Annotated in this window: 25 protein-coding genes (2 of these 25 running past the window's edge); 19 read left to right on the forward strand and 6 right to left on the reverse strand. The window is 43.3% G+C overall.

Features of this window, described 5'->3' with window-relative positions; genetic code table 11:
- Positions 1–275 carry the 3' portion of a penicillin-binding protein 2 gene (gene mrdA / locus QQL36_RS18565; RefSeq protein WP_321566351.1) on the forward strand. Its footprint begins 1,681 nt before the window's first position, so 275 of the gene's 1,956 nt are visible here — the last part of the coding sequence; the start codon falls outside the window, past its left edge; it ends in the stop codon at positions 273–275.
- 91 nt (positions 276–366) lie between these two features.
- Here the strand turns inward: mrdA and QQL36_RS18570 are convergent, their stop codons facing one another.
- A complete protein-coding gene (locus QQL36_RS18570) occupies positions 367–3,294 on the reverse strand; it encodes a T9SS type A sorting domain-containing protein (RefSeq protein WP_321566352.1) in 2,928 nt (975 codons plus the stop codon).
- 124 nt (positions 3,295–3,418) lie between these two features.
- Between QQL36_RS18570 and QQL36_RS18575 the strand changes: the two genes are divergently transcribed.
- Together QQL36_RS18575 and QQL36_RS18580 are read left to right on the forward strand one after the other, a co-directional pair.
- Positions 3,419–3,739 (forward strand): cellulase N-terminal Ig-like domain-containing protein, encoded by a 321-nt coding sequence (locus tag QQL36_RS18575; RefSeq protein WP_321566353.1) that lies wholly within the window; start codon positions 3,419–3,421, stop codon positions 3,737–3,739.
- 64 nt (positions 3,740–3,803) lie between these two features.
- Positions 3,804–4,079: a hypothetical protein gene (locus tag QQL36_RS18580; RefSeq protein WP_321566354.1), complete on the forward strand. Its 276-nt coding sequence runs from the start codon at positions 3,804–3,806 to the stop codon at positions 4,077–4,079.
- Positions 4,080–4,148: 69 nt separating this feature from the next.
- On the opposite strand, the gene QQL36_RS18585 is transcribed toward QQL36_RS18580, so the two are convergent.
- Positions 4,149–4,811, reverse strand: a complete 663-nt coding sequence (locus QQL36_RS18585; RefSeq protein WP_321566355.1) for a response regulator transcription factor — start codon at positions 4,809–4,811, stop codon at positions 4,149–4,151.
- Positions 4,812–5,353: 542 nt separating this feature from the next.
- On the opposite strand from QQL36_RS18585, the gene QQL36_RS18590 reads away from it, so the two are divergent.
- The 12 genes from QQL36_RS18590 to QQL36_RS18645 are packed head-to-tail and all read left to right on the forward strand — an operon-like array spanning position 5,354 to position 43,400.
- The gene (locus QQL36_RS18590) at positions 5,354–6,232 is read left to right on the forward strand and encodes a prohibitin family protein (protein ID WP_321566356.1); all 879 of its coding nucleotides are present in this window, start codon (positions 5,354–5,356) and stop codon (positions 6,230–6,232) included.
- Positions 6,233–6,263: 31 nt separating this feature from the next.
- On the forward strand, positions 6,264–6,815 hold the full coding sequence (locus QQL36_RS18595; protein WP_321566357.1) for a YcjF family protein: 552 nt from the start codon (positions 6,264–6,266) through the stop codon (positions 6,813–6,815).
- 10 nt (positions 6,816–6,825) lie between these two features.
- Positions 6,826–7,005 carry a hypothetical protein gene (locus QQL36_RS18600; RefSeq protein ID WP_143708814.1) on the forward strand — a complete coding sequence of 60 codons (180 nt, stop codon included), beginning with the start codon at positions 6,826–6,828 and terminating at the stop codon, positions 7,003–7,005.
- Between the two features lie 31 nt (positions 7,006–7,036).
- Entirely contained in the window at positions 7,037–7,774 is a 738-nt protein-coding gene (locus tag QQL36_RS18605; RefSeq protein ID WP_321566358.1) for a thioesterase II family protein, read from the forward strand.
- A gap of 10 nt (positions 7,775–7,784) precedes the next feature.
- On the forward strand, positions 7,785–11,027 hold the full coding sequence (locus QQL36_RS18610; protein ID WP_321566359.1) for a type I polyketide synthase: 3,243 nt from the start codon (positions 7,785–7,787) through the stop codon (positions 11,025–11,027).
- Between the two features lies 1 nt (position 11,028).
- Positions 11,029–15,906, forward strand: coding sequence for an aminotransferase class III-fold pyridoxal phosphate-dependent enzyme (locus QQL36_RS18615; protein ID WP_321566360.1), 4,878 nt, complete (start codon positions 11,029–11,031; stop codon positions 15,904–15,906).
- 11 nt (positions 15,907–15,917) lie between these two features.
- Entirely contained in the window at positions 15,918–16,937 is a 1,020-nt protein-coding gene (locus QQL36_RS18620) for a TauD/TfdA family dioxygenase (RefSeq protein WP_321566361.1), read from the forward strand.
- 11 nt (positions 16,938–16,948) lie between these two features.
- Entirely contained in the window at positions 16,949–24,343 is a 7,395-nt protein-coding gene (locus QQL36_RS18625; RefSeq protein ID WP_321566362.1) for a non-ribosomal peptide synthetase, read from the forward strand.
- A 12-nt stretch (positions 24,344–24,355) separates the two neighbouring features.
- Positions 24,356–28,717, forward strand: coding sequence for an amino acid adenylation domain-containing protein (locus tag QQL36_RS18630; protein WP_321566363.1), 4,362 nt, complete (start codon positions 24,356–24,358; stop codon positions 28,715–28,717).
- 2 nt (positions 28,718–28,719) lie between these two features.
- Entirely contained in the window at positions 28,720–34,833 is a 6,114-nt protein-coding gene (locus QQL36_RS18635; protein ID WP_321566364.1) for a non-ribosomal peptide synthetase, read from the forward strand.
- 14 nt (positions 34,834–34,847) lie between these two features.
- Positions 34,848–36,680 carry a class II aldolase/adducin family protein gene (locus tag QQL36_RS18640; RefSeq protein WP_321566365.1) on the forward strand — a complete coding sequence of 611 codons (1,833 nt, stop codon included), beginning with the start codon at positions 34,848–34,850 and terminating at the stop codon, positions 36,678–36,680.
- 6 nt (positions 36,681–36,686) lie between these two features.
- A complete protein-coding gene (locus QQL36_RS18645) occupies positions 36,687–43,400 on the forward strand; it encodes a non-ribosomal peptide synthetase (protein ID WP_321566366.1) in 6,714 nt (2,237 codons plus the stop codon).
- 55 nt (positions 43,401–43,455) lie between these two features.
- On the opposite strand, the gene QQL36_RS18650 is transcribed toward QQL36_RS18645, so the two are convergent.
- Genes QQL36_RS18650 through QQL36_RS18660 form a run of 3 tightly spaced genes read right to left on the reverse strand, consistent with a single transcriptional unit; the run spans position 43,456 to position 53,174 of the window.
- Entirely contained in the window at positions 43,456–45,195 is a 1,740-nt protein-coding gene (locus QQL36_RS18650; RefSeq protein WP_321566367.1) for a carbamoyltransferase, read from the reverse strand.
- Entirely contained in the window at positions 45,195–51,506 is a 6,312-nt protein-coding gene (locus QQL36_RS18655) for an SDR family NAD(P)-dependent oxidoreductase (protein WP_321566368.1), read from the reverse strand. The genes QQL36_RS18650 and QQL36_RS18655 overlap by 1 nt, the downstream gene beginning before the upstream one ends.
- 9 nt (positions 51,507–51,515) lie before the next feature.
- Positions 51,516–53,174, reverse strand: coding sequence for a cyclic peptide export ABC transporter (locus QQL36_RS18660; RefSeq protein WP_083722433.1), 1,659 nt, complete (start codon positions 53,172–53,174; stop codon positions 51,516–51,518).
- 480 nt (positions 53,175–53,654) lie between these two features.
- Between QQL36_RS18660 and QQL36_RS18665 the strand changes: the two genes are divergently transcribed.
- The 3 genes from QQL36_RS18665 (at position 53,655) to QQL36_RS18675 (ending at position 55,430) form a co-directional block, all read left to right on the forward strand.
- Positions 53,655–53,996 (forward strand): hypothetical protein, encoded by a 342-nt coding sequence (locus QQL36_RS18665; RefSeq protein ID WP_321566369.1) that lies wholly within the window; start codon positions 53,655–53,657, stop codon positions 53,994–53,996.
- Complete coding sequence (locus QQL36_RS18670; RefSeq protein ID WP_321570553.1) at positions 53,912–54,829, forward strand: IS110 family transposase; 918 nt, start codon at positions 53,912–53,914, stop codon at positions 54,827–54,829. Before QQL36_RS18665 ends, QQL36_RS18670 begins: the two co-directional genes overlap by 85 nt.
- Positions 54,830–55,304: 475 nt before the next feature.
- Positions 55,305–55,430: a hypothetical protein gene (locus QQL36_RS18675; protein ID WP_321566370.1), complete on the forward strand. Its 126-nt coding sequence runs from the start codon at positions 55,305–55,307 to the stop codon at positions 55,428–55,430.
- 34 nt (positions 55,431–55,464) lie between these two features.
- On the opposite strand, the gene QQL36_RS18680 is transcribed toward QQL36_RS18675, so the two are convergent.
- Positions 55,465–56,451 carry a fatty acid desaturase gene (locus tag QQL36_RS18680; protein WP_083722431.1) on the reverse strand — a complete coding sequence of 329 codons (987 nt, stop codon included), beginning with the start codon at positions 56,449–56,451 and terminating at the stop codon, positions 55,465–55,467.
- 758 nt (positions 56,452–57,209) lie between these two features.
- Between QQL36_RS18680 and QQL36_RS18685 the strand changes: the two genes are divergently transcribed.
- On the forward strand, positions 57,210–57,671 hold the beginning of the coding sequence (locus tag QQL36_RS18685) for a hypothetical protein (protein WP_321566371.1). 726 nt of this gene lie beyond the right edge of the window; the window shows 462 of its 1,188 coding nt (coding positions 1–462); its start codon is at positions 57,210–57,212; the stop codon falls past the right edge of the window.

Raw genomic sequence — 57,671 nt, forward strand, 5'->3', positions numbered from 1 at the left:
CTTTTGCTCCGAGAGATCATCCGAAGATAGCGGTGGCGGTGATTGTGGAGAATTCTGGTTATGGGGGCACCTTTGCGGCGCCGATTGCAGGATTGATGATGGAGAAGTATCTGAATGATACGATTTCAGTAAAGAAGAAGCCGGTAGTGCAAAAGATGCTGGAGACGGTGACGATGGATCCGGTGGTGCTGGCAAAGTCCAAGCTGGATTCATTGAATGGCGCGACGGCTCATCTCACGACAGAGCAGATTATGAAGGAGTATTTCAGGAATTAATCTGGTTTAGAAACTTCATTGGATTGGGTCATATCAATGGCGCGACGGCTCATCTCACGACAGAGCAGATTATGAAAGCGTATTTCAATAATTAATCTGATTTTATAAACTTCATCACATTAGTAATACCATTGGCTTTTGTAAGCACCACTATGTACATGCCATTTGGTAAATCAGAGACTGACAGTGCCAGGCTTGTTTTGGTGAGCATGTCTTCTCTACGCAGGTAGGTCTTACCATCCATACCATATATTTCCAATAGCTTCCAGTTAGAGAGCTGGTCGATAGTAAGAGAGGTATATGCCGGATTGGGATATAGACGTGGCCCTGTAGTAACAGTTGGATCCGGATCTACGGCAGTGATCACATCTACATTGAAAGTAAGTTGATTGCTGGATACCTGTGACGCAGTAAGACAATCCGTTAAGCTGCTGGTGAGCAGACAAAGAATTTTATCTCCTGTTTTCTTTGGCGTGTAACTGATCGTATCGGCAGTGGCTTCGCTGATGTTGGCCCAGGTATGTGTATTGGTGCTGTCCATCCATTGGTAGAATGGGTAGGTACCACCGTTGGAGATGGTGGATGTTAAAATAGTAGATACATATTGTCTTACAGAAGTGGTGCCAGTGATAGTGATGACAGGTGTAGCAGCAGCATTCACTTTTAAATAATGTACAGCGGTGCTGTCATCATCTGCCATACAACGATACCGGTAGCCGGACCATGATAGTAAGGAATTATTTAAGCTTAAAGTGCTTGTATTTGCCCCGCTTATATTTACATAACCACTCCCCGTATTTTGCTGCCATTGAAAGGAGGAAGCGGTGTTGCTATAACTCAATGTCAATGTTGTTCCTTCACACACAGTCACGGTATCAGTGGTAATAACATCTACTTTAAATGTAAGTTGGTTGCTGGTTACCTGCGAGGTCGAAAGACAACCAGTTAAATTGCTGGTGAGTATGCAACGGATCTCATCGCCTGTTTTGGCAGGTGTATAAGTGAGCGTATTATTGACTGCATTGCTGATACCTGCCCATGTATGCGTGCTGGTGCTATCCATCCATTGGTAGGTAGGAGAGGTGCCACCATTGGTGATCGTAGCGCTTAAAGTGGTAGCTGTGTTTTGTACCATCGCAGTTGTACCGCTAATGGTGATAGTAGGCGTGACAGTGGAATTCACTAATAGATAATGTACCTCCGAACTATCATTATTCGCCACACAACGATAGCGGTAACCGGACCATGTGAGCAGGGCATTATTCAATGTGTAGGTGGCCGAAGTTGCCCCGCTTATATTTACATACCCACTGCCCGTATTTTGCTGCCACTGATAAGCAGATGCAGTGTTACTGGTGGTCAATGTAACACTGCCTCCTTCGCATACTGCTACCGTATCAATCTTACCAAAAGTGATATCCACCAGACTCAGAGAAGCAAAGGTGCTCCCGGTGCCCACTCTTAAATAAATATCCAGCGAATCTACTCCGGAAACGCCTGTGTAATTGATGGCTCTGTCATATTCCGGACTGGCACTGGTACTATATCTGGTCTCAATGCTCTTAGCAGCGCTCCAATCTTCAGCTGCTAAACGGGTTTCTAAGATCCTTGGTGTACTACTTGCATCTACTCTCGCGCCCCACAACTTGAAATTGTAGATCCTGTTTTGCGACAATCCTTTAATACGGAGTATCACTCCATCGGGATTGATAGAATTATACAGGAACATATTATCCGACAAGGCAGTAGCAGGATAATCGTCCACACCTACAGAAAATCCATTATTATTAATCCCCCTGGTTGTAGCAGTTGAATTATAAGTTCCATCCGGGGTACCTATAATTTTCATAGAAATCGTTGTCGTACTATCACCTGTAGTAAGGAGCTGGCTAATGGTTGCGCCATCCCTGAAGCCCGCCGATCCACCACTCCCATACCAGTTGTTCCAGTAATTACCATATGCATCCGGAGAAGCTGTAGGCTGGCCCATAGCCGTACCACTTGGTAAAACAGTATTCACACCATCACCCCCTAAGTCGACCAGGATCCTGTTGGTATTCCGCACTCTTACACTGGCCGAAGAGCTGGCCGCTGCCAATGTCACAATATTGGAATAGGCAGAATAAGTCCCATTTGTATATTTAGTCCTGACCCTGAAGTATTGTGTAGTCGTATAAGAATTAGAATAAGTCTTTTTGACGGTGTCGGTAACCGTATCAAAGGTGCTCCATGTACTCCCATCCGAAGAGGTCTCAATAATATATACCCCCGTCACTGCCTGAAAGTATTGTAGCCAGCGTGCAAATAGACTATCTGCAATAAACTGGTTTCCCGCAGAATTCAGATGCACCCCATCACCTGCACCATATACGGGATTGATCTCCGCATCTGTACTGGCAGCTGTATTCACAACATTATTAAACCCCTCTATATACCTGGTAGGCCATGCTGCGCGTATACTATCCGCCAGCACTTTCAATTGTGTCTGCAAAGTGGCATTGAAGGTCGTACGGGGTTGGGTGGTTTCCCAGAATATGGGAACACCATTATTCAGGGCCAATGCATCCAGGTATCTTAAGTTCGCCATGATTTCTGCATTCGTCAACCCATTTGCCACATCATTTGTAGGCAAAGAGATGAACATAAAATCAGGGTTACTGTTCAGCGCACTATCGATATTCGTACCTGTGGTACCGCCTTTGGAAGCCGGCATCAGGTTCGCACTTGCATACCCCGCCACAGCGAGGTTGATCCAGGTAGGACTGGATGTATTGCTTGTGAGCCATGCACTGATCTTATCACCGAGACGATCGGGATAAGATAGTAAATATCCTGCAAGGGTAGAAGATCCCAACCCGACTACAAGCGGGCTGTTGGTAAGGGTTTTGTCATTTGTATTCCAACGTAAGGTAAAGGTGTTGTCACTGTTCCTATATACTCCTGCATGTAAAGTGGTATCGTTGGCATTCACTGTCAAACTGGCTATACAAAATACCAGTATAAAAAAATAATACCGCATAGAAAGGACTAAAGTTAATCTTTATGTGGGAACTTGTTGTAGTAAATATTGGATGTTAGATAGTTATAATATATCTACCCCTCCCCCAAAAACAGTAAACTCAATATTGGCCAAAATCTTTGTCGTGCAAATAGCCAGGACCCTATTCCGGCTATTTACTTATTGTCTCCCGTTAAGTGTAACTGCACCATCTGTACAGGTAATCACGAATCATGTGGGGTATGAGTATAATCTTCCCAAACATGCTATAATTAAAGCAGATTCCAAACAGTCCATCGATAAATTTGAACTGATTGTCGCTAATACCGGGCAAACAGTCTATGAAGGTTCGGCAGTATACAGCGGACTTGTCTTTTTAAACTTATTTCAATCCTCAACAGATCTCACTGACGGCTTATCGTCTGTTCAAGGCGTACGCATTACTACAGCAGAAACCCGGCACTGATTATCGTCAATACCTGAGAAGAATACTGGACGAAGCTACTTATGGGGCGGATTACTTAGCGCGCATGCAGGTAAATAATGGTTCCTTCTATCGTTCTGTCGCAGCGCCGGGTCCCGGCAAACTGGCGACGGATGGGTTGATCCGTGCAGAGGATAAAGGATATCACATCAAGCAGTCCAAAGACCAGTCTCATGGTGACACTACCATGGACGAACATAACTGGCGCAGTTTCCAGTGTAGTTATCGCTCCGTAGCTGGCTTATCAATAGCTGCATCAGTCATGACAGTATGCATGAAAATACGCAATACAATGACGAAGTCAACGACAGAAAAGATGTAGTGTATATCTTTTCTGTCGTTGACTGTTTATCGCAGAAGGAAGGATTATCAATGCGAAATAATCACACTGTTAGATTTTATGGAAATGCATCTTAAACAACTCTGTTTTTGTTTTAATATCAAGTTTAAAGTAAATATTCTTCATGTGATATTGTATCGTATTCAGGCTAAGATGTAACCTGGCAGCTATCTCTTTGTGAGATAATCCCTCTAATACCATTTGCGCGACTTCCTTTTCTTTTTTTGTCAGCTTCTCCTTTACAGCAGGCTGAGGAAGATCATTTCTGAAAACCATATACCTGAATATGTGCTGGCTCACTACTGGTTGCCCATATAACAGCATATTAACGATCTTATGATAAATACTGCTGAAGTTCTCTGATTTTTGAAGATAACCATCAGCCCCCCTGTCGAACGCTGCCTTAATCAGATGTTTGTTCTCATCCTTTGTAAGTATTACAATCAGCATTTCAGGTTTTATCTGCTTTAGCGTCTTAATGGTATCCTCTTTTTGAATCTCAGTCAAACAAATGTCTAACAGTAAAAGATCAGGATTCAGGGATGAAGTATTATATAATAACTGCATCGCGTTACGCAGATTGGCCGAATGCAGGCATGAAGAAAATTGTTTATCCTTCAGGATATACCTCATTAAATCGTCGCTAAATTGAGGGTCTTCATCGATAATTCCAATTTGATATATACGATTAGTCGTTATGTAAGTATTAGGCATTTGGATTAGTTGTTTTGTCTATTTTCGAGGGATTGCAAACCCATGCGGAACGTTGATCTTAGCGTCCTACACTTTTATGTGGTAAAAATAATCTGTATAAATCCGAAATTTAATTTTGAGGCGATCAATATGTTAAGTAAATGTCATCATAATAACAGACGATCTTTAATATTGTTAAACTCATTTGGGGATATTTTAAAAATCCTTAGAACAAATATTAAAATGCTATGTTTAGCTTATTAGCAAAATATGTAAAAGTGAGTTAAAAATATTGATTATTGGATTTTATATTTTACAATAGAATTATTGATTACTATGATCAGTCAATTTTTATACCATGTAAAGACTATTTGAACCCTTAAATATTTAATTGTCCGTTAGCGAAAAACAAAATTAAGAACAGACACAACAGGCTACCGTAAGATAAATTCTGCGGAAAATTTCCATTAATTATTACAGGTATCATTTAATTAAAAAATGAACAGCGTTAAAGTTATGCCCTGTACATCCGATGCGTTTAATAGTTATCCAGATATAACAACATGAATAAAAAAATTGGAGGATTCAACACTGGTCTGATAATAAGAAATACAGGCATTGTATTGCTGTTGATATTATTAGTGGTGGCACTTTTTTCAAAAAGGATATTTATTACCATTAAGCCAGGAGAGGCTGGCGTATTGTATAATATATTTACCGGTACAGATATGAGCAGAACATACGGTGAAGGATTACATTTAATCAGCCCGGTTAATACCATGATCGTTTATAATGTTCGTACCCATAAAATAAATTTTGATCAATACTTACTTAGTGCAAACGGACTTACTATTCATGTATTACATTCTGTTCTCTATAAGCCGGATGTTCGTTTATTACCTTCACTCCATCAGAAAATCGGCCCCGGCTATGAACAGCTTATTGTTGATCCGAATGTGAAGTCTATGATGAGGAAGGAGATTGCAGGCCTTACACCGGAAGAAATTTTTATGGTTGACAGAGGTGTTGTTGAAAAGAATAACAAGGATAACCTTTCTAAGATACTTGCTAAAGATCAGATCCTTATTGAAGGATATTACATAACAAGTATCGCCTTACCCGATTCTGTAAACAAAGCCATTGAATCTGTATATCGTCAGCAACAGTTAAACGAAGAATATGATTACAGGCTGGCTGTGGAAGATAAAGAACGTACACGGAAAGGCATAGAAGCCCAGGGTTTGAGAGAATTCAGTTCCGTTTCAAAAATCTCCCCGTTATTATGGAAAGCACTTGACGTAACACAAAAAATAGGTACTTCTCCCAATTCAAAATTGATTTTTATGGGTAGTGGTACCAGGGGGTTACCCATTCTCTTAAGCGATCAGATGGCTGCCGGTCAGGATACGACAGCACAACGACGACCAGTTATAATTCCGTAAATAATTTTTTATCACTATAAAAATCATACTAATGACAGAAAATCAACAATTGCAGGAAACGGTCATCACGGGTAAAACCGCTAAGGAAATTATCAAGAAACACGTGCTTATTTCTATGGGTGTAGGTGCAGTACCTATTCCTTTTGTAGATGTAGCTGCAATTACAGCTACACAACTTTCTATGATCAGCAAACTGGCCGCCCACCACAATGTGCAGTTTTCTAATGATCTGGGTAAATCTATTATCGTTTCCCTGGTTGGCGGTGCAGGTAGTAAAGCACTCGTAATGGCTTCTATCGGCAGTTTCATTAAATTCATCCCGGTTGTAGGTACTGCTATCGGAGCTGTTACATTCCCTGCTATTGCCGGTGCCACAACATATGCTATCGGACAGGTATTCGATAAACACTTTGCAGGTGGAGGAACAATGCTGGATTTAAAAGCATCTGATATGAAAACCTATTTTGCAGAGGAACTGGATAAAGGAAAGGAATTTGCAGGTAAAGTTAAAAAAACTGTTACAAAACCATTTACCTCAAAAAGTGAATCCTTAACAGAAGAGGGAAAAGAAGAGACCATATAAGCACTATATTATGGTGAACATTCTTTTTACTCCTTTCTTTATTGGTTGGATCATTCTTAGCCTGATATGCGCCATCCTTGGAGCTAACAGACGTACACGCTTCTGGGGAACCTTCTGGTTGGCCATGATCGTCTCTCCATTCCTGGTACTGATCATGCTGATGATCTTTCAACCTGTAAAAAAAGGATAATGTCCTTTACATCTACCTAATCCTTATTGCCATGGATGTTAATGGCGTACAGCTTTTTATTTTTCCGCATGCCGGTGGAAGCGATTTGTCTTATCGCTCACTAGAACGAAAATTGCAGATAACAGGTACCACATTTACAATTTGTTATCCGGGAAGAGCAAAACGTTTTAATGAGCCATTCGCAAAGGATGTCCCGTCTTTGGCAAAGGATTGCATGGATATTATTACGCTTAACAGACAACATGATCTGCCGATGGTTTTCCTGGGTCATAGCCTGGGAGCACTGGTGGCTTATGAAACAATAAAGTGTTTACGTACATCCGGCTCAGGACTGCCTGAGCTGGTTTTCCTCACCGGCAGAAGCGGCCCTTGTGAAGCTCCCGTGAACATGGAAAGACACGAATTAGCAGACGGCGAACTAATTACACACCTGTCGGCGATGGGAGGGATTGACCTTAGCCTTCTCACAAATCCTGATTTTATTTCTTTTTTTCTGCCCGTAATCAGAAATGATCTGCGTTTGAATGATACCTATAAGTATTGTGAAAGCAACAGATTCGATATTCCATTTGTATTGCTGAACGGCAGCAATGATAGAATTGCTGAAACGCAGGCACTGCTTTCATGGCAGAAAGAAACCCTCGGAATATGTATTCATGAATTCCTCGACGGAGGACACTTTTTTTTGCTTGAATCTCCCGATTTCAGTAAAAAGATAAGTCAGTTTATCCATCGTTATGTTATATGTACTCAATTACCCTACGTCTAATTTATCTATTATGAAGTCAGTATCCCATGAATCACTGAGCAGTCTGCAAAAATCATTTCTCATTATCAGAAACCTCGAAAGAAAATTAAAAGATCAGTTAATCAGTACTGATTCAATGGAAGAAATTGCTGTTGTTGGGATGGCCTGCCATCTGCCAGGTGGTATTCATACAGTGAACGATTTCTGGAATGCATTGCTGGCGGGAGAAGACCTGGTAACAAATTACAGCTTGTTAACCCGCTGGCAGGAAATGGAACAAAAGGAATACCTGTTTAATAAATGTATGCCCCATGCCGGATTACTAGATGACATCACATTGTTCGATAATGACTTTTTCCATATATCACCGGCAGAAGCCAGATATATAGATCCTCAACACAGACATCTCCTCATGCTTGCACATAAAGCACTCGCTGATGCAGGCATCCCGGCTGATACACTGAAAGGTTCGGATACAGGTGTCTTTACGGGTATCAGCGCATTTGACTATAGCCTGCACATTATGCAACAGGATGAATCCCTGAGAATAAATCCCTATGTATGCAGTGGTAATTCATTCAGTGGTGCCAGCGGACGGATATCCTATTGCCTCGGGCTTCATGGCCCGTGTATCAGTATAGATACCGCCTGCTCTTCTTCTCTGGTGGCATTACACCAGGCCGCGGCAAGCCTGAGACGCAATGAATGTAACCTCGCACTGGTAAGCGGGGCTAACCTCATTTTATCACCCTACCTGCAGGCCAGTCTTACAGAAGCTGGTATGCTCTCTCCCGATGGTCGTTGTAAGGCCTTTGATGATAGTGCAAATGGATATGTGCGCTCCGAAGGTTGTATTACTGTTGTACTTAAACGATTATCAGATGCTGAAAAAGATGGCGACCGCATCTATGCCTGTATTAAAGGTTCTGCAGTTGCCCAGGATGGCGCCAGCGGAGGATTGACCGTGCCCGATCCGGCCAGTCAGGCAAAAGTTATTAAACATGCACTCGCTGCTGCCGGTATGGAAGCCGATGATATCCGCTTCGTGGAAACCCATGGTACAGGTACCCCCCTGGGTGATCCTATAGAGGCCGAAGGCCTACACCTCGCTTTCGGAGAACGCCATAACAGGGAAAAAATAGTGGCCGGATCTGTGAAAAGTAATTTCGGACACCTGGAAGCGGCAGCCGGACTGGCAGGCTTCATGAAAGCCTGCCTGAATGTATACCACAAACAAATGCCCCCTTCCCTCCACTTTAACACTCCTAATCATCATATCGATTGGCAACAGATGCCTTTTCATATTAATGCGGAAAAATACCTTTTCAGTAACGATAAGAAACGCATAGTTGGTGGTGTTAGCTCATTCGGCTTTACAGGGACAGTTGCCCACTGTATTGTTGCGGAATATCAACATACAGTGGTTGAAAAATGTATCCCGCCACCAGACTTTCAATTAAAACCCCATTGGCTGGGAAAACTACCCGGCCCTGTTGTTCCTACCGGATATACCGTTAAATGGAAAGAGGTTGAACTGGCCACAGATAGAAAACCGGAAAATGATATGGCGTACGTATATGTTGAAACAGATGGAGGCACTCCGGCTTTTCAGAAAACGTTTCTCTCCGGTAAAAACGCTTTTTCTATCGCAATAGATCACCTCTGCCGGCTGGAGAATATTTTTTCTACACAACGTTATCAGCAATATTGCCTGGTATACGATCTCAGCGCATGGATAGAAGAGGATGAAAATGATGAATATACCCTGTCTGCAGCCTTTAAACATATCATTCAACTCTTTCAGACTTTAAAAACACTTTCTTTATCGCCGGGCGTTATACTTTTTATCACCCGTCAGGGCTTACATGTAAACGGAACTGCACCCTTATATGCATTACAACATAGTCTTGCATCCTTTATCAGATCTGCATCCCTGGAGTTACAATCCCCTGCCATGCTGGTGCTGGATATACACAATGATCTTCCGGATATGAACTTTATTAATCGCTATGTGCAGCAGTCATATTTCCGGGAAACAGCCTTTAGAAACAATAAATACTGGTATCCTGTTATTTCACCTGCCACACCGGTACCCCTAATAAAAGTGACATTGGATAATGAAGGCACCTACCTGGTTACAGGAGGCAACGGAAGCCTGGGTGAACATATCGCCGTTTGGTTGAGGGACAATGGAGCCGGCCAGGTAATAATTACCGGCAGATCTGCAAATGCAAACCATAAAAATGATCGTATCATTTATAAACAGCTGGATGTTGCCTGTGAAGAAGACGTAAAAGCATTTGGTAAATGGCTGAAAAGCACTTCTCTGCCGCTTAAAGGGATCGTACATGCCGCCGGTACAAACAGCCGTTGTTTACTAAAAGATATGACCATAGATGATATGTTGCAGGTGGGAGCTCCCAAGATCAACGGTATCAGGTACCTCAGCAGGCATCTGCCGTATGATCAGCTTGATTTCCTGGTAACATATTCTTCCATAGCGGCAATATGGGGCTCTGCCATGCTTGCGCATTATGCAGCTGCAAACGCTTATATGGATGCTTTTGTACTCCATTTAAAAACAAAAGGTATTCCTGCTGCAACCATCAACTGGGGACCCTGGAAGAATAGTAATATGGTGCTGAAAGATAGTAATACCACCAGCCTGCTGGAAGAATCCGGCGTACTGACTGTGCATGCAGATACTGTTGGAAAAAGTTATGCTTCCCTGCTAGGCATAAGCCAGGATCAGCGGATTTATGTACAGTTAAATCAATCCCGCTTTTTACAGATGATGGAAATAAGAGGCGCGCAAAGTTACTGGGAAACATTACGCGGAATGCTGCAGCAGAAGCCTGTAACAGCAAACAATACTGCTACATTGCCCAACCTGATGCTGATCACAGATGACGCTGAAAGAGCGAGTCTTATTCACCATGAACTGGTACTCCTTGTAAAAGAAGTATTAGTCATTCCGGAAGAAGAGGAGATAGATCCCGCCAGGAGTTTTAGTGATATGGGAATGGATTCTATTTTACTCCTGAAGTTTGTGGAGAGAATCAATAAACGCCTGGGTACAACAATCACTTCAAATACAATCTTCAATTACCCGGCTACAGGTTTGTTAACGACCCACATCAATGAATTATCAACACCGCAACCAGTAACAGTGATAAAAACGGTTAAAGAGAATCTCCGGTATAGTTATACAGAAGATATGAGTGATGCCGAACTGCTGAAAATGATCAATAAAGAAATTCAAAAATATTCATAAGATGATGGAAAATATTGACCTTGTCAGGAAGTTATACGAAAGCCTTAGAACGGCCGAAGCAAAAATTGAATCCCTGGAGAAAAAGGAAAATGGTCCCGTGGCTATAGTTGGCATGTCCTGTCGTTTTCCAGGTGCGGACAGTATAGCCTCATTCTGGAATAATCTGTGTAATGAACAGGATGCTGTGATTGAAGTACCGGCAGATCGCTGGAATAAAAATTGGTTTTATGATAAAAATCCTGATACACCGGGTAAGTCCTATTGTAACAGTGGCACTTTTTTAGCCGATGTAAAAGGATTTGATGCTGCCTTTTTTAAAATTACTCCTGCAGAGGCAAAACATATGTCTCCACAGCAAAGAATATTGCTGGAAACAACCTGGCAGGCGCTGGAATCTGCAAATATCCGCCCAGGAAGCCTGATGGGCACCGGTACAGCTGTATACCTCTCCGCGTCAGACGATCATTATAAATATTTTTCAACAGAAAATTACGGAAAAGGGATATCTCCTTATTCTGTTACAGGTACTGCTGCCGCTACTGCCAGCGGAAGAATTGCTTACCAGTTAGGACTAACCGGAGCCAATATGGTCGTGGATACGGCCTGCTCATCCTCTCTTGTAGCTGTAGATCTTGGTATGCAGGAATTACGGGCCGGCAAAACAGACCTCGTGATTGCAGGTGGCATCAACCTGCAGCTTTCTCCCTTAGGGCATATTTGTCTTTCTAAAACAAGAGCATTATCTCCCGATGGCCGTTGCAAAACATTTGATGAAAGTGCTGATGGATATGGGCGCGGTGAGGGATGTGGTATTGTTATCCTGAAACGATATGAAGATGCCGTAAGAGATGGGGACCATATTTTCTCCATCATCAGGGGATCTGCATTAAACCAGGATGGTGCCAGTAACGGGATGACTGCACCAAACGGACTGGCACAGGAGAGATTGCTGCATACAGCACTCGAACAGGCCGGTGTTTCTGCCAGTGAAGTACTATACCTGGAAGCACATGGTACCGGTACCAAACTGGGCGACCCGATTGAGGTAGAAGCCATTCAACACGTATATAACAAAATACCGCGGCAAGATCACCCGCTTTATATAGGAAGTGTTAAAACCAATATTGGACATCTGGAAGCCGCTTCCGGTGTAGCTTCCCTGATAAAAACAGCTTTATGCCTTTATCATGGAAAAATACCCGCCAGCCTGCACTATAATTCACCCAATCCCGCTATCAGCTGGAACGACCAGGTAAAAGTAGTTACTACCCTTACGGATCTACCTGCCGGTGCATCCGGATTTGCTGCCGTGAGTGCTTTTGGTTTTAGCGGAACAAATGTGCATATGGTATTGCAATCAGCACACAAAGCAAACCAGGGAAAACAAACCGATGAGGCAACCCTGTTAATGCTGTCTGCAAAATCTGTAAGATCCTTAAAAAAACTGGTAGAAACATATGTGCTTTACCTGAAGGATACAACATATGCAATCACGGATATTGCATTTACCGCATTACATTGCCGGGATCATTTTGAAGAGAAACTGGCAGTTATTGCCACTGATAAACAGGCTGCTATCCAACTCCTGCAATCATTTAATACTACAGAGAGACTGCTGGTAGCCCCTGGTGTGGATACAACAACATTGTTGAAAGAAGCACATACTTACCTGCATTCTAAAATAATCACCCCGGGTGCATTTTCAATACAGGGCACAAAAGTACCCATACCGGTTTACCAGTTTGATCATGAGATGTACTGGATTGATGCCGCTTTATACCGCGCATTTATTAACCCGGAACAGGAGGAAACCACTATGGCACTTGCCGCTGAAGTGAAAAATGCTTCGGCAGAATCATTGTCATTGTATGTAAACAGGATCATCCGTGAGATTACAGAACTAAGTACAGACGCCTTTACCGACGAAGATGATTTTTTCAGTATTGGTCTTGATTCTATCATGTTGATGCACATGCGGGAAATGATCCTGGATGATAAACATATCAATATTGAAATTGCAGTATTCTACGACCGGGTCAATACACCTGGCAAACTAAAGGAATTCCTGCAGGTTTCTTTGCCGGCAGACGCTTATGTGGAGGAACGTGCTGATGATAATGCCTATGTTCCATATAAACAACCGGAAGTTAGTACAGATCAGAAACTGAATGAACAGGATGAGGCACTGGTGGCACTGGTGAATGAGGTTGTGGAGAAAAGCGGAGGATCCCGTGAGATAACACAACACTTCCGCCGCTATTTTGCCAATAACAGGAATATTGCCGGCTTCAAACCGAAGTGGAAGGATATGGTGTATCAACTGGTGGCAGAAAAAGGCGCCGGCGCACATATATGGGATGTAAATGGCAATCGTTTCCTGGACTTTACAATGGGATTTGGAGTACACCTGTTTGGTTATAATCCTCCTTTTGTGAATGAAGCCTTACAGGATATATTACAGCGTCAGCTGATATTAGGAGCATTATCTCCCCAGGCAGGCCGGCTCGCAGAAAGGATCTGTACAATCACGGGGAATGACCGTGTGGCATTCTATAACACCGGTACAGAGGCCGTAATGGTAGCACTTCGTTTGGCAAGGGCAGCTACCGGTAAAAATAAGATTGTCCTTTTCTCCGGTTCCTATCACGGGACTTTTGATGGCATCCTGGCCAGACCTGGAAAAGGAATTTATGCCGAGCCTCTGGCACCCGGCGTAAGCAACACCGTTAGCCAGGATGTAATTGTGCTGCGGTATGGTAATGAACAGGACCTGGAACATATTATCACATTGGCAGGCGAAATAGCCGCTGTATTGGTAGAACCTGTGCAGAGCAGAAGACCGGATTTCTTTCCGGCAGCATACCTTGAAAAACTGTCGCGCATTACTTCCGCCAATAACATTGCCCTGATCTTTGATGAAGTAATATCCGGATTCAGATTCGCTATCAATGGCATTCGTGCTTTTACAAAGGTTCGTCCGGACCTCACCACTTATGGAAAGATTATAGGAGGTGGAATACCGGTGGGCATTGTAGCCGGGAATAAGAGATTTATGGATGCAGTCGATGGTGGTCACTGGTCGTATGGTGATCCTTCTTACCCTGCAGTGACCAATACATTTGTGGCTGGTACCTTCTGCCATCATCCGCTGGCCATGGAAGCCGGAATGCAGGTGCTGGATTACCTGGAAGCAAATCCTGATATCTATATATCACTGGAAGAAAAAACAGCACAGATCTGCAGTGAATTAAACAGGTATTTTGAAGAGAAAGATCTTCCGGTAAGTATGGTTCATTTCGGATCGCTTTTCCGGTTTGTTCTCAAAGGAAATTATGAACTGCTTTTTTATAAACTGCTGGCAAAGAATATTTACATATGGGAGGGGAGGAACTGTTATGTGGCAACTGCACATACCCAGGAAGATATCCGCTATTTTATTGATGCAGTGAAGCAAAGTTTTGAAGAGTTACTGGCCGCACAACTGATCCGTACAGAAGTACCGGTAGTTAATACAAGGCTTTCCTATGCACAACAGAATATCTGGTGGGCCTGGAAATTACAGCCTGATTCATCCGCATTTAATCTTTCAGAAACGCTGCTGATTGAAGGTCCATTCCTTCCTGCAAAATTTGAGGAAGCATGTAACCTACTGCTTCAGAAGCATGAAATTCTTCGCATGTCCTTTTATGAGGAAGATGGGATACCCCGGCAGCAACTGCGCACAGATGCCCGTATTATGCTCAGCGAGATCTTTTTACCGGAAGACGAATCAGCAGCAGAGAAAGTATTATTTGAGTTGAACAGCCAGCCATTTAATACTGCCAATGAATTATTATGGAGAGTCTCTGTATGCCGGCGTGGAGAGGACCGTTATATCGTATCGGTAACCATCCACCATATCATCTGCGATGGCTGGTCAATGGAAATTTTGTTCAATGAGCTGATCGATACCTATAATGAACTGACAACAGGTAATAAAAAAGATCCATCACAGCCTATTCAATACCGTCAATATATAGAAGAAGAACAAAATACAGCCACCAATGAACAGCTGAAATCTTTCTGGCATCGCCAGGTAAGTAACATAACCCCGATGAATATGCCGGCTGTAACAGGTAGTCAGGGAAAAGGCGAAGAAACGCTTTTAATAAGCGGTGTAATGTATTCACAAATTAAGCAACTGGCGGCTGATCTGAACCTGAGTGTATTTATTGTAGTAGCCGCCGTTACACAATTGTTATTACATTGTTATACCGGCGCCACAGATCTCACTACAGGAACACCTGTTACAGGTAGAAGTAAAAATAAATGGAACAGGCTGATAGGCCACTTCCTCAATATACTGGTATTACGTATTGATATCAGGAGTGAAGAAAGCGCAGTTAATTTTCTCAACCGGCTTAAAACCCTGCTGCTGGAGATGTATGAAAAGCAGGATTATCCCTTTGAACTGTTGAAAAATGAATGCTGGGACCGTAGCAGTACATTCCCATTCTTTGAAGTGGAAATTTCACTGCAGAACTTCCGGTTAAAACGCCATCATAATGACCGGAAATTTAATGATCTCACTGTTCGCCCTTTAGGTGGAAGCCTCTCCATAGATCCAAGAAAATATCCAATGGAGTTCCGCTTTGATGAAGGTCATGAAGATATTATGCTGAAACTGGTCTATGATAGTACGCTATATCCTGATCTGCTGATACAGGAAATGATCAGCGACTGGCAACAACTGCTTGAATTACTTATAGACCAGCAGGATCAGGCAATTGGAGCACTCATTGCATCCATCAGAGAAATGCAACAGCAAAGAAAATCAAATGCCCTTCAGACACACCGCAAAAAGAATATCACCGGCCTTTTATCCAACAAAATACCCTAATAATATTCGTTATGCAATTTAACAGACCCCAGTTTTCCCTGAAAAATATACAACCTAAAACCGTTGATCTGCCGGAAGATATATTGCAGCGCGAAGCGATGTTACCTGGTCACTTCCCCATGGTATACAAGCCGGCTATAGATGGTATCTCCCTGGGTTCATGGATAGGAGATCACCTGGCAGATATCGGGGCAGATTTAAAAAAATATGGCGCCATTCTTTTTAGAGGATTTGATGTGCCGGACAGAGATGCCTTCCAGGAAGTGATGAAAGCATTCGGGGAAGAGCTGATGTCGTATAAAGACCGATCTTCTCCCCGTACTGAAATCAGCGGCAATTTATATACTTCTACAGAGCACCCGGCAGATCAGGTGATTAATATGCATAATGAACTGTCCTACTCTCATACATGGCCGCTGAAGATTGCCTTTTACTGTTCAAAACAACCATTGGAAAGAGGAGAAACACCTATTGCTGATGTAAGAAAAGTATTAAAGCGACTGCCGGATGCACTTATCAGCAGTTTTAAACAGAAAGGCATTTTATACCGCCGTTTGTTACAAAAAGGAGTAGGCCTGTCATGGCAGGAAGTATATCAGACAGAAGATAGAGCCGTCGTTGAGCAGCACTGTAAAACATACGGACTGAATTTTAAATGGCTGGAAAAGGATGCCCTGGAAATAAAATGGTGCAGGCCTGCTATCCGTAATCATCCTGTTACAGGTGAAGAGATCTGGTTTAATCATGGCTATTTCTTCAACTTCATGGCACTGGCCCCTGAAATCCGTACAGCATTTGCTAGTATGGACGAGCTGCCCTTCAATACTTATTATGGAGATGGGTCTCCCATTGAACCTGCTTTTCTTACCGCCATTTTTGAAGCCTACCGGGATGAATGTGTGTATTTCCCCTGGGTAAATCAGGATATCCTGCTAATGGATAATATGCTGGTGGCACACGGTCGTAATTCATTCACCGGAGCAAGAGAAATTAATGTAGTAATGATGCAGCCTTTCGGGGAACATGCCTAATTATTTATACAATGACAAGTATTTTATTGGACGCGATTACCCTGTCCCTTACTGAACAGCAGAAAGTGATATTCAAAACAGGAGGAGAAAGACTCCCCGTTTTTTGTAACTGGAAGTTTGAAGCGACTATCCCGGTGGATGTTCCGGTTCTGAAAAAAATGATTACCTGCCTTTTTCAACAGCATGAGGCGCTTTCGACCAGGTTTGTAGAACAGGCCAATCTTGTATACCCATTGCAGAGAATTATGCCGGATGATGTTTCCGGCTATCATATCGCTGTGGAAAGCCATCCCGGTAATGCCACCGATTTCCTGCTGCATTGCAGAAACTATCCGCATGAGACTGAAATGAGTTGCGTATTTATGGCTGCTCCTGATACAACAGCAGGATATTGGAATGCATATCTGCAATTTCCATCAGGTATAGTTGATTTTCATAGTATGGGAAAGCTTTGCGTGGCCATCCAGGAACTCTTTTCCGGACGCATAGCCGCCATTCCGGTCGTTGCATATTCGCAATATGTAAGCTGGCAACACGATACATTAAAAGAAGTACCTGAAGCTGTAAAGGACTGGTGTAACAAGCAGTTATCCGGACAGACTGATTTTACCCCTTTCCTGTTTCACCGCACTGCGCCTGTTATTGCCGGGAAATATGAAACCACCTGCAGACATACCATTCCACTCTCCTCTGTTATAACCAGGGAATATTGTTATGCGATTTTTGCTATACTCCTCAGTCATTTTACCAATAAAAACGTGGTACGGCCAGGTATTGTTTTACCCGGACGTATATATGATGAACTGGATCAGACAGTAGGATTAATTGACCAGGTAGTGCCTTTACAGCTTACTTTTGACGAAACATGTTCCTTCCATCAACTCAGGACTTTAACCGGTAAGCTACTGTCAGAACTTCAATCTGTAGCTGAGTATATCAGTCATGACCTTATTCATACCACTCCTTATATTATCCAGTATGTGAAAATGCCGGAAGGCGTTAGTTTGAATGACTGGCAGGTATTGCAACCCGGTGCCGCTTTACAGTTGGATGTACTGGAAGATCATACCGGCATCACAACCAGGTGGAATTATAACACGGCCTGTTTTAAAAAGTCTGATGTGGAACAACTGGACGTTGTGCTGCAAAGGTTATTTGAAAAGGGAACAGCTCTCCCGGACAACCTCACGGATGTAAATCAGCTCACAGAACCATTCTCCGTTACTCCGGTAAAGCCGGATCCCACACAAAAGGATATCCTCGGGATGTTTAATACCGCCTGTCATAAGTATGCAGCTAAGACAGCGGTTATAGATGATCATCAAAGTTATACTTATGCCTCCTTACAGGAGCAATCGGATATGCTGGCTAAATGCCTGATAGCAGAGAAAGGTATTCAGCCCGGAGATATCATTGCATTATGTGCATCCAGGAGTGCAGACCTTATTGCTGTTATACTGGCCATTCTGAAAACGGGCGCTGCTTTTCTGCCTGTTGATATGTCCCAGCCGGACGAACGTATTCATGCTGTGTTGAATGATGCATCACCCGCACTTATCCTGACCGCACTGCCGGGTGACCGGCATATCCCAGGTAATACCTGTACGGTAAACAGCTTATTCAATACTACGGAAATTAACACCACCATCACACTGCCGCAAACGCAGGGAACAGATCTGGCCTATATCATTTATACATCCGGTACAACCGGTAAGCCGAAGGGATGTATGATCAGCAGGGAAAACCTGTCGCATTATATACACTGGTGTAATAATAATTATCTGAAAAATAATGATTACGGTAATTTTCCCTGGTTCACACCATTGTCTTTTGACCTTACCATTACCACTATCTTTTTACCATTGGTAAAAGGGAAACGTATCGTGGTATTCCCTGAAACCAAACAGGCAGATGTAATACTACAGGAATGTTTTTCCGGAGTGAATGGAGTGGATAGCATAAAACTGACTCCTTCACATATCAGCCTGCTGAAAAATACGGATATTAAAAGCACCTCCATACAACTTGTGATCACAGGTGGAGAACAATTACTTCACTCACAGGTGGATTTACTGTTCGGACTGAATGAAAAAATAAATCTGTATAATGAATATGGCCCTACGGAAGCTACTGTGGGATGCATTGTAAAGAAAATACAGCCGGATGATGAGCTGATCACCATTGGTAATCCTATTGCCGGTATGCGGGCAATGATTCTTAACAACCGGCAGGAACCTTTGATGCGTGGATTGATGGGAGAACTTTATCTCTATGGTAACGGCATTGCCAAAGGTTACCTGAATAATACCACACTCACAGGTGAAAAATTTATTACGCTGGGGAATACGCTGTTTTATCGTACCGGGGATCTGGTGAGAAGATTACCAAACGGAGAACTCATTTTCCTTGGCAGAATAGACAGCCAGGTAAAGATCAGGGGATACCGGATCGAAACAGAAGAAATTTTATACCATCTCACCCGTATAAAAGGAATTGTAAAAGCGCATATACTGGTAGAGCAACAGTTGAATGAACCTGTACTGGCTGCCTTCTATGAAGCCACATCCGTTATGGATAAACAGCAGTTGCTGAAAGCCCTCAGTGAAAAGCTACCGGCTTACATGATACCGCAACAGTTCTACCAGGTGAAAAATATGCCACTCTCCGTTAATGGGAAAACAGATGAAAAACAGTTGCGGTTGCACACCCTCACAATAAAAGAAGACGCTGTAACTTTTGAACCTCCCATCAATGAAACAGAAGAAAAGATAGCTGCTATCTGGATGGAAATTTTGCAGGTAAACCGTATTGGCAGGAATGATCATTTCTTTACATCCGGTGGGCAGAGTATAAGAGCTTCTGCACTGGTAGCAAGATTAAATAAACAGTTTCACACCACGCTTACCCTAAAGGATATCTTTGAGTATCCTGTTATTTCACAACAGGCCATCCAGATAACAAATCATATAAAATCATCTCCTGCCGAAGGCCCCGTAGTACTTCCTGCCCAGGAAATGTATGAGCTCTCCGGACAACAATTGCGTATCTGGACGGAACATCATGCCACACCTTTATCTACTGCATATAATATGCCGGTAGCTTACCGCATCAGTGGGCCTTTTGAGCTAACACGACTGGTTGCTGCATTTGAAAAAGTGATTGCGCAGTTTGAATCCCTGCGTACCACCTTTGTTGATACCGGCGCAGGCGGGATAAAACAGCAGATTCATCCAGGTAGTACACTGCAGTATCATTATGAAGAACTGGCCAGGGATGCTGATATAGAAAAAATTTTGGAGGATCATGGTCAGCAGTATATTGCGCTGGATGTATTGCCTCTGTACAGGGTAGCTGTTTACAAAGTGGCTGCAGAAGATTGGTTATTGCTGATTAACCTGCATCATATCATTGCAGACGGATTATCGGAAGATATCCTGCTGAATCAGCTGTTTGCTTATTATGAAGCTGAACATGCCGTCAATGTGTTGAAAGCTCCATTGCAATACAAGGAGTATGCTGCATGGCAGAATAAGCTGAACGCTGAGCACCGGCATAGTGCAGCATACTGGCTTCGTAAGTTCAATACCCCGGTTCCTGCATCCGGTATTCCTGCTCAGGGTAAAACAACACGGTTACAGGAAGACATGGCAGACACTTATACCGTTGACTTTGGAAAGGAACTGACAGCAGGGTTGCTGGCATTTTCCAATACACATCAACATACACTTTTCACTGCGTTATTGAGTATCGTAGATCTGTTATTATATCGTTACAGCGGAGTGAAAGAACGGGTAATAGCTGTACCGGTAGATAATCGCCTGGATGTGATTTTTGAACAACAGGTAGGCTTTTTCCTGAATACCATACTGCTTAAGAATACATTGGATCCTGCAGCGGATGCGTTGCAATTAATTGATAATTGGGCCACAGAACTGGCTGAAGCGTTACAACATAAACAATATCCTTATGAATGGCTGGCCAGGGAGCTGGTTAGCCGGGACCAGATGCAGGGGCAATCTCTTTTTCATGCACTGGTCAATTTCCAGGAAAGGGAACATGGAAATGTGATAGAGAAAGGAGGCTTGCGGCTTGAAAAGATGGACTACAATTACCGTACAAATGCCAAGGTGGATCTGGCATTCAATTTTTCGCTGCATAACCATAACCTGTACCTGGCAGTAGACTATAACAGTTCTCTTTATTCAGGAGAATTTATACACCGCATGACCCGTCATTGCATGGTACTTACCAGGCAACTGGTGCTTGATGCGCAACTTCCCGCAGGTAAAATACCGATGCTGGACGATGCAGAACAACAACAATTATTTGCGTATGCTTCAGGTCCTTGTAAAGCACTTTTACCTGAAATGACAATCATTTCTTCCTTCCGGGAACAATCTTTGACACATGCGGGACGTATAGCTGTTGTTTCGCCATCAGGAAGTACCACCTATGAAATGCTGGGAAAGAAAGTGGGTATCATAAGTGAACTGCTGACTGATTGGGGTGTTGAACCGGAACAGATTGTGCCGGTACTGGCAGCCGGTAATGAATTAACGATTGTAACCATGCTGGCTATTATGCAGTGCGGCGCGGTTTACCTGCCCATAGATGCAAAACATCCGGAACCCCGGATTAATTCCATACTCAAACAGGCAGGAGGTAACCTGGTACTTAATACATCCGGTATGCCTTTCCTGCTGGCAGGAATAGATATCAGGGTGCCCGGGACCAACCGTCCTCTGTATAATTATGATGCACCTGTAGTCATTAATCAGGAATCTCCGGCCTACATGATTTTTACTTCCGGTACCACCGGTGTGCCCAAAGGTCTCACTATTACGCATGGTGGATTCATGAACATGATTGCAGCACAAACTGAAGGTTTTGGTATCCGGGAAACGGACCGTTGCGGATGGTTGTCGTCTCCGGGATTTGATGCCTCCCTGTCTGAAATATTCATGGCACTTCTCTCAGGAGCGGCACTACACATTCCGGAGCCCGGTCTGATGCACAACCAGCATTTATTTATTGACTGGCTTACGGAACACGCTGTTACAGTAGCAACCATCACACCCGCTTACCTGCAGGCACTGCCATCCGCATTGCCATCCGCTTTGCGGGTGTTGATTTCGGCAGGTGAAACCTTGCCTGTAAAAACCGGGCAGGCGCTGGCAGACAGGCATACCTTATTTAATGCCTATGGTCCTTCTGAAAATGCAGTATGTACCACCTTTACAAAAATTAATCCTTCAGATACTGTCATGTCAATAGGTACGCCTATTGTAAATGTAAAAGTGCGTGTAGTAGATACCGACGGCATGATGGTGCCAGTGGGTGTCCCCGGTGAACTACATATTTCAGGGCCCGGACTTGCAAAAGGTTATTACAACAATGACAGGGAAACCGGGAAACATTTTTATGAAGAAGACCATCAGCATTGGTACCGCACGGGCGACTGGGTACAATGGTTACCCGGAGGACTGCTTGAATTTATAGGCAGAAGGGATCAGCAGATAAAAATTAATGGTAACAGGATGGAGACGGAAGAAGTGACCCGTTGCCTGCTGGAACTTCCTGCTGTGAAAGATGCGGTAGTTGTATATCATACATTTGAAACAGCACAACATCCGGTCCTGCTGGCATATGTTGTGCTGCAAGAAGAGTATGCTGACTATACAACGGATGCCCTGATGTTTGCATGCAGGACTGTTTTACCATCTTATATGGTACCTGCATTTTTTGTGCCGGTTGAACATATACCACTTAACATCAACGGTAAGAAAGATATTACAGGTTTACCTTCTCCCTTCCTGCATATTCCTGATCATGAAACGGTGGCAGTAACCGGGGCGGAAATACTGCTATGTGAGCTGTACAGGGAATTGCTGGGGATTACCGTTGCAGACCGTTTAACAAATTTCTTTGCAGCCGGCGGACAGAGCCTGATGGCGATAAAATTGATTTCAGCGATTTACCGGCAGGAAAAGAAGCGCATTACATTAGGTGATTTGTACCGGTATCCGGTGGTTCATGAACTGGCATCGTTACTGGATACCAAAGAAAAGGACATCGACCTTCAGGAAGAGAGACGGGACCGATGGGTCAGTGCTACTCCCATGCAGCAGCATATATGGGCTGATATGGAATTACAGGGTGGACTAAAATACCTGATGACAGGTGCTTTCGAACTGAAAGGTCCGCTGGATGTATCCCTTTGGTTAAAAGCAACCACAAAAGTCCTGGAAGAACAGGACGCACTTCGTTACCGTTTCCGGTTATCAGGCGATGGGCTTTTATGCAAACCGTCTGCAATTGAAGTGACACAGGTGCAGTTTCAGGATCATATGGATGGGCAGGACAAGGAGACTTTCGTAAAGGAATTGTCTGCCATTGTTATAGATCCTGCACTGGAGCCCTTATGTTATTGTTATCTCCGGAAATATGGTGCCGGCGATTATCTCTTTGCTTTTAAATTACATCACCTTATAGGAGATGCATGGACCATTAAAATCCTCTTCACTTCAATTCTTGCATATTATCGTGCATCCACTGAAAATAAAAATATCATATCCTATAATAATTACGCAGATGAAATAAGCAAGGTATCACCTTTTGTTCCTGATCGTAAAAGACTGGCGGGTACGGGAATGTTAAAGGAAATAACCGGTAAAAGCGGAGAGGGTTATTTTAAACACCTGTTTTCAGAAGGCGTACCCGTAAGTATCCGTGCCCTGGCACAGTTATATGAAGTGTCTTCATTTGCTGTAATCACAGGCCTGCAGGCATTGTCTTTCATGGAAGCTGGAGAATCCGCTGCACTCACGGTTTATACACCTTTACACGGAAGATTTGATCCGCGCTGGCATCACACTGCAGGCGTGTTTATGAATGTAGTGGCTATCACTATTGCCAGGCAACCTGGTATGCGTATGGGTGCATTACTACAGGAAGTACAGCGTCAGTATACCCGTTTTACGAATGACACCGTCGCATTTACTGCACAATGGATTCCTTCAGCCGCGGAAGAGGATATAGCACGTGGTACCATGGAAATTCATATAGATGATTTTTCGGAACAGTATGATGAACAGATAAAATCCCTGCCAGATATTGCTGTATTGCCTTTTGAATCGTCTGTGAACATGGTAAGGAAATTCAGTGTGGAATTGCATTTTAAAACAGATTACGCTGCACTGATGGCAGAATGCCTGTTTGATCGGCAGTTTTTTAGTGAATCAAGCATAAGGCGTGGTATCAACAGGTTGGAGCAGCTGCTGCTTGCACCTGTACACGATCACTCACTAACAGTTGCTGAGCTGATGAAGGACATCAGCTCCAGGGAGAATGCAACTGTGCAGGCGTCACAGTCATCAAGTATAAAAGCATTTTTAACTAAGAGATAAGTATCGTCATTTATGAGCACCTTTCATATATCTCCCGTACAGAAAAGAATATTCAGACATTCAAGGGAAAAGCAACTATTTCATCATGCATTGTTCCATATAAACGTTCCTGTTGCCCATGATCTGGTACAACGCTGGCGCCAGCTGGTAAATAAGCATAGCATTCTGCGGACTACATTTACCTATAACAACAATGTATTACTCCCGTTCCAGGAAATAACAACTGCAGATCACACAACAGTAAAGGTAATTACAGCGGATGAAAAGGACATCGCGGATAACTGGAATATGTTCACAAAAGAAGAAAGTGATGCCATCAGGCTGATCATCTTTCAGACAACTGAGGAACAACCGGTTTATTTCGGCATCGTCTCGCCGGCTGTATATTTGGATAGCTGGTCTTTACGTTACCTGGCACAACAACTGATCACCACTGCCGGTATAAACGCGGAATCTCCGGAGTTTGTGCAATATGTGGAATGGCTGGAGCAACTTTCCCCTCCGGATGAAGGGCTTCCCGCCGGATTGGAAGCTGCATGGACAACGGGTACAGGAGCATGTACCCTTACGCTGGAAGAAGGGCATGCTGGTGGACAAACCTATATTACACAGGAAGTGATCCTCCCGGATGATCTGTTAACTGAGCTGAACGCTATCGCGCTCAAAATGGACCTCCGGCCATGTGATATCTGGTACTGGGCATGGACAAACCTGCTCGCTTTATACCAGGAGCAGGAACAGGGATCACATCTCCTGGTTTCTTCCGGGCGTAGCTTTGAAGAGTTCAGAGAAATTCCTGGTCCGTTTGCCAAAGCAATCACTTATCATATACGAAAAGAACAGCAGCAGGATATATTAAGCCTGAAAGAACAAAGAGAGAGTCTGGAGGTATACCGTGAATATTTTAATCCGGAAGGGATGCCTGCACATTCCTGTTCTTTTGAATACCTGGAGCGTATACATTTTCCTGAAACGGTGATGAAAGAAATGCCGGCCTGCATAGATAGTTTATCTGTTAATGAACCATTTGTGCTTTCGTTTTTTGCGGAAGAAAGGGTTGATACAACAAGAGTCATATTGCAGGCGAATGAACAGGCTATATCTGCAGTATCACTTGCCTGGATCAGCCATACCCTGCTGCAATATATCAAGGCCTTTGCAGAACAGGAAGGAGATGCAATAAATATTCCTGTATTGTTAACCCCGGATGCAGAAAAGAAAATACTGGATGAGCTGGTATTTGGAACTGACATATTATATGATAAGGAAACATTGACAGATATTTTTATAGATACGGTTACCCGTTTCCCGGAAAGTAACGCCGTGATCTGGGGGCAGGGAAGTATGACATACAGGGAACTGTTCTTTCGCGCCAGGCAATTATCAGAAACGTTAATGGAACAATTTGATATCTCTCCGGGCGATAGGGTAGTCGTACATGTTTCCCGCACAGAAAAAGTGGTGCCGCTTATCTGGGGAATTATTTTCAGTGGTGCTACTTATATCCCGGCAGATAAGCAATACCCGGAGGAAAGGATCCGGTATATCCTGGAACAGTCTGATGCAAAACTCCTCATCACAGACAGTACAATGGATACGATGCTAAAAAAGGTATCCATGGATCAGCTGTTGGCAGAATCCGCTGTAATCAGTTTGTCGCGTTCACTACCGGTATGCGGGGCTGATCATCCTGTTTACATATTATATACATCGGGTACCACCGGTTTGCCGAAAGGTTGTGTGATTACGATGGATAACCTGTTGCATTATACCCGTTGGGCAAACAGTTATTATTTCAATGATGCTGCAGAGGGAGTAATGCCATTATTTACAACGCTGGCATTTGATCTTACCGTTACTTCTTTTTTCTGCACGCTGATGAGAGGAGCTGCCTTATATGTGTTTGGAGAACAGGATTACATAAATCAACTTATCAGTGATTCCTTTAAAGGGTTATCCGGAATAGATACGATTAAATTGACACCATCACACATACGGATTTTGCCATATCTGGATGTGCATACCACTCACATAAACACCTGTATTGTAGGAGGTGAGGCATTACTTGAAAGTGATGTTAAAATATTGAGGGCCCTAAATCCAGGGATGAATATCTATAATGAATACGGTCCAACGGAATGTACGGTAGGCTGTATTGTATGGAAAGTGCCTGAAACATTCCATACAATCCTGGTAGGGAAACCTATCAGTAACACCAGTGCATTCATCTTTAACACGGATATGGAGTTGTGTTCACCCGGTATTGAGGGAGAAATTTATATCAGTGGAAAAACAGTTGGTGCCGGGTATTTCAGGGATGACGAAAAAACAGCAGCCAGGTTTATTCCTGTTGCCGGTACTTCCAGCAAATTGTATCGTACCGGCGACAAAGGCTATTGGATGCCGGATGGTAACATCCGTTATACAGGCAGGAATGATCAGATGATCAAAATCCGGGGTTACCGGATAGAACCGGGTGAAATAGCGGCTGTAATAAGACAGGTGGCTGGTGTGAATGATGCTTTTGTTATGGCATGTATGAATGCAGATAATGAATTGGAACTGGTAGGCTATTATGAAGGAACACAATTATTGACAGATAAAATACAGGCACAGCTTAACATCCATCTCCCTGTATACATGCATCCTCCTCACCTGATAGCGCTGGAGAAATTTCCACTGAATGTAAATGGTAAACTGGATATGGCTGCACTACCTTCTCCCGAAGAAGTACGCGGGCGTATGCATCATTATGTAGCACCACAAAAAAAGCTGGAAAAACTGCTGGCAGGTGTTTGGGAGACTGTAATGAAAAGAACACAGATAGGTATACATGATCATTTCCTGAGTATAGGTGGAGATTCCATTAAAGCTATCCAGGTTGTAGCACGGATGCGCGATATAGGATGGAAATTGCAGGTGGGGGATATCCTCAGGTGTTCAACGATCGCATCGCTGGTGAACTACCTGCAGGAAAATGATCCGCATCCTGAAGCAGATGCCGCCATCACAGGGGAAGTACCACTTACACCCTTGCAGATTAAATTTTTCAACGATAACATTACACAACCTCATTATTATAATCAGTCCATCCTGTTGGATGCGGGAGAGCGGGTGAATGAAGACCGGCTAAAAAAAGCCATTCTTAAATTGTGGCATTCACATGCCATGTTACGCGCTACTTTTCCAATAACAGACAATGTACGCACCCTGAAAATATTACCTGCGGACATGCCTGGAAATGATTGTTTCCTGGTGCTTTCAAGCGTTGATGAGCAGGTAGAAGAAAAGATGAGATACTGGCAGGCACGGTTTGACCTGGAAAGCGGGCCCTTGTTTCGCTGTTTATTGTTCCGCGATGGCGAAAAAGACATGATCTTCCTTTTGGCACATCATCTTATCATAGATGGTGTATCCTGGAGAATCTTACTGGAACAGTTATCCCGGCTATACCTGATGACCAACCCGGAAGACCTTCAGCTTTCAGCTACAGGGTCCTATTACCAGTGGTCAGTTGCTTTGAAGCAGCGGGTGCAGCAGATCTCTGTCGCTGAACAGGATTACTGGGAAAAGATGAGTGAAAGCATAAAAGATGAATGGCCGGCAGAAAGACATATAGAAAAAACATTCCGTCACTATGAATTGCGAAGTGGTGTTTTGTCCGCAGAGAAAACAGGTCAGTTGCTGCACATGAATCTCCATGGCATGGGAATATCGATCGAAGAGATCTTGCTATCCTGCCTGTCTGAAACGATCTGCAGGTGGAATGGGATGGACGAAATAACCTGTTACCTGGAATCTCATGGCAGAAGTAGTACCGGTGATGCTGCTGTTTTTGCAGAAACGATTGGCTGGTTTACCATGAAATACCCAATCAGGCTTTCCGGCATGCCGGATGCTGATGTAGCGGGCAACATTCAGCAAACCATTCATGCGATGGAACAAATACCCGGTAATGGAGAAGGGTATCTTTGTCTTAAATACCTGAAGGAAGAAAATGTGCTTAAAAATGGGAATGAGCCGTTTTTTACTTTCAATTACCTGGGACAAGGAGATACGCTGGATAATACTCCGTTTTCCATTCATAAAATATCCTCTTTTCAACAGGATATCGGGGGAGAAATTTATATGCCTTCTGCGGTTTTCTTTACACTGATTATTACAGATGGTGTTTTATGCATTGATATTTCTTATCACCAGGGAGTTTATACAAGGTCTGCCATTGAAGAGCTGTTGCAGCTATACATACTTACCCTTGAAAGATATATTACCGAATTGCGGAGTGATACCTATTCATTTAAAAGAACATTATCCGGAATAGATACCCAGGGGCTTAATGCAAGGGAGCTGGATGAGATACTTAATTCAATTTAACGATGCAGCATAATATTCAAAGTATACAAATACTAACACCCCTGCAGGAAGGGTTGTTATTTCATTCCTTGGCAAAGACGGATGATCAGGCTTATTTTGAGCAATATTGTTTTACCCTGCCTGGTAAGATAGATGAAGTCTGTTTTGAAAAAAGTCTTGCCTTCATATTTCAACGGCATGATGCATTACGTACAAAGTTTATTGCTGATAAGGGCGTTCGGCCAGTGCAGGTGATACTGGAAAGTATGACACCGGAGTTAAGTGTTCACCCGCTGGAAAAGGATGAACCGGCTAAACAGCAGGCATACCTGGATACATTTCTTGAACAGGACAGGTTACGTTCTTTTGAGCTGCAGTCAGGACCATTGTTCCGGGTAGCGATATTACAACTGGGCGATGTTTCAAAGCTGGTGGTTTCATTTCACCACATAATTCTTGATGGCTGGAGTTATGCGATTATCATGCATGAATTGATCAGTCATTACCGCGCAGAAAAGAACGGGCTGCAGTTTCAACCTGGTAAGCCGGTTTCTTTTACGGGTATTACGGGTTGGCTGGCCACACAGAAACAGGAAGAGATAACGGCTTACTGGTTAAAGCACCTGGATATTGAACCGGATTTTACGGTGGCTTCTTTAACACCCGTTTTTATGCAGCCCTCCGTTAGCATGCAGCAGGTTTCCCTGCAAACGGTTTTAACGAAGGAGGTATCAAATGCATTAAAACAGGCAGCAGTAAACCTCCGGGTAAGCGTTAATTCCATCTTATATGGTATATGGGGAATTTTATTGTCTCGATACAGCCGCAGGCAAAAAGTTGTTTCGGGTGTAACGGTGTCCGGACGTGAAATTGACATCCCTGATGCCGAACGTGTGGTGGGTATGTGTATCAATACAATGCCATTCGCATTCCAGGTAGAAGATACCTTATTACTGGATCAGTATTTTAAGGATATTTCGGGGAGACTGATCAGCAGCTTTCCCTATCAGTATTGTTCCGTAGTGGAAATTCAACATGCGGCAGGAATAGAAGGGGCACTGTTTGATCATATACTGGCAGTGGAAGATTACCCGTTTGATGAAGTGAAAAACCAGCGCGATGATAAGGTATTTGAAACAACTGTATTTGATCGTACCAATTATCCCTTATCTGTTCATATATCTGTAGGAGAGGGTATTTTATGGCGACTATCCTACAACCCGGACAGGTATCCGGATGCACTTATGGTGCAGGTGCTCAAACACATTGAACTGCTGGCTACCCAGGTAGCAGCAGCTGTTAGTCATGGTTTACGGCTCTCAGACATCAGCATATGGGGGGATGTCCATACGAATAGACTGATCAATAGTTTCAATGATACAAAAGGCGATTATCCGGTAGAAGAAACGCTTTTATCGATTTATTACGCGCAGCTAAATCGTCAGTCGCCGGCTGTTCTTGAAGATGAAAATCACCGGTTTACAGTAAAGGAAATAGAACGGTACAGTAATGTGGTACAGTCTGCACTGGCCGGCGCCGGCATTGAAAAAGGGGATGTAGTAGCTATTTGCTGCGAACGGTCTGTATGGCTGATGGTGGCTATCATGGGGGTTTTAAAACGTGGAGCCACTTACCTGCCGATTGATATGCGGTTACCAGAAGAACGTATCTCCTACATGATGCAGGATGCGGGGGCAAAGGTGGTGCTTGGGTATGGTAAACTTTCTTTTAGTACTGGCGCAGATAACCTTTACATAGATATTGAATCTGCTATTCAACAGCCGCATGTATCCGGCATTGATGTGGTTGCCCTGGAACCGGCAGATGCGGCATATATTATTTATACTTCCGGATCTACCGGTAACCCTAAGGGAGTGGTGGTGGAGCATGGGGCTGTGGTGAACAGGATATACTGGATGCAAAAAGAGTATCCACTGTCACAAACAGATTGCATCCTGCAAAAAACCACCAGCAGTTTTGACGTTTCAGTATGGGAGCTATTTCACTGGTTGTTTTCCGGATGCAATACTTTCTTTTTAGCAGCAGGGAAGGAAAGTGCACCAGACGAGATGATACGCACGATCAAAGAGCGGCAGATTACAGTGATTCATTTTGTACCTTCTATGTTGACTCTGTTTATGGACATGCTGTTACAGGAAGGTAATACCAGCGATTGCGCTTCTCTGCAATATGTTTTTTCCAGTGGAGAGGCATTATCCTTTGGAGCAGTACTACAGTTTAATGACTACTTATACCGGCAGCATAATACCCTGCTGATTAATCTGTATGGACCAACGGAAGCGACGGTGGACTGTACCGGGTTTGTTTGTTCTCCTTTAGCGGAAACTTATAAATATATTCCAATCGGAAAGCCTTTGCTAAATGACAGGGCTTATATCTTTGACGAACAGTACCGGTTACTGCCACCGTGGATAGCAGGCGAACTATGGGTTGCTGGTGTCGGCGTGGCACGTGGTTATATTGGTAAAGAATCACTGACCAGGGAAAAGTTTATGGCAGATCCTTTTGTAAAAGGCGAGCGGATGTACCGTACCGGGGATCTTGTGATGTGGAGTGATACCGGCAATCTCATATACCTGGGCAGAATAGATCAGCAGATCAAATTCAATGGCCAGCGGATAGAACCCGGTGATATTGAAGCAAAAATATTATTGTTGAAAGGAGTGCGGGAAGCCGTTGTCCTGTTGCATAAAAAGGCGGCTGGAATTTCCATGTTATATGCTCTTTATACAGGAGATGAAATACCGCTGCTTAGCATCCGGGAACAACTGGCCAAATGGCTTCCTGCATATATGATCCCCTCTGGTTTTAAGTGTGTGGAACATATACCGCGACTGGGCAGTGGAAAGATTAACCGTAAGGAGGTACTTTTATTACTGAAAGATGAAGTGCCTGTCACTGCTGGTTTGCAGGAAGATGCAGTACAACTTGAATTAAGGCAGATATGGCAAAAACTGATCGGGAAGCAGGTAGACCCCGCACAGGATTTCTTTGCCAATGGCGGGCATAGCCTCACCGCTATCAGGATGTTGTCTGCTATCAGAAGAAATTTTGATGTACAGGTTTCCTTACCGGATATATTAACACATAACACGCTGAAAGACCTGTCGGCTTTCATAAAAGAACAGCAACCAGCCTCCGCAACTATTGTTACAGCTTCTCCTGCGCCGGATGCAATGGCACTGCTTCCTGCACAGGAAAATATTTACGTGTTGGAGAGTTTGCCTGATATTGGTACTACTTACCATGTTCCGGGCCTGATCCGCCTGGAAGAAAAGCCGGATGAACAACTTTTGCTGCAGGCTATAAAAGGGCTGATGAAAAGACATACTGTTCTTTGTACCAGGTTTGTACAAATTGATGGTAATGTGCAACAGCAAATACTTCCTGCAGATATAGTATTTGATGCATTCATGATAGTGGGAGGATTGACTTACCTGGAGCCGGATAGCGAAGATCCATTGGCCGTATTCCGGCAGCAAAGGCAAAAAATAGCTATTGATCAGGCGCCATTGTGCAGGTTTTATCTGTTGCAGCAAAATAGTGTTTTCTTCCTGTTAATGGATATACATCATCTTATCACAGATGAGTATTCCAACACTGTATTCCTCCGGGAATTAATACAGTTATATCATCAGGAAGAACTTCCACAGCCTTCCCTACAGTTTCATGATGTGGTAAAATGGTATGAACAAACATATCTTCCGGGAGAGCAATATGCAAACGACAAAGCGTGGTGGGCCACATGGTTGGAAGCATTGCCGGCTTCATTACAGTTGCCGGCTCCGGCTATTACCGGTGATTCATTGTTTGAAGGAAATACATTACAGGATGTATTTCCTGCCGGTGTCGCCGGTAAGATCCGGTCATTGTCGGCAGATCTGGGTGTAACAGACTTCGCCGTAATATTATCTGTGTTCCAGTTGGTATTAGCCCGTTTAACAAAACAAGCCAGCTTTACGTGTGGTATTCCTGTTTCCAACAGGAGCATTGCCGGTATGGAAGAGGTTACCGGGTTTATGGTAAACACGCTTCCCATCCGGGCAGATTTGCTGCCGGCGGTTCCCTTCCGGGAATATATGCGGGAAACAGGCAGGCGGTTAACAGCATTGATGCAACATGCATGGTATCCGCTTTCACATATTCTGATGGATAAGAAGTTAGCCGGCTCCGGTAATACACAACCCCTGTTTAATATTCTTTTCAATTACGTGGTATTACCACAGGATGACGATGAACGGGATTTTCCGGACAAGCAGCTTGAGACGGATGCTAAATTTGATCTCAGTATTGAAGTTACCGCGCAACACGAAACTTTTTTTATTTCTGTGATATATGCTACCGGAAAAGTGGATGCGGCTTTCCCGCAATTATTGTATGATACTTTCTGTGAACTGCTGGAGGGAGATATTAAAAAGCTGAATACTTTCATCGCAGTTAAACTGCCTGCAGTTGAAACGCCGGTGCCATTGATCGTTACAAGGGATACAACTGCCGATACCATTGTATTGCAACAGCTATCCCTGTTATTTAAAGAAACACTGGGGCTTGAAGTAGTACATCCTGAAGATGACTTTTTCTTTTCAGGCGGTCATAGTCTGTTAGCGATTAAACTGATTAACAGGATACGGGAGCGGCTCAAAGTAAAGCTCAATCTGTACGATGTATTTAATAACCCGCGGTTGATCGACCTTGCATCATTGATCACCTCCCTTGAAAGAGCGGCTGATCAGGATATTCCAATGGCTGGGGAGCGCGATTTTTATGCGGTTTCACCTTTGCAGAGAAGGCTCTGGTTGCTTCAGACCAATGAACCGAAGGATATCTCTTACAATATGACCACCGCTTTCAGGGTAATGATTGCTTTAAACAAACCATTACTTGAAGAATGCCTGGATTACCTTGTGCAGCGTCATGATCAGCTGAGAGCAAGCATAGTGCTGCATGATGATGGTCCTGTAGTAAAATTATCAGGAACACTGCTTTCAGCTGCTTATCTGCATTATGTAGATGGTGTTGAAAGCGTAGAGGAATTTAAATCCCTGGCAGGTGATTTCTGTAACCAGCCGTTCATATTGAATCAGGGGCCGTTATTCCGTGTCATGATCATGCAAAATAGTCCGCAGGATTTTTATATCGTATTCAACCTGCACCATATTATTACGGATGGATGGTCTATCTCTATCCTGTTATCAGAATTGATCCTGCTTTACAATGCAAAACTAAAAGGAGATCATTATTCGTTGCCTCCACTTTCTTTACGTTATGTAGATTTTGCACAATGGATGTCTGGAAGGAATCAGCAAGACTCATCCGCATACTGGTTGTCGAGAATTGGACCACAGATCCGGCAGGCCGCTTTTCCACATGTAAAAACTGAAGACAATTTATTGGGAGCCACTTCGAATTTTATTCTGCCTGACGATCTTTCACGTCTGGTTATACAAACAGCCCTGGAAAGGAAATGCACTACATTTCAACTAATGATGTTTGCTTTTGCATTATTGCAATCCAGGCTTTCGGGCAATGATCATTTTATAATTGGCACCTCTGTATCCGGGAGGACGAGCAGTGCCATGGAGCCTGTTGTAGGATTTTTTGTGAATATGATGCCTGTGGTTGTAAATATTGATAAACAGGTTACACTCCGGGAAGCCTTACAGCATTTTGCAGCAGGTATGGCTGCTGATATGGCACATGCCGCCATTCCATTTGATGAGTTGTCTGCCTTATTCAGAAAAGACAGAGCGATACAGTTAGGGAATTATATCAACACCCGGTTTGTATATAACGATTTTTCTTCGCTGGATATACATGCCGGTGATATTGCAGTTGAAGAGATAGAAGTGAAAATGGAAGGAAGCAAGTTTGATCTCAGTTTTACCGTGCAACCACTCGGAGAAGGTTTATCACTCAATGTTGAATATAGAACAAGCATGTATACCCAAACGGTGATCCATACTTATGCGAATCAATGGCAAATGATGCTGAAACGTGTTTGTGAATTGGACGACGTGAAGGTGGAATCGCTTTTTTTAACCGGTTGGGATGAATCTGCTGTCAACCTGAAATCCCGTTCTCATGAACTATTGAAACATTTGAAAGGTGTATCATAAATAAAACTGAACAGATGAAAAAAGAAGATGTTTTACAATCCTTGAAACGTGCGGTTCCAAAACCTGTTATAGCCGGCAAAACCGTAGAGCAGGAAATTATGCAGGGAGGTACTGAACATACAAAGTATGCCGTGTTATCCTGTAATGATAATAATACCACTTTAAAAGACTGGTTAATTGCCAATAAACCACAGGTTGATAAATTATATACCACTTACGGTGCTGTTCTTTTCAGGGGCTTTAAAGTTGGCAATGAAGATGATTTCCAACAGGTATGCCAGTCATTTGCAGGGAAGTTGCTGGATTATACAGAACCATCAACGCCAAGAACAAAGGTGAATGATAAAGTATACACTTCTACCGAATATCCAAAAGAAAGGCATATTCCGCTGCATAATGAACATTCATATACTGATACGTGGCCGGGTAAAATATGGTTTTACAGCAGGGAAGCGGCTGTTTCCGGCGGGGAAACGCCTATTGCAGATGCTGCACTGGTATACCGGCTGATGCCGGTTGCCCTGAGAGATAAATTTGAACAACTGGGAGTAAGTTACGTGAGAACATTCCACAAGGATATAGATCTGCCCTGGCAGAAGGTGTTTGGTACGGATAGCAGGGAAGAAGTGGAGATGCTTTGTAAAAAGAAAGGGATGACTTTCAGCTGGAAAGAAAACGATGTATTACAAACATCCTATACTGTTCAGGGAGTAGCAGTACATCCTTTATCGGGAGAGAAAGTCTGGTTTAACCAGGCGCATCTTTTTAATATCATGAGCCTGGATGAGGTCACCAGGACATCACTGATAGAATTATTAGGAGCAGCAAACGTACCCAGGAACAGTTTCCTGGGAGATGGAAGTGTGTTAAGCAAAGAAGACCTGGATGCTATTGCCACTGCCTATACTAAAGCTTCGATTATATTTCCCTGGCAGAACAATGATGTGTTGTTACTGGATAATATGCGTTTCGCACATGGAAGAAGACCTTTTACGGGTAACCGGAAGGTACTGGTAGCGATGTCTGACCCTATTTCTCTGAAACCGGAGGTTACACCTGCCGGCGCTATAACCAATGCCCGCAGAAATACATCTGCTTTTTTTGGACGGAAAGCAAGACCTCAAACCGAAGAGTGGCTGCGTTACCGGCTGGCAGGCCTTTACAGGATACTGGCTATGGAGGGACTGGATGAAGGAATCAGTGGTCATATCTCCTTAAAAGTTCCTGGACAGGAAGATCTTTTCTGGGTAAACCCATTCGGATTGTTTTTTGAAGAGGTAACCCCGGATAACCTCATTACCGTAGATGGCAAAGGCAATGTTGTAGCAGGCGATTATCCTGTTAATGTTGCCGGATTTTGTATACATGCAGCACTGCATAAAGGCCGGCCTGACATTCATTGTATTGTTCATACCCATTCTCCCCACGGCATCGTATATACATCACTCGGCTTACCTATAGCGCCCATCAACCAGACATCCTGTATGTTCTTTGAGGATCATGCTTTATATGATGAATATAATGGTCCGGTATTATCAGATAACGAGGCGCAGCAATTGCTCCATGCAACCGGGGATAACCATACGCTTTTACTCCGGAATCATGGAACGCTGACAATGGGAACAGAACTTGAGTCTGCTGCTATTCTGATGATTTCTGCAGAGCAGGCTTATACCACTAACCTGATGGCCATGCAATCAGGAACACCGCTACCTATTGCTCCGGATGTAGCCAGGCTTACCAGGCAATGGATTGCAAACCCAATGAGTATGCAAATAGAGTTTGATGCGTATTTGCGAAAAGCCGAACGTTTTTATCCTGATCTGATCCAATATAAACCTCTTTAATATTTTATGACTACTGCACTTACCTACAGGTTGTCCCCCCAGCAGCAATCCCTGTTGTTATCGTCCCCATCAGGTTTTAACTATAGCAAATTGTCTTTTTCAGTTGCCGGTCATTATACAGCGCAACATATTCAGGATACATTTATTTCGCTGTTGAACAGGTATGATATTTTTCGATTGATACTAAAGGAAAGTGATGAGGGAGAATGGTTACAATCCATGAGTGGTGAAACGAAAGTACTATTTACACAACGGCAGTCGCCTGAAGATAACGGTCAATCGTTTCTGCTGTACATATCCATGCAGGAGATTTCCGGTGGTACCATGATCCTGCTGGAAGCGAATCCACTGGCCGCAGATGTAGTCAGCCTGATGGTTTTACAGGAACAGCTGCTGCATATGCTGGAAGAAGATCATCAGGAAGAAGAGGGGATCGGTTACCTGCAATATGCAGAATGGCAATACCAGTTACTGGATAGTGATGATGCCACAGAAGCACTTACTTTCTGGAATCGTCAACACCTTCATGGTGAACTGATATTGCGTAATGAAACTCCTTCCGGAAAGCAGGCTGGCCAGCCGGAAGTCTGTACAACGTCCCTGCCCCTCCGGTTATGCAAGCAGTTATATGATAAAGCAAATCATATAGGCATCACACCTGAAACCATCTTTTTGGGTGCCTACCTGGAAGTATTGCAGTTACTGACGGATAGTGAATTATTTTCTGTTGGCCTGGAATGTTATGGAAGAGAATTTGATGAATTAAGTTCCACGGTAGGCTTATTGAGTAAGGTATTGCCCTTTACCATTAAAAAAGACCAGCCTGATCTTTTTCAATATGTGGATCATAACCTCCAGAATATTAAAACGTTTCAGTTATACACTACCTCTGATAAAATATATGATTATCAGTTTGGGTACATTCACACCGAAAATATTATAGAAACAGTATTTCAATGGATACAGGGAGAAAAATTGAAATGCCAGATCACAGAACAGGAAAAGTCTGTGGAAATTTCATACTGGTATAATCCTGATTATTTCAGGGAGGAAGATATCCGGTTGATGTTGAGCCTGTACGTATCCGTATTAAATGAACATGCAGGCCTGGCAGGACGCACGGCATTGTTTCGTCAGACCTTTGCTGAACAGGTAGCTGCCGGAAGGGAAGTAGCATCTGCTCCTTTCCTTCATGTAGTGGATGCCTTCCGTGCTGTTGCTGCCCGGGTGCCGGGAAATATGGCTGTGCGCTCTTTGTCGGGCGATCTTACTTATGATGAATTGAACCGTTATTCTGACCTGGCAGCAGCTTCTCTGGTACACAGGTACGATGTAAAAGCAGGTGATTTTGTAGGCGTAATGATGAACGAAAATCAGTGGCTGCCGGTTGCGCTGCTGGCAGTAATGAAAGCAGGTGCTGCTTATGTTCCCCTGGACAGTAGTAATCCTCCTGCCAGGATACAGCATATACTGGCGGATGTAGCTGTGAAATGTATTATTTCAGATATACAGGAAACGTCTCACTTATCAGTAACAGCCCTGTCCGGGCTTTGCCAGGATCATGGGTTACCATTAACTGTTTGTGATTTTGACGGCACAGAAACAGCTTATATGATCTATACTTCCGGTACTACAGGAAGACCAAAGGGAGTAATGATTACAGGCGCAAATTTGCTGAATTATACCAACTGGCTGCAACAGACATTTCATATCACCCAAACAGATCAGAGTATCCTGCAGGCATCCTATGCATATGATCTTGGCTATACAAGTTTATGGGGTTGTTTAACGGCAGGTGCTGCCATTCATATCGTTCCTGCAGCACACCGGCAACAGGCAGAATGGATGGTCTCTTATATCCGGGAGCAGGAAATTACTTTTCTAAAACTTACACCATCCGTATTTTATCTGTTATTACAGGCGGAGAATATAAAAGAACTGGCAGGTTCCGCTTTGCGACTGGTATTTTCAGGAGGAGAGAAAATTGATACAGCCAGTCTTACCCGCTTTTCCCGGATCAAAAAGGACATCTCTTTTGTGAATCACTATGGTCCTACTGAAACAACAATTGGTACGCTCTTTCATCTCATTACACCGGAAACCCTGGTGTCTTTCGGCAATAAACCTGTTGTAGGAAAGCCTGTAAGTGGAAATGAAGTATATATTGTGAATGATGAGGGTCGCTTTTGTGTACCCGGTGAAAAAGGTGAAATACTTATTGCAGGAGCAGGGGTGGCCAAAGGATATTATAACAGGGACGATCTGAACCAGGAGAAATTCAGGAACATAGTACTGAATGGAAAAACGATACGTGTATACCATACGGGGGATAACGGTTACCTGATGGGAAATGGAACTGTTTTCCTGGATGGAAGAAAAGATGGACAGGTTAAGATACACGGGCATAGGGTTGAGCTGGAAGAGATAAAAAGGGCATTACAGCAGCAGGGTATTACGGACATCTTTTTGAAGCTGATCCCTTCCCGGTCATTTGGAGAAGAACTTGTTTGTTACTATTTATCCCCGACAGAAATTGATAGCCAGTTATGGCGTAAAAAGCTATCTGAAACACTACCGGATTATATGCTCCCTGTTTTCTTTGTGAGGATAAATACATTACCGGTTACTGCGAATGGTAAGGTGGATTATACAGCATTCCCGGATCCTTACCTGGTAATCAATAAAGTAGCTGGTAGCAATGCTGTAATGAATGAAACAGAAACGCTGATAGCAACCACCTGGTCTGAAATACTGGGGCTTACTATTGTAGCATCAAGTGATTTTTTTGAATCAGGTGGAGATTCTATTAAAGCTATTCAGATAATAGCCAGGTTAAATAAAAAGGGACTGAAATGCCAGTTGTCTGATATCTTTGAATATACCAGTGTGCAGGCGCTTGCTGCTTTTCTGAAGCCTGAGAAGAGGCGGTATGCATTATTGCCGATGCAGGAAGCCATGTATTTCCATTATAAAGCATTCCCCGGCTCTGCTGCCAATAATATAATCAGGCATTTTGAAATAACAGGAAACATTCAACCGCATCATCTGCAAAGGGCCGTTCAGGAAGCAGTATTACATTTTGATATCCTGCGGCTCCGTTTTGCAGAAGATGAAAATTTCAGACTTTACTGCACAATTGCTGATGATCATGCACCTGTGCTGAACATCGTGGACTTACGGCAGTTCAGTGAAGAACAGGTTAGCCACACAAAAACAGCCTGGATCAATGAAGGATTTGACCTTGCAGCAGGTCCTTTGCTCAGGGCTACCCTATTTCTGCAGGAGGGGAAATCACAGTTGTTATGGTCCTATCATCATATCATCATGGATGGCTGGTGCTTCCAGATTATTGTGCAGCAGATGATGGAATGTTATGAAGCATTGTGTAAAGGTGTTACACCTGTGTGGAAAAAGTATACCTCCTTTACCCGCTTCCTGGAGTGGAAAGGAGTTGTTAATAATACCGCATCACTTTCATTCTGGAAAGAGTACCTGGAAGATTATACAACGGTAGCAGCACTGCCCGCCACCAACGGAAGTGTTACCAGCACGGTATATGACCGGGCTGAATATACGTTAACAGTACCGGAAGTACTTACCGGTAAAATAGCGTTATTCTGTCGTCAGCATAAAATTACGCCCAGTACATTCATGCAGGTGGCCTGGGGGATATTATTAGGGAAATATAACAATACGGCCGATGTCGTGTTTGGGGTAACTGTTTCCGGCAGGCCGGCAGATATGGAAGGGATGGAAGACCTGTTAGGTCTTTTTATTAATACACTGCCTATCCGCATCCATTGGAATGAATACACCAGTATCGGCGAATTGTTCTCCCGCATAAGGAATTACCTGTCTTCCATACAGGCGCACCAGCATCTTTCACTGGCAGAAATTCAGTCGTGTAGTGCACTTAAAAAAGATTTACTGGATCATGTGATGGTATTTGAGAATTATCCGCTTGGTACTGTAGACGAATCTGAAATAACAATCACTTCAAAAGAAGGATTCGGGCAGGTAGGATACCCGCTGGCCGTTGTGATCTATCCTGGAGAAAACTTCATGATCAGCTTTATGTATAACCGCCATCGCTATACAGATACACTGATAGAAAAAACAGCGGCTAACCTGTTGCATCTAATGGAGGCCATCATTGCTCCTGATAACCTGCCGGTTGCAAAACTGGATATACTATCTGCTGGAGAACGCGCAGCATTGATAAAAGCAGGACAATCTGCCGGTGCGTTTAATCCGGCTATCAACCTGTTGACTGCCATTGCTAATATATCACGGATTCATGCTCGTAACACAGCACTTGAAGATGCAAAAGAAATATTCTCCTATTCTGAAATGATGCAAAAAGCAGCCCGCCTATCCGGATGGCTGATAAAAACCCATCAGATCCGGAAAGGAGACCGGGTACTGATTTGCCTGCCACCTTCTGCAGATCTTGTGATTGCTATTCTCGCAGTATTACAGGCAGGGGCTGCTTATGTGCCGGTAGATGTGGAATATCCACCGGAACGTAAAATGTATATCGCATCTGATAGCGAAGTGAAGGCCATTATCAGTAGTGCGGGGTTTATTGAGGATCTGACGGAACAACTTTTCCCGCTCATACTGATGGAAGATTTGCCTGAGCATAATAATGATGATGCCGTATTTCCTGATATATACGGAGACGATATTGCTTATATCATCTATACTTCCGGCTCTACCGGAAAGCCTAAGGGCTGCCAGGTAATGCACCGCAATCTGAGCCATCTGTTTCTGCAGCAGAAAGCGTGTTTCGCTTTCTCAGCAGCAGATAAATGGATAATGGCGCATTCCCCGGCATTTGATTTTTCTGTATGGGAAATATTTGGTGCACTGGTAAATGGGGGCTCATTATATATTCCGGGCAGGGAACAGGTAAGAGATGGTACCACATTCCTTGATCTCATCATAAACAAAGGTGTAACTGTACTTAACCAGACACCGGCTTCCTTTTATCAGCTGACGGAAATCATGATCAGCACAACAGCGACACTGGAAAATACAGCACTTCGTTTGGTTATTTTTGGAGGAGACATACTGGACTTCGTTAAATTACGCAGCTGGTTATCCATCAAAGGACATGATAAGGTAGCACTTTACAACCTCTATGGTATTACCGAAACAACAGTGCATGTTACATGGCACCAGGTAACCGATCAGGAAATCCTGCATGCCGGCGGAGAATCCTGTATCGGTAAACCACTACCAGGAGTAACCGTATATATCGTTAACAAACAGATGCAGCTTTGTGCAGCAGGAGTGCCGGGTGAAATACTGGTGGCAGGGGATGGTGTATCTGCAGGATATTATAAAAAAGAAGCACTGACCAGTCAGAAATTTATACCTGATCCTATAACCGGCATAGGAAAAATATATAAAAGCGGAGACATGGGCAGATGGATGCCGGATGGGAATATCGAATTTTTGGGGAGGATAGACAACCAGGTGAAGATTCGTGGTTATCGCATAGAACCTGGTGAAATTGTTTGCCGCTTACAGGAACATGCCGCTATCAGGGAGGCTTGTGTTATTGCGGTAAACGTAATGGGAATGCCGGCATTGGTAGCCTATATTGTATTTAAGGATCAGGAGGTACCGGCCAGTGAACTCCGGCTGTTCCTGGCAGCAACTTTACCAGCACATTTTATCCCTCCATATTATATGCCTGTTGAGAAGATTCCACTAACCGGCAATGGAAAAGTAGACCGGGAAAAGTTACCTTCTCCTGTAAACATTATGTACGACTCCGTGAATATCCCCCCCCAGGATGACCTGGAATCTTACCTGGTTGAATTATGGGAAAGTGAACTGGGCATACAGGTTTCAACAGCAGATAATTTCTTTGAAACCGGGGGACACAGCCTTAAGGCATTCCGGATCATCAGTGCTGTTCAAAAAAAATACGACATTCTATTACCGGTTATTCAGCTGTATCATGACCCTGTACTGAAAGATTTTGCAGATACGATCAGGCGATATATTTCCGGAACTGAAAGTAAAGTAGAATCCGGTTATGTAATATTGAAGGAAGGTAACCCGGATAAAACGGTTTTCTTTTTCCCGCCGGCAGTAGGATATGCGATTGGCTTCAAAGGACTGGCCACCTGCCTGGATGATTTCCGGGTGATTGGCATTAACTTTATTGAAGGCGATACGATTGCGGAGATGGCTGCTATTGTGCAGTTATTACAACCGGAAGGAGAGCTGGTATTCTGTGGTTTTTCAGCAGGAGGCAGTTTGAGTTATCATGTAACCACCGCTTTGGAAGCTGCCGGAAGAATTGTAAAAGCCCTGGTATTTCTTGACTCCAGGAGATTTATACAAGCTTCACCTATAGATGAACAAACGATCCGTCAGATTGCTGATGAATATCTGGCAGATCCAAGAGCCATGGTACTAAACAGCAGTGTGGCAACAAAAGAAATGATGCGCAGGCATATTGAAAATTCAGCCAGGTTTATCCACCAGCTTTGTGATAGTGGTTATATTAATGCAGACATTTATTATATCAGTTCTGTTGAAAACAGGCATAATACAGAACGGCAGCAGGCCTGGCAGGAAATAACTGCAGGCAGGGTAATAGTTTACAATGGTTATGGTTCACATGCCGCTATGCTGGATCAGGATAATCTGCAACAAAATCTTGCGGTATACCGGGAAGTCTTTAATAACATATTCTTTTAAAACTATCCTTTTTTACCAGCCCTGTATTGGGGCTGGTAAAAAAAGATAAGTTTGATTATTTTTCAATCATATAATCATTTACCACCAATACATCCAGTCCTGTAGTATAAAACATGCCGATGGCATCTTCCAGGGAATGCAGGATGGGTTTGCCCATGATATTGAGACTTGTATTTAATACGATAGGTACACCGGTAATATCGTAAAATGATTTAATCAATTTATAATAAGCACTGTTCCACTCCTTTTTTACTGTCTGCAGGCGACCGGTATGATTTGCATGCACTACCGCCGGTATTTTTTCTTTCACGGCTTCTTTGAATATCAGGGTACGTTCCATATAAGGTGTTTCCTCATAGTTCTCAAAATAATCATGTCCATATTCATGAAGAATGGAAGGCGCAAATGGTCTGAATTCTTCCCTGAATTTCACATTCGAATTAATGCGGTTTTTCATGTCTGCCGGTCTTGGATCGGCGAGTATACTACGGTTTCCCAGGGATCGGGGTCCGAACTCTGCGCGTCCCTGTACCCATGCCACCAGTTTGCCTTCTGCCAGTTTAACGGCTGTTTCTTTGTGAATACTCAGTGGGAGGTGCCTGATCTTACTGATATTTCCCAGCTGTAACATTCTTTTAATGGCATCTTCCTGTATAACGGAACCCAGGTAAGGAGAGAAGAAAGGTTTGCTGCCTAAGCGAATGGCGGGGTTATCTTCTTTTAAGGCAAGCATGGCCGCTCCAATGGAATTGCCATCATCTGCCGGTGCAGAAGGTACAAACAACCGGGCAAACCCGGTTTGTGAAGTGACCGTTCCATTAAAGGAAGAGTTTAATCCGCATCCTCCTCCAATTACAAGGTTGGACGAAAGCTTCATGGATTCAAGGTCTTTCAGCAGCAACGTTGTCAGCTCTGCAAAAAATGTTTGTCCTGTAAAAGCCAGGTCTGCCGCTGACCAGGGACTACTTTCCGGTAAACGTTTAAATGCCTGTAGTTTGCCGGTAATGGCGATGATTTTTTCATCATCCGGGTAATGTAACCGTTTATTGTCATACCAGCATAGTTCTTTCAATAAACTATGCGCCTCCGGAATAATATTGCCGTAAGGTGCAAGCCCCATCACTTTCCATTCCTCACCGGTAAACCAGTCAAAACCACACAGGGTGGTGATCATCTCGTAAATCCATCCGAGGCTTTGAGGACCTTTATGCAGGCTCACTTCTTTCAACTGGTCGTTCTGATAATGAAAAAGAGAGATAGAACCACCTTCTCCATAACCGTCTATAATTGCACAGGCAGCATCTTCATAAGGACTACTGTAACAGGCATATGCTGCATGTGTATGATGATGCGGATAACTTCTGAAACTCACAGCACTGCCGGAAAATTGTTGCTGAATAGCCAGCAGGCTACCTGTTCCGGCATTTTTCAGATATTGATGTTGCAGTTTCAGGATAGTATAAATAGACGCCTTGGGAAAGATATATTTTGAAGGTAGCTGCAGTTTGGGATTGGTGAGTGATTTCTCAGAAAAAAAGTTCATCCTTTCCATCCTGTTCAGCAATTGCAGGTAATCCTCACTCCAGGAAGTTGCAATAACAAATGAAGCATCTTTATCACAATATTTCCTCAGTATGCGGCCTATATCAAAGTTATCTGCAGGACAACTTAATCCCCGTTTATATTGTAACTTTCTTTCTGTTGCTTCTGCAAAAAGCACTGTTCCCTGGTCATTCAGAATGGCAATAGAAGAATCATGAAAAGTGCTGGATAAACCGATGTAGTATTTTTTCATTATACGGTATATGCGTTTAACAGGTGGGCTATTTCTTCATCTGAAATCCGGCTGATTTCTTCAATCAGGGACACCGGCGTAATAGTTAAATCTTTGAACAGATGATCTGCAAGTAATGATAGTGACGGATATTGAAAAAAGTGTGATATCGGGATTTGAATACCTGTAGTGGCGGTAATACTGTTTTTAAATTTATTCAGCATCAGGGAATCAAAACCTGTTTCAAAATATGGTCTGTCTGTATTCAGGTATTCATCCGCTCTTAATCCAAGTATCTCCCTGGCAGTTTTCTCCAGCAGTTTACGCATGCCGGCTTTGTCCGTGGGTATTGTATATGTTGTGGATGGTTCCTTTTTAATGCTCACCCAATGAGCAGGAATGTAGGGGTGCAGCCATCCGGGAAAAGATTGTATGGCTGTAGCCGGTTGTACATCAATAATGGCATATACAGGAGCTGTATTGATTATACTTTCCATTGATTGCAGGGCTTCGGAACCTTCAAAAGAACGGATACCCAGTTGTTCAAATTGTGCAGTGAGTCCGGCAGTCATAGCAGAATGCTGCCATGGGCCCCAGCAGATACTTGTGCAGGGGAGTTGTCTTTCCCTGCGGTAACAGGCCAATGCATTCAGGAAGGAATTAGCAGCAGCATAATTGCTTTGTCCTGTATTACCCAGTAAGGACACGGTGGAAGAAAAGAGTATAAAGAAATCCAGTTGCCAGTCTTTACTTAACCGGTGTATATTCCAGGCACCCTGAACTTTTCCTGGAAATACCGGTGTAAAGCTTTCGGGTGTATGTGAGATCAGTAATTTATCGCTTAAGGTACCTGCCGTATGCATCACGCCTGTAATGGGAGGAATGGAGGTTGTTGCCAATAATCGGGCAAATTGTTCCTGGTCACTGATATCACAACAAAGATAAGTAATGATACATCCTTTACTTTGCCATAGTTGCAACTGTTGATGTTGTATATCCGATAAGGTACTTCTGCCGGTAATTACAATATGTGTAGCACCTTTCTGTATCAGCCATGTTACTACCTGTTTACCAATACTGCCCATTCCACCGGTCACAAGGTATGCTTTGCCTGACTGAATGATCAGTTCTTTTTGTGGTTTATTTCCAGACACTGACTGCATAGTTGGTACGAACCATTTACCATCCCTGATAACCAGTTGTAATCCCAGTTGATTAAGATGTTTGGAAATAGCTGTAAAAGCGGGTTCGTAATTCAGTTCATTTACATCAATGATGCTCACCGGCAGGTAATCCAGCTCAGTTTTCAGGGAAAGAAAGAAACCCCATAACATGCTGCCGCTGAGATTGACAAGTGTATTTTCCTGGTGTACATTATTGGTAACAATGATCAATCGTGTGTTGTTTGTATGATTGATCTTTTCTATCAGGGGCAGCATATTCAATACTTCCTGCTCACTGATGAGAGGTAACTCTTCATCAAAAGGGTTGGACAGATAACAGACTGTGGTATCTGCAGGTATGAGAGGAATAGCTGAAATGTGGGCCGTAAGCGCGGTAATACCCTGTATGGTGAGCTGGCGTCGCCAGTTGAGAGCAGTTGCCTTCAGTTCATCATACAATATCAGCATCGAAGTGATGGTTGTCTGCTCTTCCGGTAGTAAAGCTGTTACAGGTGAATAAACAACTTCCTGTATGTTCCGGTTTTCAGCAATATGTTTAACCGGCAGGGGGGATGCCTGGGATCTTCCTGACGTCAGCGGCAACCAGTATGCTTGTTTCAGAAAAGGATAAGTTATTACCGCCTGCTGACGTAACTGAAATCCGGGTTCCCCGGTTTTCCAGTTGACCTGTATGCCGGATTGTTGAAGTAGTGCAAGGCTTTCAAGGAATTGTTTTACGGCAGACTTCCCTTTTTTGAGTGAAGGAACAGCATCCGTTGTTTGCAGTGGTAACCCTTTCACCATATTGGTTAATATGGGGTGGGGGCCAATTTCCAGGCAGATCGTACACCCGGTTTCCTGTAATGTTTGAAGGGAATCCATATATCTTACAGGTTGCAGCATATGTTCAGACCAGTAGGCAGGATCGGCTTGTTGTTCTGTAGTAAGTAGTTGCCCTGTTATATTTGAAATAACAGGAATGGTGGTTGTATAAAAAGGGATGTGTTTTGTTGTTTCAAGTAAAGATATTGCAGCTGGCTGCATGAGAGGTGAGTGGAAGGCATGGGATACATTCAACGGAAAGCAAAGAATATCCTGTTGCTTCATGTATACCCTCAGTTTTTCCAGTTGATCTGTTGTTCCTGAAACGACGGTTTGCTCCGCGGTATTCACGCCGGCAATATGTAACTGAAAGTTTTGTGCAGCTATCAGTTCCCTGGCTTTTGCTTCAGGGATCTGTAATGAAAGCATACCGCCACCTGCCGGTAATTCCTGCATCAGGCGTGCTCTTTCACTCACGAGTTGAATGCCACTTTCCAGGGAAAATAGTCCGGCCATGCAGGAGGCGGCAATTTCACCAATGCTGTGGCCAAGTACGATGGATGGCGTAATACCAAAGCTTTTATAAAGAGCAGACAATGCGTAGGACAGGCAGAAAAGAGCTGGTTGGGTAAACCGCGTCTGATCTATTCGTTTTTCCGGGTCATCCTTTAAAATGATCTCTGTAATGGATATTCCGTTATTGTATAAACGAAAGATCCGGTCGCATTCGTCTAAAACATTTCTGAATACGGGATAAGCTTCATATAGTTCTTTTCCCATGCCGGAATATTGAGAACCCTGCCCGGTAAACTGGAAAGCCAGCAGTGGTTGTAGCTGTTTTGTTTTGTGTACCTGACTGGCCTCAAATGTTTTTAATGCACTCAACAGTTGTGTTTTGTTATCTGCAACACAATACCAGTGGTATGCCAGCAGGTGGTTTCTCCTGTTTAAATTATAACAGCATTCACCAATACTATCCTGTTCCTGCTCCAGGGCAGAAAGTAATATGTCAACCATCTCCTGCAATGTATCCGGTGTGTGTGCAGATAAGGTGCATATGTAACTGCTTCTGACAGGTGGTACGGAGGTAATCAGCTCAGGGGATTCAATTATCAGATGGGCATTTGTGCCGCTGAAACCAAAGGAACTGATTCCTGCCATCTTTTTTTTGCCGGCGGGCCAGTCTGTGGGTTCATTGACAACTTTTATATTACCTGTTTCCCAGGGGATAAGCGGGTTAGGTTTGTTGAAATGTAAATCGGGTGGCAGTATTCCGTGTTTGAATGATAACAGGACTTTTACCATTGCGGCAATACCAGCTGCCGACTCCAGATGGCCGATGTTGGATTTCAGGCTGCCAATAAGCAGGGGATATTTTCGCTGTCCGGGTTGATAGGTCTCCAGGATGGCCTGTACTTCCAATGGATCGCCAAGTGGGGTACCGGTGCCATGTGTTTCGATATAACTGACTTCTTCGGTATCGATTCCTGCCGTCTGGATGGCTTTGCTGAGTAACTGACGCTGTGCAACAACGTTAGGAGCAGTAAGGCCGTTACTTTTCCCATCCTGGTTCACAGCAGAGCTTCTGATGATCCCTGATATTGTATCACCATCTTCAAGTGCTTTATCCAGCCGTTTGAGTACAATCATGGCACAACCTTCTCCACGTCCGTATCCGTCAGCATCTGCATCAAATGTTTTACACCTTCCGTCAGCAGCCAATGCCTGTATTTCTGAAAGTGCAATGGTGGTTTCCGGTGTGAGGATGAGGTTTACACCGCCGGCAAGGGCCATTGAACAATCTCCGGATTGCAGGCTCTGACAGGCATAATGTACGGCTACGAGAGAGGAGGAACAGGCGGTATTGATCACGATTGCGGGACCGCTGAGGTCAAAGAAATAAGACAACCGGCCTGCCGCAGTGCTGGTCATTGTACCTGTGAGTGAGTAGGGATCAATCTTTTCCGGATTGTCTGCATACATATGTGCACGTACATATTCACTATGACTCAGTCCCACGAAAACGCCGGTATCTGTATTGCGGATTTCGGGAAGGGTATATCCTGCATTTTCCAGGGCAAGGAAAGTCGTTTCAAGTAGCATCCGTTGCTGGGGATCCATAGATACTGCCTCCTTTGGAGATATACCAAAGAAGCCGGCATCAAATAGTTCCGGATGGGAGGTATAACTTCCCAGGTTGGTCAGCACGTTGCCCTGGCCTTTTTGTTCCCCGGGTTTAAACTGCTCCACATTCCATCTTGCTGCCGGTATTTCTGCTACGGGGTCAATGCCATTCATCAGCATCTCCCATAATTTTTCAGGATTATCAGCATTTCCGGGGAAGATTCCGTTCATACCGATAATAGCAACCGGTTCAAAGGTTGCCGGCTTTACCGGTGAGGATACGATATTGTTTTGTGTAGTGTTTTCGAGGTATTCCGCCAGTTTATAAATGGTAGTATATTCAAATACGATGGTAGGTCTGAGTGAAAGCCCGGTGATGTTGTTTAGCCTGTTTATCAGTTCGGTGCTTTTCAACGAATCAAATCCGAGATCTGTCAATGGCTGATCATACTGTATATCCGGCATATTGCATAATGCGGATATCAGTTCCTTCAGCAGTGGCAGATATTTTTTATGAACGGGTGGATGATGCTGTATTTTTTTCTGCGCAATATATTCATCTGCCAGTTTAGTGCGTTGCAGTTTACCACTGGTAGTTTTCGGGATACGGCCTATCTGCACTACATCTTTTACAATTAATCCGAAATGTTGCAGGATAATATTCCTGGCTTCTGCTGCAATGGGAAGGAATTGTTCTTCCGGTAGCCTGGATTGTACAAAAATAACGAGGGCTTCACTGTTTGTTTCATCCGGCACGCCAACGGCAGCTGTTTTGGTAATGGGAAAAGCCTGGTTGTTTTCGCTATCCAGTACCCGTTCCATATCATAAGGATAATAGTTAAGGCCGTTAATAATAATAACTTCTTTTTGTCTTCCTACAACGTACAGGTCTCCATCATGAATAAATCCGGAATCACCTGTCATTATCCATCCATCAGGCGAAAACAGTTGATCGTCGGGGCATTTATAATAACCTGCTGTTATAGCCTGTCCTTTCAACTCAATCTGTCCAACCCATCCATCACTTAATACCTGGTGTTTTTCATCACAGATCCTGAAGCTTGCATAGTTAACGGCTTTACCGCAGGCTACGATTTCCAGTGAGTTTTCAGTTGTTTCCGTTACAAATTCAACGGCACAGCCTTCTTTTATACTTAACCTGTTTGCAAATACAGAAATGATGGGAGCCTGCAGTCTGTGAGAACTAACGATCAGGGTGGCTTCTGCCAGACCATACGAAGGTCGTATTACGGTACCGAGGTGTTGATCTTTCAGTGATGCGGCGAAATCATCTACAATAGGTTTGGATATTTGTTCTGCTCCATTATAGATCACTTTCATACAACTGAGATCCCAATCAGGATTGTGTTCTCTTGCCTTATATTCCTGGAGGAAGTATTTAAAACCGAAATTCGGGGAATAGCTGATTGTTGCCCTGTGCTGGTGGGTTTTTTCCATCCAGATCATGGGATTCCGGATAAACAATGTGGTAGGGATTACTACAAGATTGAGGCCTCCCAGTAGGGCCGTGAAAAAACAGCCTATCAGCCCCATGTCGTGCGTAAGTGGAAGCCAGCAAATAATTGTATGGTCAGCCGGCGTACCGCCTGAAAGGGTCAGTATTGCATCTGTATTATGTAACACGTTGGAATGAGACATCATTACCCCTTTCGGATTACCCGTAGAGCCGGAGGAAAACTGCAGGTAGGCTGTTTCATCCGGTGCCGCATTTGTATTTATGGTGTTTGTTGTTTCTTCAAATTCATCCGGCCAGAAAAGCAGGGATGGCTGAATTTGCTGCCACCATATTTTATCTGCTTCATGATGATCAGTAAAATATTGGGCCAGCCTGGTAGCTGTAGCATTATTGGTAAACAGGAATGGTTTGTGCATGATCTGCCAGGCATTCCTGATCTTTTGCTTGTGTTCGTGCTGGGAACCGGTAGCCAGTGGAACGGCAATAATACCGCCCAGGATGCAGGCGATAAGTGCTATAAGATATTTTTTATTATCCTCCAGCTGGATAATCAGCTCGTCTCCTTTACGAATGCCGTTTGCAGTAAAATATCCTAGTAAAAGCTGTGCTTCCTGCACAAACTGTCGATGCGTAACTACCTCCTCCTGTCTAGTCCCTGAAACAAAAATAATTTTCTGGTCTGATAACAGGGTACGCTGCAGTAGCACCTCGTTGATATTGGATAATTGAGAAAAGTGCTGATACATATCGATTGACTATTTTGAAATAATTTTACCATATTCCATTTCTATAATCCTATCGAATTGTTCTGCATATTTATCATCATGAGAAACCATCATAACCGTCTTCCCTCTTTGACGCAGGGAGGATAGTATTTCAAGGTAATAGAACTTTTTAAACTCAGGATCCTGGTCCGCCGTTACCTCATCCAGGATCATAACGGGGTTATCTTCCAGCAACACACATATTAAGGCCAGCCGTTTGCGCTGTCCGGTGGATAATCTTACATTGCTGAAATTTAATCCCTCGAAATGTGTTTTATGTGAAAGAGCCATCAGGTTGATATACTCATTTACTTTTTCTTCGTTGAGGTCTTTCACACCATATATCTTTGGAAACAGGTGGAAATCTGTAAAAATAGCGGAGAAAACGGACCTGTATTCTTCATTGTCATAAAGAGAAATATCTTTTCCATTATAAAGAATCCGGCCGGAGCTGGGATGATAGAGATTGGTAAGTACTTTCAGCATGGTTGATTTTCCACTTCCGTTACCACCTACAATACATACCAGTTCACCTTTCTTTAAAACAAGATCAATAGGGCCTAAAGAAAAGGAAGATTGATTTTCCTCATCTATATATTCATAACAAACTTTCTCCAGCCTCAGCTCCTCAAAAGGAGGGAGTGGTTGTTTCTTTTGAGTGGTATCATTATTCCGTAATGATTGAATCTTGTTTTCCAGTTGTTGTATGTTCTTAGTAGCGTGGATAGCTTTAATGAACAGGGGAATAGTGGTGACAATATTTTCCAGTGGTCCTATAATGAACAGGATAGATGCTGTAAGGCGGGTGAGGGTACCGGCATACAATGTAAGGAATTGCGGGAGTAAAAATACTACACATGCCAGTAATAAATAAAATACTATTTCGGAAAACATGAATCCTACTGCGAAGTGTAAACCGTTTTTTACTTTGTTATCTTTTCCTTCCAGTGCAGTTTGTTTAATGTCAAAATATAATTGTTCATTTTTTAATGAACTTATTTTTATTTCCTTAAATCCTTCCACGAGGTTTTCTATATGATCATAGAATGCGGCTTCATTCCTATTGGTCAGCATCATTGCCTCATTCACTTCTTTTTGTCTTCTGAAATAATAGGTGACCGCTATCACCAGCACCAGGATGGTAACGAGGAAAGCGGTGACAGAAAGGATCGCAATATAAATTAATGCAAAGAATACAAGGATGGCTGCCTGAAAGCCATTGATGATCATTGCCGCCGATTGAGAAATAAAGTTGGTGTCGTTGGAAACACGTGTAAAGATCTGGTCCTTCCCGATAGATTCCATGGATGATAAATCACATTGCCGCAGTTTATTCAGTATTCGCAATCTGAGGTTATATACAGAGTTCTCGACAATCTCAACAGATTGCCGCAGAATATACCTTTTAGTAATGAAAAATATAAGTAACGCAACGCCAAAGGCTATCAGGTAGCGGATATTTACGGTACCTTCTCCGGCTGAATTGGCCGCACTGTTTAGTGTGGATAATAAAATTGCATTAACAAGTCCAGATACTATCGTATTAAAGATGATCGTCTTTTTGGGAATATCAGCATGCTGGAGAATCATATTGGCGTAGATCTTGAATCCACTCATTTTACCAGCATCATTTTTCTTTTGATCAGGCATATCTTAATAGGATGAAAATATTTCCCGAGGGTTGTGGGAATCCATTGTAAATTACGATCTGTCGGTTTATGCAAAACCACATATTTCGGTAGTCTTTTCTAGCGCTATATATTATTAAGATATTATGTGATTCAGTCGAAATCTCTGCAGTAGTCCCAAAAGCAATTCACCGAAAAAATCATTCATTCATATATTTCTTTACTTACCACTTTATTAATTATAAAGACCTTATCTGAAGTTTGGAAGAGGAGGTTCAATTTATCGTATGCGACGACCGGGACGGATTATGACTGGAGATGGGCGGAGCAATGGTTTCCGCATGTGGCTTGGTATTTATATGCGATAGCTGTAAAGGAATAAAACCTTCATGAAAGAGGGAATTCACCAACGGGGAATGAAAACCATTTTCAGAAAAAACCCTCATGAACCGGGTTCACAAACGACTATGAAAATGGTGGTACCTTCGACAAAAGTACTACCATGGAACAATCACATATCAGTTTTGAACAGGTTGTGAGTCGCGGCTGTGGCCTCGATGTTCACCAGGAGAATGTAGTAGCCACCATCAGAGGAAATGGGTTGGAAGAACAAACCCGCACTTTTAGCACTTTCACAAGTTCACTTAGGGACCTGGTAGCTTGGCTTGAAGAATCCGGCATTACACATGTCGCAATGGAGAGCACGGGGTTTACTGGAAGCCTGTTTTTAATATACTGGAACCTCACTTTGAACTTATTCTGGTCAATGCCCGGCATATTAAATATGTGCCGGGGCATAAGACCGATCGCAATGACAGTGCCTGGATTGCAAAATTATTGCTAAGCGGGCTACTAAAGGGAAGTTTTATTCCACCGCAATACACTCGCGAATTACGGGAATTGTACCGATACAAACGTAAAGTAATAGGACAGCGGTCCAGTGAATATAACCGGTTACAGAACATTTTAGAGACAGCCAATATCAAATTGAGCACTGTAGTCAGTGATGTATTCGGTGTAAGTGGCTGGTCAATGATCACTGCCATTATTGAAGGAGAACAGGATCCTATGATATTGGCCAATTTGGCAAAAGGTAGGCTCAAAATCAAAAAACAAGAGCTTATTCTTGCATTAGAAGGCCATCTCAATGAGCATCACCGTTTTATGCTCAGCCTGTCTAAAACTGTTATTTTACAGCTAAATGACCTACTTGGTCAGGTGGATAACCGTATAGATCAGTACTTAAAAAAATGGGAGGAAGAAGTAAAATTACTTCAGACTATTCCCGGAGTACAAAAACAAACAGCTACCGCCATCTTAGCCGAAATAGGTACAGATATGCATGCGTTCCCTAATCAGCATCATTTGGCTAGTTGGTGTGGTTTATGTCCTGGTAATAATGAAAGTGCCGGAAAAAAGAAAAGTGAAAGAATCAATCATGGCAACAGATCCCTTAAAACCGCACTCGTGGAAGCAGCATGGGCTGCAGCACATACGAAAGATACTTATCTGAAAAGAAAATATTATACTTTGAGTATACGAAGAGGCAAAAAACGAGCACTTATTGCAATTTCACACAAAATCCTAATTGCCGCTTATTTTATACTCAAAAATAGAGTGCCATATATGGAACCTGATAATCAGGAGTGGCTAAAAAAAGAAAGCAGGCGCAGATAAATAATTATCTCAGACGCCTGCGCGAGCTTGAGGCATTACCCCCATCTCAATAAGATTACTAAGTTACAAAAATCGACCTTTTATTGGTGCTTTTTCAGCCTGTAGAAAAAACTGATTTAAGACTCTAAGTACAAACGATTGTTGCTATAAGCACGAAAAGAAAATTTTAATCCTATAGAGTCATATCAAATTATGGCCTGGACGAACTATTTTCAAAGAAAAAGGGACACTGAGATTTGTCCAAAGAAAACATTCATGAAAGAGGGAAGTCACCAATGGGGAATGAATACCGTTTTCAAAGAAAATATTCATGAAAGAGGGAATTCACCAATGGTGAATGAATACCATGTTCAAAGAAAACATTCATGAAAGAGGGAATTCACCAACGGGGGATGAATATCATTTTCAAAGGAAACATTTATGAAAGAGGGTATTCACCAACGGGGAATGAATACCATTTTCAAATAAAACATTCATGAAAGAGGGAATTCACCAATGGGGGATGAATACCGTTTTCAAAGAAAATATTCATGAAAGAGGGAATTCACCAATGGTGAATGAATATCATTTTCAAGAAAAAGGGAGCGTATCAAAAGTATGATACACTCCCTTTTTTATAAATTTCTCTTTTCTATTTAGAGAGATACCTGTTCTTCTTTCTCTTTCACAATCTTCACTTTCTCCTTCCTCAACACTCTTGAATACAATGAAAGCTTTGGATTGAAAATAAACAACCATATCAGCTTAGACCATGACTGATGTGACAGCAATGAATCATAATAAGCCGGTGCCTTTGATTTAATCTGTGGCAGTTTGTTCCATGGAATGGAAGGGAAATCATGGTGTTCATTATGATATCCCACATTGAACGCTACTTTATTCAGCGGACCATAATAGCTATATGTTTCCTGTACAGGATCCAGCGTCAGGTAGTGTTCCTGTATCCAGCGTGCGCCCAGCGGATGTAAACCTACTGAGAAGAAGAAGCTGGCCAGCATAAACACAAAAGCCTTGGGACCGATGAGGGCAATAATAGCTATATCAAAACTCAGCTGAATCACCCAGTTCAATACCACCCAACGGTCAAACAGTTCGATGTTCAAACGGGCAGTACGGGTTACCTGGAATACCGGGAAGAACAGGAACCACATCATTTTGCTCAGTGGGTTGTTGCTTACCAGACGGGCTTCCCAGAAATCAGGCAGATCCGCATCCAGGTCATGTTCACCCTGGTAAGCGTGGTGCTTCAGGTGATATTTCTGGAAAGAGGCGGAGCTGGCGAAGATATGTGGCAGGTTGGCAATCATACCAGCCAGCATATTGGGTAATTTACCTTTGAAGATAAGACCGTGACTGGACTCATGAATCATTACCCACAGGGCATGGCTGATAAATGCACCCACCAGGTAGGCTGCGCCAAATACCATCCACCAGGAATGATCATTTACCCAGTATGATATGGCGACCTGTGCTCCAACGAGCCCAAGAATCAGGAATATGGTGTATGGATTTTTTCCTACGAGTTCCCTCATCTCCGGGTGTTCTTTAAGGATTTGTCGAACTCTCACATGGTGCGGATTTGGATCCGTACTCCAGGTAAAATCAGTAGGCTTGTTAGTCATGCGCTGTTTATAGATTGTTTGTAATTGTTTCTGATCTTGTTGTGGTATTCCGCCTTAAATTGTTCGCTCTATAGGTCTCACATGATTCGTCTTATTGGCATGGAAATACTTCTGGCAGGCAAAATATAAAAAATAATTTATATGCTATTGATATTAGTTCGCCTGGTGTCCAAAATAGTTGATTCTTTTTGTTTTACAAGCAGACTCACACGAAAAATATTTTGAGTAGCTTTCTTCGACTGTTTTTCGACCGTACTATAAGCTTACTTCGACGCTTCTTCGACGCTTCTTCGACGCTTCTTCGATGCCTCTTCGATGCCTCTTCGATGCCTCTTCGATGCCTCTTCGATGCTTCTTCGATGCTTCTTCGATGCTTCTTCGATGCTTCTTCGATGCTTCTTCGATGCTTCTTCGATGCCTCTTCGATGCCTCTTCGATGCTTCTTCGATGCTTCTTCGATGCCTCTTCTATACTTCTATAATCTAATATTGATTTTCAAACTATTACATTACCAGTGCTCGGTAGTGTAGTTTGAATTTTAGTCAGGCCGATGTTCTCCTTATTTGGCTCCAATACCAAAAAAGGTTAGATTTGCATTCTCCCATTTAATTCACAATACTACTCCCATTATTTAATTCGTTGTAAAACAACTATTTGTATCCGAATACCGGCACATGGACATTTGTCATATGGCATTGTCATGCGAACTGGTCTAGGAGAGGTATGTGTATTAATTTTTACCTAATCGATAAAAACATATGGATAAGCTAAAACTGAAATTACAGGAGTACTATCAGCGTTGTCAGCAACCAGATTTGCGGACGAAGGCCGGCAGGGAAGAGGCCGGTGGTGCAGTTGTGCTGGAGATGGAAAATGATATTCTACTACAGTTCGGCTTGCCTACATCAAAGCGTTTTGTGCAGATATTGCATGACTTTGCCAGTCATCGTCAGCTGAGCGATCAGCTGCTGGATTATGTGAGTAAGAAGCTGAGAGCGGCAGCCCGCAGATATCTGCTGGCCCCGGTCGTGTCTGACATCGATCAATTGCAACAGGCTGCCGATCAAAAACGCAGCCCCTATGATCTGCTGCCGGAACTGGGATACCCGGTCAATGACTTTTCAATCTTCCTGATCTCGGAAATATTATACCGTCGTAATATGCCAGCCGAAGAAGTGCTGGAAGAACTGAAAAAAGCACAGCACGGCGATGTATGGGAT

The sequence above is a fragment of the Chitinophaga sp. LS1 genome (genome assembly GCF_034274695.1).
Classification (GTDB): Bacteria; Bacteroidota; Bacteroidia; order Chitinophagales; family Chitinophagaceae; genus Chitinophaga.

What these genes read in the sequence shown, in the direction of transcription:
- QQL36_RS18680 (WP_083722431.1), bottom strand. Translation starts at nt 56,451, where the DNA reads ATGACTAACAAGCCTACTGATTTTACCTGGAGTACGGATCCAAATCCG.
- QQL36_RS18580 (WP_321566354.1), top strand. Translation starts at nt 3,804, where the DNA reads ATGCAGGTAAATAATGGTTCCTTCTATCGTTCTGTCGCAGCGCCGGGT.
- QQL36_RS18665 (WP_321566369.1), top strand. Translation starts at nt 53,655, where the DNA reads ATGGAACAATCACATATCAGTTTTGAACAGGTTGTGAGTCGCGGCTGT.
- QQL36_RS18595 (WP_321566357.1), top strand. Translation starts at nt 6,264, where the DNA reads ATGACAGAAAATCAACAATTGCAGGAAACGGTCATCACGGGTAAAACC.
- QQL36_RS18615 (WP_321566360.1), top strand. Translation starts at nt 11,029, where the DNA reads ATGATGGAAAATATTGACCTTGTCAGGAAGTTATACGAAAGCCTTAGA.
- QQL36_RS18635 (WP_321566364.1), top strand. Translation starts at nt 28,720, where the DNA reads ATGCAGCATAATATTCAAAGTATACAAATACTAACACCCCTGCAGGAA.
- QQL36_RS18570 (WP_321566352.1), bottom strand. Translation starts at nt 3,294, where the DNA reads ATGCGGTATTATTTTTTTATACTGGTATTTTGTATAGCCAGTTTGACA.
- QQL36_RS18640 (WP_321566365.1), top strand. Translation starts at nt 34,848, where the DNA reads ATGAAAAAAGAAGATGTTTTACAATCCTTGAAACGTGCGGTTCCAAAA.
- QQL36_RS18675 (WP_321566370.1), top strand. Translation starts at nt 55,305, where the DNA reads ATGAAAGAGGGAATTCACCAATGGGGGATGAATACCGTTTTCAAAGAA.
- QQL36_RS18590 (WP_321566356.1), top strand. Translation starts at nt 5,354, where the DNA reads ATGAATAAAAAAATTGGAGGATTCAACACTGGTCTGATAATAAGAAAT.
- QQL36_RS18625 (WP_321566362.1), top strand. Translation starts at nt 16,949, where the DNA reads ATGACAAGTATTTTATTGGACGCGATTACCCTGTCCCTTACTGAACAG.
- QQL36_RS18630 (WP_321566363.1), top strand. Translation starts at nt 24,356, where the DNA reads ATGAGCACCTTTCATATATCTCCCGTACAGAAAAGAATATTCAGACAT.
- QQL36_RS18660 (WP_083722433.1), bottom strand. Translation starts at nt 53,174, where the DNA reads ATGCCTGATCAAAAGAAAAATGATGCTGGTAAAATGAGTGGATTCAAG.
- QQL36_RS18605 (WP_321566358.1), top strand. Translation starts at nt 7,037, where the DNA reads ATGGATGTTAATGGCGTACAGCTTTTTATTTTTCCGCATGCCGGTGGA.
- QQL36_RS18600 (WP_143708814.1), top strand. Translation starts at nt 6,826, where the DNA reads ATGGTGAACATTCTTTTTACTCCTTTCTTTATTGGTTGGATCATTCTT.
- QQL36_RS18650 (WP_321566367.1), bottom strand. Translation starts at nt 45,195, where the DNA reads ATGAAAAAATACTACATCGGTTTATCCAGCACTTTTCATGATTCTTCT.
- QQL36_RS18620 (WP_321566361.1), top strand. Translation starts at nt 15,918, where the DNA reads ATGCAATTTAACAGACCCCAGTTTTCCCTGAAAAATATACAACCTAAA.
- QQL36_RS18610 (WP_321566359.1), top strand. Translation starts at nt 7,785, where the DNA reads ATGAAGTCAGTATCCCATGAATCACTGAGCAGTCTGCAAAAATCATTT.
- QQL36_RS18655 (WP_321566368.1), bottom strand. Translation starts at nt 51,506, where the DNA reads ATGTATCAGCACTTTTCTCAATTATCCAATATCAACGAGGTGCTACTG.
- QQL36_RS18585 (WP_321566355.1), bottom strand. Translation starts at nt 4,811, where the DNA reads ATGCCTAATACTTACATAACGACTAATCGTATATATCAAATTGGAATT.
- QQL36_RS18645 (WP_321566366.1), top strand. Translation starts at nt 36,687, where the DNA reads ATGACTACTGCACTTACCTACAGGTTGTCCCCCCAGCAGCAATCCCTG.